Annotated in this window: 51 protein-coding genes (1 of these 51 cut by a window edge); 21 read left to right on the top strand and 30 right to left on the bottom strand. The window is 72.5% G+C overall.

The features are described 5' to 3' along the window. The 7 genes from pheT to infC form a co-directional block, all read right to left on the bottom strand. Positions 1–325, bottom strand: partial view of a phenylalanine--tRNA ligase subunit beta gene (gene pheT, locus ACGFZA_RS26010; protein WP_385285289.1) — the 5' portion only. It extends 2,186 nt beyond the left edge of the window; 325 of the gene's 2,511 nt are visible here — the first part of the coding sequence; it begins with the start codon at positions 323–325; its stop codon lies off the left edge, out of view. After that, the gene (gene pheS, locus ACGFZA_RS26005; protein WP_385285287.1) at positions 325–1,452 is read right to left on the bottom strand and encodes a phenylalanine--tRNA ligase subunit alpha; all 1,128 of its coding nucleotides are present in this window, start codon (positions 1,450–1,452) and stop codon (positions 325–327) included. The genes pheT and pheS overlap by 1 nt, the downstream gene beginning before the upstream one ends. Positions 1,453–1,568: 116 nt before the next feature. After that, positions 1,569–2,720, bottom strand: coding sequence for an ATP-binding protein (locus tag ACGFZA_RS26000; RefSeq protein ID WP_385285285.1), 1,152 nt, complete (start codon positions 2,718–2,720; stop codon positions 1,569–1,571). 125 nt (positions 2,721–2,845) lie between these two features. Next, complete coding sequence (locus ACGFZA_RS25995; protein WP_393682215.1) at positions 2,846–3,685, bottom strand: TrmH family RNA methyltransferase; 840 nt, start codon at positions 3,683–3,685, stop codon at positions 2,846–2,848. Between the two features lie 124 nt (positions 3,686–3,809). Continuing rightward, positions 3,810–4,193 carry a 50S ribosomal protein L20 gene (gene rplT, locus ACGFZA_RS25990; protein WP_024494113.1) on the bottom strand — a complete coding sequence of 128 codons (384 nt, stop codon included), beginning with the start codon at positions 4,191–4,193 and terminating at the stop codon, positions 3,810–3,812. Positions 4,194–4,300: 107 nt separating this feature from the next. Further along, positions 4,301–4,495 carry a 50S ribosomal protein L35 gene (gene rpmI / locus ACGFZA_RS25985; RefSeq protein WP_003970213.1) on the bottom strand — a complete coding sequence of 65 codons (195 nt, stop codon included), beginning with the start codon at positions 4,493–4,495 and terminating at the stop codon, positions 4,301–4,303. Positions 4,496–4,617: 122 nt separating this feature from the next. Next, positions 4,618–5,331 (bottom strand): translation initiation factor IF-3, encoded by a 714-nt coding sequence (gene infC, locus ACGFZA_RS25980; RefSeq protein WP_385285280.1) that lies wholly within the window; start codon positions 5,329–5,331, stop codon positions 4,618–4,620. Between the two features lie 341 nt (positions 5,332–5,672). On the opposite strand from infC, the gene ACGFZA_RS25975 reads away from it, so the two are divergent. Further along, a complete protein-coding gene (locus ACGFZA_RS25975; RefSeq protein WP_136327541.1) occupies positions 5,673–6,035 on the top strand; it encodes a DUF1844 domain-containing protein in 363 nt (120 codons plus the stop codon). A gap of 82 nt (positions 6,036–6,117) precedes the next feature. On the opposite strand, the gene ACGFZA_RS25970 is transcribed toward ACGFZA_RS25975, so the two are convergent. Beyond that, on the bottom strand, positions 6,118–6,825 hold the full coding sequence (locus ACGFZA_RS25970) for an MIP family channel protein (protein ID WP_385285277.1): 708 nt from the start codon (positions 6,823–6,825) through the stop codon (positions 6,118–6,120). 90 nt (positions 6,826–6,915) lie between these two features. Next, entirely contained in the window at positions 6,916–7,644 is a 729-nt protein-coding gene (locus ACGFZA_RS25965; protein ID WP_393682212.1) for an SseB family protein, read from the bottom strand. Between the two features lie 86 nt (positions 7,645–7,730). Between ACGFZA_RS25965 and ACGFZA_RS25960 the strand changes: the two genes are divergently transcribed. Continuing rightward, positions 7,731–8,657 carry a serine hydrolase gene (locus ACGFZA_RS25960; protein WP_393682210.1) on the top strand — a complete coding sequence of 309 codons (927 nt, stop codon included), beginning with the start codon at positions 7,731–7,733 and terminating at the stop codon, positions 8,655–8,657. Positions 8,658–8,772: 115 nt separating this feature from the next. On the opposite strand, the gene mycP is transcribed toward ACGFZA_RS25960, so the two are convergent. Both mycP and ACGFZA_RS25950 read right to left on the bottom strand, forming a co-directional pair. Then, entirely contained in the window at positions 8,773–9,969 is a 1,197-nt protein-coding gene (mycP, locus tag ACGFZA_RS25955) for a type VII secretion-associated serine protease mycosin (RefSeq protein WP_393682208.1), read from the bottom strand. Next, entirely contained in the window at positions 9,966–11,627 is a 1,662-nt protein-coding gene (locus ACGFZA_RS25950) for a hypothetical protein (RefSeq protein ID WP_393682206.1), read from the bottom strand. The genes mycP and ACGFZA_RS25950 overlap by 4 nt, the downstream gene beginning before the upstream one ends. Positions 11,628–11,820: 193 nt before the next feature. Here ACGFZA_RS25950 and ACGFZA_RS25945 point away from each other — a divergent pair, with 193 nt between their 5' ends. After that, positions 11,821–13,023 carry an amino acid deaminase/aldolase gene (locus tag ACGFZA_RS25945; RefSeq protein ID WP_393682204.1) on the top strand — a complete coding sequence of 401 codons (1,203 nt, stop codon included), beginning with the start codon at positions 11,821–11,823 and terminating at the stop codon, positions 13,021–13,023. A gap of 27 nt (positions 13,024–13,050) precedes the next feature. Here ACGFZA_RS25945 and ACGFZA_RS25940 read toward each other — a convergent pair whose 3' ends face one another. The 4 genes from ACGFZA_RS25940 to ACGFZA_RS25925 all read right to left on the bottom strand — a co-directional run bounded on the left by ACGFZA_RS25940 (position 13,051) and on the right by ACGFZA_RS25925 (position 17,602). Further along, positions 13,051–13,968, bottom strand: a complete 918-nt coding sequence (locus ACGFZA_RS25940) for a DUF2510 domain-containing protein (protein ID WP_393682202.1) — start codon at positions 13,966–13,968, stop codon at positions 13,051–13,053. 99 nt (positions 13,969–14,067) lie between these two features. Then, entirely contained in the window at positions 14,068–14,856 is a 789-nt protein-coding gene (locus ACGFZA_RS25935; RefSeq protein ID WP_393682200.1) for a 3-oxoacyl-ACP reductase, read from the bottom strand. A gap of 5 nt (positions 14,857–14,861) precedes the next feature. Then, on the bottom strand, positions 14,862–16,226 hold the full coding sequence (locus tag ACGFZA_RS25930; RefSeq protein WP_393682198.1) for an aldehyde dehydrogenase family protein: 1,365 nt from the start codon (positions 16,224–16,226) through the stop codon (positions 14,862–14,864). A gap of 8 nt (positions 16,227–16,234) precedes the next feature. Next, on the bottom strand, positions 16,235–17,602 hold the full coding sequence (locus tag ACGFZA_RS25925) for a glutamine synthetase family protein (RefSeq protein WP_393682196.1): 1,368 nt from the start codon (positions 17,600–17,602) through the stop codon (positions 16,235–16,237). Between the two features lie 114 nt (positions 17,603–17,716). Between ACGFZA_RS25925 and ACGFZA_RS25920 the strand changes: the two genes are divergently transcribed. Both ACGFZA_RS25920 and ACGFZA_RS25915 read left to right on the top strand, forming a co-directional pair. After that, positions 17,717–18,415, top strand: coding sequence for a gamma-glutamyl-gamma-aminobutyrate hydrolase family protein (locus tag ACGFZA_RS25920; protein ID WP_393682194.1), 699 nt, complete (start codon positions 17,717–17,719; stop codon positions 18,413–18,415). A gap of 288 nt (positions 18,416–18,703) precedes the next feature. After that, a complete protein-coding gene (locus ACGFZA_RS25915) occupies positions 18,704–19,768 on the top strand; it encodes a class I SAM-dependent methyltransferase (RefSeq protein ID WP_393682192.1) in 1,065 nt (354 codons plus the stop codon). A gap of 118 nt (positions 19,769–19,886) precedes the next feature. Here the strand turns inward: ACGFZA_RS25915 and ACGFZA_RS25910 are convergent, their stop codons facing one another. Together ACGFZA_RS25910 and ACGFZA_RS25905 are read right to left on the bottom strand one after the other, a co-directional pair. Then, positions 19,887–20,846: an aminoglycoside phosphotransferase family protein gene (locus ACGFZA_RS25910; protein ID WP_385285261.1), complete on the bottom strand. Its 960-nt coding sequence runs from the start codon at positions 20,844–20,846 to the stop codon at positions 19,887–19,889. Between the two features lie 170 nt (positions 20,847–21,016). Continuing rightward, positions 21,017–21,949 carry a LysR family transcriptional regulator gene (locus tag ACGFZA_RS25905; protein ID WP_385285259.1) on the bottom strand — a complete coding sequence of 311 codons (933 nt, stop codon included), beginning with the start codon at positions 21,947–21,949 and terminating at the stop codon, positions 21,017–21,019. Between the two features lie 70 nt (positions 21,950–22,019). Between ACGFZA_RS25905 and ACGFZA_RS25900 the strand changes: the two genes are divergently transcribed. Continuing rightward, positions 22,020–23,156, top strand: coding sequence for a TDT family transporter (locus ACGFZA_RS25900; protein ID WP_393682190.1), 1,137 nt, complete (start codon positions 22,020–22,022; stop codon positions 23,154–23,156). A gap of 21 nt (positions 23,157–23,177) precedes the next feature. On the opposite strand, the gene ACGFZA_RS25895 is transcribed toward ACGFZA_RS25900, so the two are convergent. The 3 genes from ACGFZA_RS25895 to ACGFZA_RS25885 all read right to left on the bottom strand — a co-directional run bounded on the left by ACGFZA_RS25895 (position 23,178) and on the right by ACGFZA_RS25885 (position 27,604). Further along, complete coding sequence (locus ACGFZA_RS25895; RefSeq protein ID WP_385285255.1) at positions 23,178–23,723, bottom strand: helix-turn-helix domain-containing protein; 546 nt, start codon at positions 23,721–23,723, stop codon at positions 23,178–23,180. Positions 23,724–23,910: 187 nt separating this feature from the next. Further along, the gene (locus ACGFZA_RS25890) at positions 23,911–26,547 is read right to left on the bottom strand and encodes an ABC transporter permease/substrate binding protein (RefSeq protein WP_385285253.1); all 2,637 of its coding nucleotides are present in this window, start codon (positions 26,545–26,547) and stop codon (positions 23,911–23,913) included. Further along, complete coding sequence (locus ACGFZA_RS25885; RefSeq protein WP_385285251.1) at positions 26,540–27,604, bottom strand: glycine betaine/L-proline ABC transporter ATP-binding protein; 1,065 nt, start codon at positions 27,602–27,604, stop codon at positions 26,540–26,542. The genes ACGFZA_RS25890 and ACGFZA_RS25885 overlap by 8 nt, the downstream gene beginning before the upstream one ends. Before the next feature lie 320 nt (positions 27,605–27,924). On the opposite strand from ACGFZA_RS25885, the gene ACGFZA_RS25880 reads away from it, so the two are divergent. Together ACGFZA_RS25880 and ACGFZA_RS25875 are read left to right on the top strand one after the other, a co-directional pair. Next, the gene (locus tag ACGFZA_RS25880) at positions 27,925–28,833 is read left to right on the top strand and encodes a 5'-3' exonuclease H3TH domain-containing protein (RefSeq protein ID WP_393682400.1); all 909 of its coding nucleotides are present in this window, start codon (positions 27,925–27,927) and stop codon (positions 28,831–28,833) included. Between the two features lie 162 nt (positions 28,834–28,995). Next, positions 28,996–29,838, top strand: a complete 843-nt coding sequence (locus ACGFZA_RS25875; protein WP_385285249.1) for a siderophore-interacting protein — start codon at positions 28,996–28,998, stop codon at positions 29,836–29,838. Between the two features lie 100 nt (positions 29,839–29,938). Here ACGFZA_RS25875 and ACGFZA_RS25870 read toward each other — a convergent pair whose 3' ends face one another. Beyond that, positions 29,939–30,577: a MerR family transcriptional regulator gene (locus ACGFZA_RS25870; protein ID WP_385285247.1), complete on the bottom strand. Its 639-nt coding sequence runs from the start codon at positions 30,575–30,577 to the stop codon at positions 29,939–29,941. Between the two features lie 107 nt (positions 30,578–30,684). On the opposite strand from ACGFZA_RS25870, the gene ACGFZA_RS25865 reads away from it, so the two are divergent. Together ACGFZA_RS25865 and ACGFZA_RS25860 are read left to right on the top strand one after the other, a co-directional pair. Next, complete coding sequence (locus ACGFZA_RS25865; RefSeq protein WP_385285245.1) at positions 30,685–31,647, top strand: hypothetical protein; 963 nt, start codon at positions 30,685–30,687, stop codon at positions 31,645–31,647. Further along, entirely contained in the window at positions 31,644–32,117 is a 474-nt protein-coding gene (locus ACGFZA_RS25860; RefSeq protein ID WP_393682185.1) for an ABA4-like family protein, read from the top strand. The genes ACGFZA_RS25865 and ACGFZA_RS25860 overlap by 4 nt, the downstream gene beginning before the upstream one ends. A gap of 11 nt (positions 32,118–32,128) precedes the next feature. Here the strand turns inward: ACGFZA_RS25860 and ACGFZA_RS25855 are convergent, their stop codons facing one another. The 3 genes from ACGFZA_RS25855 to ACGFZA_RS25845 all read right to left on the bottom strand — a co-directional run bounded on the left by ACGFZA_RS25855 (position 32,129) and on the right by ACGFZA_RS25845 (position 34,791). Beyond that, positions 32,129–32,908, bottom strand: coding sequence for an ABC transporter permease (locus ACGFZA_RS25855; protein ID WP_393682183.1), 780 nt, complete (start codon positions 32,906–32,908; stop codon positions 32,129–32,131). Further along, positions 32,905–33,918, bottom strand: coding sequence for an ABC transporter ATP-binding protein (locus ACGFZA_RS25850; protein WP_393682181.1), 1,014 nt, complete (start codon positions 33,916–33,918; stop codon positions 32,905–32,907). Before ACGFZA_RS25850 ends, ACGFZA_RS25855 begins: the two co-directional genes overlap by 4 nt. A gap of 210 nt (positions 33,919–34,128) precedes the next feature. Then, positions 34,129–34,791 (bottom strand): PadR family transcriptional regulator, encoded by a 663-nt coding sequence (locus ACGFZA_RS25845; protein WP_385285297.1) that lies wholly within the window; start codon positions 34,789–34,791, stop codon positions 34,129–34,131. A gap of 193 nt (positions 34,792–34,984) precedes the next feature. Between ACGFZA_RS25845 and ACGFZA_RS25840 the strand changes: the two genes are divergently transcribed. Both ACGFZA_RS25840 and ACGFZA_RS25835 read left to right on the top strand, forming a co-directional pair. After that, a complete protein-coding gene (locus tag ACGFZA_RS25840) occupies positions 34,985–35,569 on the top strand; it encodes a sigma-70 family RNA polymerase sigma factor (protein ID WP_393682179.1) in 585 nt (194 codons plus the stop codon). Further along, positions 35,566–36,342, top strand: coding sequence for an anti-sigma factor domain-containing protein (locus ACGFZA_RS25835; RefSeq protein ID WP_393682177.1), 777 nt, complete (start codon positions 35,566–35,568; stop codon positions 36,340–36,342). Before ACGFZA_RS25840 ends, ACGFZA_RS25835 begins: the two co-directional genes overlap by 4 nt. Positions 36,343–36,555: 213 nt before the next feature. On the opposite strand, the gene ACGFZA_RS25830 is transcribed toward ACGFZA_RS25835, so the two are convergent. From ACGFZA_RS25830 to ACGFZA_RS25810, 5 genes are read right to left on the bottom strand one after another with little or no spacing between them, the layout of a single operon-like run. After that, complete coding sequence (locus ACGFZA_RS25830; RefSeq protein ID WP_393682175.1) at positions 36,556–37,356, bottom strand: DUF1295 domain-containing protein; 801 nt, start codon at positions 37,354–37,356, stop codon at positions 36,556–36,558. After that, a complete protein-coding gene (locus tag ACGFZA_RS25825) occupies positions 37,353–38,723 on the bottom strand; it encodes a class I SAM-dependent methyltransferase (RefSeq protein WP_393682173.1) in 1,371 nt (456 codons plus the stop codon). The genes ACGFZA_RS25830 and ACGFZA_RS25825 overlap by 4 nt, the downstream gene beginning before the upstream one ends. Continuing rightward, the gene (locus tag ACGFZA_RS25820; RefSeq protein WP_385285231.1) at positions 38,720–40,000 is read right to left on the bottom strand and encodes a class I SAM-dependent methyltransferase; all 1,281 of its coding nucleotides are present in this window, start codon (positions 39,998–40,000) and stop codon (positions 38,720–38,722) included. Before ACGFZA_RS25820 ends, ACGFZA_RS25825 begins: the two co-directional genes overlap by 4 nt. Before the next feature lie 2 nt (positions 40,001–40,002). Next, the gene (locus tag ACGFZA_RS25815) at positions 40,003–40,728 is read right to left on the bottom strand and encodes a DUF1365 domain-containing protein (protein WP_393682397.1); all 726 of its coding nucleotides are present in this window, start codon (positions 40,726–40,728) and stop codon (positions 40,003–40,005) included. Further along, the gene (locus tag ACGFZA_RS25810) at positions 40,722–41,996 is read right to left on the bottom strand and encodes an NAD(P)/FAD-dependent oxidoreductase (RefSeq protein ID WP_393682171.1); all 1,275 of its coding nucleotides are present in this window, start codon (positions 41,994–41,996) and stop codon (positions 40,722–40,724) included. Before ACGFZA_RS25810 ends, ACGFZA_RS25815 begins: the two co-directional genes overlap by 7 nt. 161 nt (positions 41,997–42,157) lie before the next feature. Between ACGFZA_RS25810 and ACGFZA_RS25805 the strand changes: the two genes are divergently transcribed. The 5 genes from ACGFZA_RS25805 (at position 42,158) to ACGFZA_RS25785 (ending at position 47,769) form a co-directional block, all read left to right on the top strand. Then, positions 42,158–43,795: a molybdopterin-dependent oxidoreductase gene (locus tag ACGFZA_RS25805; protein WP_393682169.1), complete on the top strand. Its 1,638-nt coding sequence runs from the start codon at positions 42,158–42,160 to the stop codon at positions 43,793–43,795. 102 nt (positions 43,796–43,897) lie between these two features. Further along, positions 43,898–44,548 carry a fasciclin domain-containing protein gene (locus ACGFZA_RS25800; protein WP_385285225.1) on the top strand — a complete coding sequence of 217 codons (651 nt, stop codon included), beginning with the start codon at positions 43,898–43,900 and terminating at the stop codon, positions 44,546–44,548. A 152-nt stretch (positions 44,549–44,700) separates the two neighbouring features. Further along, positions 44,701–46,236 (top strand): amino acid permease, encoded by a 1,536-nt coding sequence (locus ACGFZA_RS25795; protein ID WP_393682166.1) that lies wholly within the window; start codon positions 44,701–44,703, stop codon positions 46,234–46,236. A gap of 4 nt (positions 46,237–46,240) precedes the next feature. Continuing rightward, a complete protein-coding gene (locus ACGFZA_RS25790; RefSeq protein ID WP_393682164.1) occupies positions 46,241–47,230 on the top strand; it encodes an ADP-ribosylglycohydrolase family protein in 990 nt (329 codons plus the stop codon). Positions 47,231–47,328: 98 nt separating this feature from the next. After that, entirely contained in the window at positions 47,329–47,769 is a 441-nt protein-coding gene (locus ACGFZA_RS25785; protein ID WP_385285219.1) for an SPW repeat protein, read from the top strand. Positions 47,770–47,861: 92 nt separating this feature from the next. Here ACGFZA_RS25785 and ACGFZA_RS25780 read toward each other — a convergent pair whose 3' ends face one another. After that, positions 47,862–48,551, bottom strand: a complete 690-nt coding sequence (locus ACGFZA_RS25780) for a TetR/AcrR family transcriptional regulator (RefSeq protein WP_393682162.1) — start codon at positions 48,549–48,551, stop codon at positions 47,862–47,864. A 156-nt stretch (positions 48,552–48,707) separates the two neighbouring features. On the opposite strand from ACGFZA_RS25780, the gene ACGFZA_RS25775 reads away from it, so the two are divergent. From ACGFZA_RS25775 to atzF, 4 genes are read left to right on the top strand one after another with little or no spacing between them, the layout of a single operon-like run. Next, positions 48,708–49,526, top strand: a complete 819-nt coding sequence (locus tag ACGFZA_RS25775; RefSeq protein ID WP_385285215.1) for an urea amidolyase associated protein UAAP1 — start codon at positions 48,708–48,710, stop codon at positions 49,524–49,526. Then, on the top strand, positions 49,523–50,146 hold the full coding sequence (locus ACGFZA_RS25770; RefSeq protein ID WP_385285213.1) for an urea amidolyase associated protein UAAP2: 624 nt from the start codon (positions 49,523–49,525) through the stop codon (positions 50,144–50,146). The genes ACGFZA_RS25775 and ACGFZA_RS25770 overlap by 4 nt, the downstream gene beginning before the upstream one ends. Next, on the top strand, positions 50,143–53,709 hold the full coding sequence (locus tag ACGFZA_RS25765; RefSeq protein WP_393682159.1) for a 5-oxoprolinase/urea amidolyase family protein: 3,567 nt from the start codon (positions 50,143–50,145) through the stop codon (positions 53,707–53,709). Before ACGFZA_RS25770 ends, ACGFZA_RS25765 begins: the two co-directional genes overlap by 4 nt. Positions 53,710–53,721: 12 nt before the next feature. Next, positions 53,722–55,422 (top strand): allophanate hydrolase, encoded by a 1,701-nt coding sequence (gene atzF, locus ACGFZA_RS25760; RefSeq protein ID WP_385285209.1) that lies wholly within the window; start codon positions 53,722–53,724, stop codon positions 55,420–55,422. The last annotated feature ends 112 nt before the right edge of the window (positions 55,423–55,534 follow it).

Genomic DNA, 55,534 nt, shown 5'->3' with positions numbered 1-55,534 from the left:
CGGGCAGCACGGCGCCGGGCAGGACCACGACGACCTTGTCGCCGACGGCGAAGTTACGGGCGCCGCAGACGATCTCCTGCGGCTCACCGGTGCCGTTGGCGGAGCCGACGTCGACCGTGCAGAAGCGGATGGGCTTCTTGAAGCCCTCCAGCTCCTCGATGGTCAGTACCTTGCCGACGACCAGCGGGCCCTTGAGGCCGGCGCCGATCTGCTCGACGGTCTCGACCTCCAGTCCGACGGCGACGAGCTTGGCCTGTACGTCGCGGCCGGTCTCGGTGGGCGGCAGGTCGACGTACTCCCGCAGCCAGGAAAGCGGGACGCGCATCAGATCTCCATCCCGAAGGGCCGGGTGAACCGGACGTCGCCTTCGACCATGTCTCGCATGTCTTCTACGTTGTGGCGGAACATCAGCATCCGCTCGATGCCGAACCCGAAGGCGAATCCGCTGTACTTCTGGGGGTCGACGCCGCAGGCGATGAGCACCTTGGGGTTGACCATGCCGCAGCCGCCGAGCTCGATCCAGCCCTCGCTGCCGCAGGTGCGGCAGGGGCGGTCGGGGTTGCCGACGGACTCGCCGCGGCAGACGTAGCAGACCATGTCCATCTCGGCGGACGGCTCGGTGAACGGGAAGAAGTTCGGCCGGAGCCGGGTCTTCATGTCCGGGCCGAAGAGCGCCTGGACCATGTGGTCGAGGGTGCCCTTCAGGTCGGCCATGGTGAGGCCCTCGTCGACGGCGAGCAGCTCGATCTGGTGGAAGACCGGGGTGTGCGTGGCGTCGAGCTCGTCGGTCCGGTAGACCCGGCCGGGGCAGACGACGTAGACCGGGGGCTCGCGGTCGAGCAGGGTGCGCGCCTGGACCGGCGAGGTGTGCGTGCGCAGGACGACACCGGACTCGTCGTTCTTCGCGCCGTCGGCGCCCTCGACGAAGAAGGTGTCCTGCATCTGCCGGGCCGGGTGGTCGGGCACGAAGTTCAGGGCGTCGAAGTTGAACCACTCGGCCTCGGCCTCGGGGCCTTCGGCGATCTCGTAGCCCATGGCCACGAAGACGTCGGCGACGCGCTCCATGATGGTCGTCAGGGGGTGGCGTGCGCCCGCCGGGGTGCGGTCGTACGGCAGCGTGACGTCCACCGCCTCCTCGACCAGGACCCGGGCGTCCCGCTCGGCCTCCAGCTCCGTCTGGCGGGCGGCGAGCGCCCTGCCCACGGCGGCGCGGGCCTGGCCCACGCGCTTGCCGGCCTCGGCCTTCGCCTGCGGCGGCAGCGCGCCGATCTCGCGGTTGGCGAGTGACAGGGGCGAGGTTCCACCGGTGTGCGCGGTCTTCGCCTGGGCGAGCGCGTCGAGGTCGCCCGCGGCGGCGAAGGCGGCGAACGCCTCGTCCCGGATGCGCTCGATCTCTTCCGGTTTCAGTGCCTCGACCTCGACTGGGTCGTACGACTTGTTCGGTGCCGACATCTCTTCCCGTACTTCCGATTGGCTGGTGGCGCGGCCCCGCTCGACGACTGGAGGACGCAAAGGTGCCAAAGGTCGAGTCTAAGGGCCACAGGGTGGGGGAGGCGCCCGTGGGCCGCTCAGACCAGATAGGCCGGCGTGCTCACGGGCAGAATAAATCGGAACTCGGCGCCACCGCCGGGGCCGCGGCCGACCGTGATCGTGCCGCCGTGCGCCTCGACGATGCCCTTGACGATGTAGAGGCCCAGGCCGGTGCCGCCGCGCTTGCTCCCCCGCCAGAAGCGGGTGAAGACACGGCCCATCGACTCCTCGGGGATGCCGGGGCCTTCGTCGCTCACGGTGACCGCCGTTCCCTTCTCGTCGCTCTTCGCCGGTGCGGGTGCCACCTCGATGGTGACGGTTCCCTCGCCGTGGCGCACCGCGTTTTCCAGCAGGTTGCCCAGCACCTGGTCGACCTTGTCCGGGTCGGCCCACACGGTGGGAAGCGGCTGGCAGGTGCGGACGAGGAACCGGCCGGGGTCCTGGCCCGAGGCGGTGAGCGCCTGGATGTGGCGTTCGACGGCGGCGGAGAGGTCCACGGGCTGGCGGCGCAGCTCCAGACGCCCGGAGTCGATCCGGGAGATGTCCAGGAGCTCGGTGATCAGGCGGGTGACCCGGTTGGCGTCGGCGTAGACGGTCTCCAGCATCAGCCGCTTCTGGTCGTCCGTGAACCGCTCCCATTTGGCCAGCAGGGTGGCGGTGAAGCCCTTCACCGACGTCAGCGGCGAGCGCAGCTCGTGGGCGACGGTCGCGATGAGCTCGGCGTGGCTGCGCTCGGTGCGGCGGCGGGCCTCGGTGCCGCGCAGGCTGACCACCAGCCTGCGTACGGGGCCGGTCGGGCTCTCGCGTACGTAGCGGGCGGAGACGAGGACCTCGCGGCCGCCGGGCAGCAGGAGGTTGCGTTCGGGCTGGCCCACACGGGTGGCGAGGCCGCCGTAGGGGTCGGTCAGCTCCCACCAGCGGCGGCCCTTGAGGTCCTCCAGCGGCAGCGCGTGTTCCAGCGGGCGGCCGAGGGCGGCGGCCCTGGGCACGGCGGTGATCCGTGCGGCGGCGGCGTTGAAGCAGATGACCCGGCCGGTCTCGTCAGCGACGACGAGCCCGTCGGGAAGGTCGTCCGGATCCAGTGCCGGGCCCTCGGATCCGATGTCACCTGCGGTGACACCGTCCGGGTCCTCGGCGGCGCGCACGACGGCCGCATGTGTCGCCCGCGGTCCGCTCATGCCGACAGCCATATTCCCGTACCCCACCTCTCGAACCGGTGCAGTGGGCCCCCGAGTTCGTCACCCTACTAGTCGTCGGTGACGGAGCGACACCCTGCGGGGGCCCTGGGCGGCCGGGGGGCGCGGCAGCCGGAGGGTCAGCCGGTGCGGCGGGGACGCTGGGCGCGCGCGGAGGCGTACAGGCAGACCGCGGCGGCCGTGGCGAGGTTGAGGCTCTCCGCCCTGCCGTGGATCGGCACGCGCACGACGGCGTCGGCCAGCGCCCGGGTCTCCTCGGGGAGGCCCCATGCCTCGTTGCCGAAGACCCAGGCGGTGGGCCCGCCCATGGTGCCGGCGTCCAGCTCGTCGTCGAGGTCGTCCTCGCCCGCGCCGTCGGCGGCCAGGATCCGCACACCCGCGTCCCGCAGCCCCTGCACGGCCTGCTCGACGGGTACGCCCACGGCGACGGGCAGGTGGAAGAGCGAACCGACGGAAGCGCGCACGGACTTGGGGTTGTACAGGTCCACGGAGGCGTCGGTGAGGACGACCGCGTCGGCGCCCGCGGCGTCGGCGCAGCGCAGCACCGTACCGGCGTTCCCGGGGTCGCGGACGTTCGCCAGGACCGCGACCAGCTTCGGCCGGGCGGCGAGGATCGACGCGAAGGGCGAGTCGAGGAAGCGGCAGACGCCGATCAGTCCCTGCGGGGTGACGGTCTGCGACACGTCGGCCAGGACCTCGCTGTCGGCCAGGTGCACCCGGGCGCCCGCGTCGTGCGCCGCGTCGATGATGGGCGCGTAGCGTTCGGCGGCCTCGACGGTGGCGAACAGCTCGGTCAGGGTCGGCCGGCCGTCGCTGCCGCGGTGGTCCGCGGCCTCGCGCACGGCCTGCGGCCCCTCGGCGATGAACATGCGCTCCTTGCCGCGGAAGTTGCGCCTGGCCAGCCGCCGGGCGGCGGCGACCCGTGGCGAACGCGGGGAGATCAGTTCGGGGGTGCCCATGTCGGCGGCGAGCCTCTCTGCATGACGAACGGCATGACGGATACGTCCGGGTGGTGAACGCACCGGACCCGCAGACGACGAGCGCCTGCGGGTCCGGCTCAAGAGCCAAGAAGTGCGGCCTGGATCAGGCGGCCTTCGGGGCGTTGACGTCGCTCGGGAGGGCCTTCTGGGCAACCTCGACGAGGGCGGCGAACGCGTTGGCGTCGTTGACCGCGAGCTCGGCCAGGATCTTGCGGTCCACCTCGATGTTGGCGGCGTTCAGACCCTGGATGAGGCGGTTGTACGTCATGCCGTTCTGGCGGGCCGCAGCGTTGATGCGCTGGATCCACAGCCGACGGAAGTCGCCCTTGCGCTTCTTGCGGTCGTTGTAGTTGTAGACCAGGGAGTGGGTGACCTGCTCCTTGGCCTTGCGGTACAGGCGCGAGCGCTGACCGCGGTAGCCGCTGGCGGCCTCGAGGATTGCCCGGCGCTTCTTGTGGGCGTTGACTGCCCGCTTGACGCGTGCCACTTGTTAACTCCTTGTAGCGGGGCCGTGGTCGTACTCACACGGCCCGGAAACGAATTGGTCCCGGTCTGATCGAGGGCGCGTCCCCGGTGTCACCGGGGACGACGACCTCACTTGCCGAGAAGCTTCTTGATCTTCTTGGCGTCGGCCGGAGCCACGACGACCGTGCCGGTCAGCGAGCGGGTCTTCTTGGACGACTTGTGCTCGAGCAGGTGGCGCTTGCCGGCCCTCTCACGGAGCACCTTGCCGGAGCCGGTGATCTTGAAGCGCTTGCTGGCACCGCTGTGCGTCTTGTTCTTCGGCATCGCGCCGTTCTCTCCTCGTCAGTGGCGCCCCTCTCGGTGCAGGCACCGGACTGCAGGGGCGTCAGATCTTGGTGGGACTCCGGGGGGGGACCCGGGGGCGCCTGGATGGCAGCCCCCGAAGGTCACGCCTCGGAGGGTGTCTCGGCCGGAGCCTCTGAGGTCGCCTCGGCCGGAGCCTCGACAGCCTCGTCCGCAGCCTCGGCGTCGTCGTGGGTGTAACCCTGACGCTCCGCCTTGCGGGCGGCCTGGGCCTCGCGGGCCTCGGCCATGGCTTCGGTCTTCTTCTTGTGCGGGCCAAGAACCATGATCATGTTCCGGCCGTCCTGCTTCGGGTTGGACTCGATGAAGCCGAGTTCCTCCACGTCCGAAGCGAGACGCTGGAGCAGTCGGAAGCCCAGCTCGGGGCGGGACTGCTCGCGACCACGGAACATGATCGTGATCTTGACCTTGTCGCCCTGCTTGAGGAACCGGACGACATGACCCTTCTTGGTGTCATAGTCGTGCGGGTCGATCTTCGGCCGGAGCTTCATCTCCTTGATGACCGTGTGCGCCTGGTTCTTGCGCGCCTCACGGGCCTTCATGGCCGACTCGTACTTGAACTTCCCGTAGTCCATGAGCTTGCACACGGGCGGACGGGCGGTAGCCGCCACCTCGACCAGGTCGAGGTCGTACTCCTGTGCGAGTTCCAGGGCCTTGGCAAGCGGAACAATCCCGACCTGCTCGCCGCTGGGACCGACAAGTCGCACCTCGGGTACGCGAATCCGGTCGTTGATGCGGGGCTCGGCGCTGATGGATCCTCCTCGGTAGCACCACGCGGCCGCCTGGCAGACAGCCACGTAACGTCTGTTTCGACAGACCAACCGTGCAGGACCATGAAAAATGCCCCGCCGGGACACAGGCGGGGCTCCATGAACAACCGGAACACCGCCGCGGTCAACCGCGGGGCGCATCGGGCAGCTCCATCGTCCGTACGGAACGATGGGCGCCGCCTGACCGGTGACCCGCCGTCCTGAGGACGGCCAGGTGGGAGATCGGAGCCTCCACTTGTGGGCCGGGCACATAGGTACCCAGCCGGTCGTTACACAAGGTTAGCAGCTCGGCCGGGCGTGCGCTAACCAGCGGCCGCACCGCACTCCCGCAGACGGGGCGGGCCCGGCGTGGGCCTATCGTATGGCGCATGAGTGACGCGACCCCCACCAGTGATTCCCCCGGCTTCGACGAGATGGCCCGCGACATCGCGGAGGTGCCCGCTGTCGAGGTGATCGTGACGGTCGCCGTCAACCTGATGAGCGCCGCCGCCGTGAAACTCGGACTGACCGAGGACGGCGACGAGCACAAGGACCTCGACGAGGCCCGCAAGCTGGTCCACGCACTGGCCGGCCTGCTGGACGCGAGCACCACGGAGATCAGCTCCTTCCACGCGGCTCCGCTGCGTGACGGCCTGAAGTCCCTCCAGCTCGCGTTCCGCGAGGCCTCGCTGGTGCCGGACGAGCCCGGCCAGGGCCCCGGCGAGAAGTACACCGGCCCGGTCTTCGGCTGAGCCCGCTCCACCCCTTCCACCCCTTCCCGCCCGTGAGCCCCCTGCCCGATCCGGCAGGGGGCTCACGGCGTGCGGGGCGGGATCAGACCTGGGCGGGCCGCCCTTCCCGCCCGGGGAGGGGATGGGTCAGCCGGTGCGCGAGCGCCGCGACCACTCCGCCGATCAGCGGGGCCACCAGGAACAGCCAGAGCTGGGACAGCGCCGGGCCGCCCGCGAACAGTGCCGGGCCCAGGCTGCGCGCCGGGTTGACCGAAGTGCCCGTGAGCGGGATGCCGACCAGATGGACCACCGCGAGCGACAGGCCGATGGGCAGACCGTCGAAGCCGATGACAGCCACCTTGTGGGTCACCGCGAGCACGACGAAGACCAGGAGGAACGTGAGCATCACCTCGGCGAGGAACGCGCCCCCGACGTTGATGTGCACGTCCGAGCGGTCGCCGTAGCCGTTGCTGCCGAATTTCCCGCTCGTCTTCAGCCCCGGCACCTGGTGGGCGAGCAGGAACAGCAGGGCCGCACCGGCGATACCGCCGAGGAACTGCGCGATCCAGTACGTCGTCGCGGTCCGCACATCGATGCGCCGGGCCGTCAGCATCCCCAGCGTCACCGCCGGATTGATGTGGCAGCCGGATATCGGACCGAGCGCATAGGCGAGCGCGAGCAGCACGAAGCCGAAGGCCAGTGCGATGCCGACGGTCCCGATGTACTCGGCGCCGAGCACCGCCGAGCCGACAGCGAAGAAGACCAGCAGCAGCGTGCCCAGGAACTCCGACACCGCTGTCCGCGTCTGCATACAACCACCTCGCGAAGATCGACAATCGTCCGAGTTCTCCGCAATTCTCCGATGCCCGGGCGCTTCGCGCGCGTTGGGCCGATCGGGTGATCAGCGCGTGAACAGGGCCTCACCCGGCGTGTGCGCGTCGGCCGGAAGCAGCGCGAGGTCCAGGCCGCGGACCAGCCGTTCGCGCAGCACCTCGTTCGCCGCCAGCGACCGCGCGACCCGGCCGGCGGTCCCGGCGGGGTCGGCACCGTCCGCGAGCACCAGGGCGAGGGTGCCGTCGGCACGGCCCGGCCCGAGATGGGCGCGGAGCACCGCCGGCTCGGCGGCGACGGCGTCACGTACCGCCGCGGTGACGGCCGGGTCGTCCAGGGGGTCGGCACTGGTACGGCCCTCGGCGAGGGCGCGCAGGGCGGAACCGGTCAGCTCGAAGGCCACCGGCCCGGCGAGGTCGAGCACCACCGTGTCGGCCTTCTCGTGCGCGGCGGCCTGGAGGGCCTGGTGCAGGGGGACGGCGACGGGGCGGGCCTGCGGGTCCCAGAGGGCCAGCGAGGCGGTGGAGGTGAAGGCGGGCAGGGCGCGGCGGTCGCCGGCCTGGAGGGTGGGGACCGCCATGTCACTGGTCTTCTCCCGGCGCAGCCCGTTCTCGTCCTCCTCCACCTCACCGAGGACGGCCACCACGGGAACCAGGAGACGGGCCCCCTTGAGGGCTTCGAGTACCGGGCCGACGGCCTTGCGGTCCTCGGCCCAGGCGGCGAGTGCCGCGGTCAGGGCGGGGTCGGCCGTGCCGTCGTCGTCGGAGTATCCGGGGTCCGGAATGTTCTTCTGCGCCACAGGGCGAGCGTAGTGCCTGGGCATTCTCATCCCGCCGACAGGTCGGGCTCAGCCTCCTCTCAGCTGCGGTTCCTAGCGTCCGGGCCATGCCCCGACACAGAATCCGCAGATCCGCCCTGTCCGCGACCGTGGCGGCCGCGGTCGTGCTGGCCGGTTCGGCCGCCGGGGGCGCGTACCTCACCGGCAGGTCGCCGGACCACGCGCCCGCAGCCGCGGCTTCCGTATCGTCCGCCTCACCGGCCGCGACCGCTCCGGTCGCGGCGACGAGCGAGGAGCCGGTGATGGATCTGGATACGGAACTGGCCGCGGCCGTCGACCCGCTGCTGTCCGGTTCGGACACCGCGGCCGTCTCGGTGGCCGTGCTGGACAGCGACAGCGGTACGCGTGCGGTGTACGGGGGCGCGGACGCGACGTACGACACCGCGAGCATCGTCAAGGTCGACATTCTCGCGGCGCTGCTGCTCCTGGCCCAGGACGAGGAGCGTGAACTCACCTCCGTCGAGCGCGCTCACGCGGTCGCGATGATCGAGCGGAGCGACAACGACTCCGCCACCGCGCTGCTGGCCGCGGTGGGCGGGGCGGCCGGTCTCGACGCCGCCAACGCACGGCTCGGTCTCACCGCGACGACGGCCGCGAAGGCGTGGGGGCTGACCCGGACCACCGCGGCCGATCAGCTGACGCTGCTGGGGGCGGTGTTCGGGACGGATCCGGAGACCGAGCTCAGCGAGGCGTCGCGGGCCTATGTGCAGGGGCTGATGACACAGGTCGAGGCCGACCAGCGGTGGGGGGTGTCGGCGGCGGGCGGCGAATGGGCGCTCAAGAACGGCTGGATGCCGCGTACCGCCACCGGGCTGTGGAACATCAACAGCATCGGACAGGTGACGAAGGGCGGGCACACCTACCTGGTGGCCGTGCTGTCCGGGGGCCAGCGGACCAAGGAGACGGGCATCGCGCTCGTCGAGTCGGTGGCGAAGGCGGCCGTGGGGGTCGTGCGGGCCGGGACCGGGGAGTGAGGACGGCGGCGGGGTAGGGGCGGGCCCGGATCGCGGGGTGACGGCGGCCGGGGGCCGCAGGCGCGCGAGCGGGACCCCGCTGGATGGGGGGCGCTGGGTGAGGGGTGAGGCCGGTTCAGCGACGGGGGGCCGGCGAGCGGCCGCCCCGGCCGCGCCACAGGACGCCCGCGAGGGCCAGCAGGACCGCGCCGAGGCCCCCCGCGGCCGGGGCCAGCCAGCCCGCGGGGCCGTCGTCCGCGCGCGGCGGGGTGGGCCCGGAGCCGAAGTACTCCTTGCGGTAGCCGGCCGCGGCGGAGTCGGTGCGCAGTCCGGCGGGGCGCAGTGCGCCGCCCGCCTTGATGGCCGCGGCCGGATCGACGATGCCGTAGCCCCTGGCGTCGTCGCGGCCGGCCGGCGGGGAGCTGCGGGCGGTGTCCGTGAGGAGCTTCTTGATCTGGGCCGGTGTCAGGCCCGGGTGGGCGGCACGCACCAGCGCGACCGCGCCGGAGACGAACGCCGACGCTGCGGAGGTGCCCCACTCCACGTAGTACTTGCGGTCGGGCGCGGGGACGACGATGTGGTCCCCGGGTGCGCTCACGGTCGCGTACCAGCGGCGGGTGGAGAACGAGGCGTGGGTGCCGTACCGGTCGACCGCCGCGACGGCGATCACGCCGGGGTAGGCGGCGGGGTACGAGATGTGGTCGCCCTTCTCGCCCCCGTTGCCGGCCGAGGCGACGACGACGGCGCCCTTCTTCAGCGCGTACTGGACGGCGGCGTCCTCGTCGGCCTCGGGGTGCGCCGACGCGCTGTCGTCGCCGAGGGACAGGTTGATGACGTCCGCGCCGTGGTCGGCGGCCCAGCGGATGCCGTCGGCCAGTGCGGTGCCCCGGGATTTGCGGGCCTTGGCGCGCGCGGGGTCGCTCGCTTCGAGGATGACCCGGACGGGGAGGATCTTCGCCTCCGGCGCGATGCCGAGGACGCCGTCCTCGCGTCCGGTGCCGTGGCCCCGGCCGGCGATGATGCCGGCCATCGCGGTGCCGTGCCTGGCCCAGGACCGGTCGCCGCGGCCGGCGCCGAACCCGATCATGTCCTTGCCGGGGAGCACCTGGCCCGCCAGGTCGGGCAGGCTGCCGTCGACCCCGGTGTCGACGACCGCGACGGTGATCCCCTTGCCGCGGGTGGTCTGCCAGGCCCGGTCGGTGTGGAGAGCGTCCAGGCCCCACTGCTGGGCCCGGATGGTGTCCGCTCCGGCCGGGGACGCGGGCAGCAGCGCGAACGCGGTTGCGGCGCAGACCGCGCCGAGGAATCTGCCGGGACGGACGCGGCGGGTCATTCGGGCTTCTCCGTGAGGTCGGCGACGGTTCTGCGCAGTCCGCGCTCGACGCGGTCGGCCACGCCCTTGGCCTCGTGCCCGAGTCCGGCCTGGGCGGCCGCGGTCGTGGCGTTCGCCGCCATGGCCTTCTCGGCCGGCTGCGGGTCGGTGATCTCGCGCCCGTCGGCGAACCCGGACACGGCGAACACCACGACGGGCACCTCGGTCAGTACGTGCACGGTCCAGCTGGCACGCTGGCGGTCGCCGAACCCGGCGGCGTCACTGCTCTTCACGGCGTACGTACGGGGCATCAGGTCCGCGCGCGCGTCCAGGTGCTCGGTGCTGAAGCGGGTGCTGAGCGCCCGCATGGCCCCGGTGTCGGCCTCGGTGAAGACCAGTCCGACCGTGGTGACGCTGCTGCTCGTCGCGTCGGTGTACGTGGCGCGGAGCAGGCGGGCGCAGCCGACCGGGCGCAGCGTCTTGAGCAGCAGCGGGTCGAGCGCGCCCGTGCAGCCGCCGTCGGGGGCCACGGCGACTCGGGTCCAGACCCGGTCGGCGCCGCCGGGCCCGGCGCCGTCGCCCTTCAGGGTGCGCGGGAAGAGGGTGTCGACGGGGACGCTGTGCCAGGCGCTCCGGCCCACGGTGTAGGGGCTGTGGGCCGCGGGATCGGCCGAGGAGTCACTGATGAGCCAGCTGCCGGTGGCGGCCCCGCCGATCAGCCCGAGCCCGAGCACGGCACAGGCGGCGGCCGCCGCGGCCCTGAAGGGGTGCCGGGCCCGCACGGGCCGGAGCCGGGTGGTGGTCTCGGCCGGCGTCTCGGCCGGGGCGTGGGGGTGCGGGGGCCGGTAGGCGTACGGGGCGGCTGCCCCGGACCGCGTCGGCGGCCCGCCGAGTTCCACGGCGCCCACGGGACGCCGCCGGGTCGCCGCGGGGGGCGGGGCGGGCAGCCTCGCCGGGAAGGATGGGGTGGTGGGCGCCGCCGGGGACCCCTGGGACACGGGCGCCTCGGCGGGCGGGGCCGGGGGCACGGGGCGCAGGCGGGCGGTGGTCTCCACGGGGGGCGGCGCGGCCGGGGATGCGTAGGGGGCGGACGGGGCCTGGGACGGCGGGCCGGGCCGGGGTGATCCCGGGGGTGCGGACGGGGGCCGCGGCGGAACGGAGTCCGCGCCCGGGAGCGGGGGCGCAGCCGGAGCGGGGGTCGCGCCGTGCGCCTGCGTCTGCTCCGGCCCCCGCGGCTGTTGCTGCTCCTGCGCCTGCTTCCGCTCCAGGTACTGGTCCTGCGTCAGGGCCTGCGCCTTGGGCAGATCCGAGAACCGCAGGCCCCTCACCCCGGTGGCCGTGGCATGCGCGAGGGCGCCCGGCGCCTGGCGCGTCCCCGCCGGACCGGTTCCGGCGCCCTCCGGTCCCCAGGCGGCCGCGCCGGCCGGGTCGGCCGCTCCGGTCGTCGTGGGGTCGGCTGTGCGGGCCGGGTGGGCCGCGCTCGTCACCTTCGGGTCGGCCGCTCCGGTCGCCGCCGGCTCGTCCTCCTGGCCGTCCGGTGCCGGCGCCGTGGTCGACGGCGGGGTCTCGGGGCGGGGCGGCACAGTGGCGTTCTCGGGCCGGTCGGCGGACGCCGCAGGGAGCGGTGGCGGGGTGCTCGGGCGTGGCGGGACGGGAGCGCGCTGCGCCTCGGTACTCATCCGCCCCCCTGGTCCGTTCCGTACCGCACGCGGATCGGTCGCACAGGCAGGCCCGTTGCTCGCCGCGTGCCCGTCACTCTACGGGTTGGGGAGGCCCTGGTGGGAGCGGGCCACCGCGCCGGACAGGTCCCGCGGACGATCTGCGCAGATCGTCCCCCTACCCAGCGGTACAGCTGTCTGGCAAGCTGCGGCCATGACTGCCCGCGCCGCTGACCGGACCCGCTACAACCGGGCCACCGCCCATCTCGACGCCCCGATCGCCGTCGTCGATCTGGAGGCGTTCGACGCCAACGCCGACGACCTCGTCCGGCGTGCGGCCGGGAAGCCCATCCGGGTGGCGAGCAAATCGGTGCGCTGCCGCGCCCTGCTGGAGCGGGTGCTGGCCCGTCCCGGATTCGCCGGGATCATGTCCTTCACGCTCGCGGAGTCGCTGTGGCTGGCGCGGGCCGGTTTCGAGGACGTCCTGCTGGCCTATCCGTCGGCCGACCGCTCGGCCTTCGCGGAACTGGCCGGGGACCCGAAGCTGGCCGCCGCCGTGACCGTGATGGTGGACGACCACGCACAACTGGAACTCATCGACGCGGCGCGGGCCGGGGGCACGGAGGAGATCCGGGTCTGTCTGGAGCTGGACACCTCGCTGCGCATGCTCGGCGGCCGGGTCAGGATCGGGGCCCTGCGCTCTCCGCTGCGCTCCCCCGCCCAGCTGGCCGAGCTGGCCAGGTCCGTCGCCCGCAGGCCCGGCTTCCGGCTGGTCGGGCTGATGGCGTACGAGGGCCATATCGCCGGAGTGGGCGACTCGCTCGCCGGGCGGCCGCTGCGCTCCCGGGCGATCCGGCTGATGCAGGCCACCGGCCGCCGTGAGCTGGCGGCCCGCCGGGCCGAGGTGGTGCGGGCGGTACGGGCCGTGGCACCGGATCTGGAGTTCGTGAACGGCGGCGGCACCGGCAGCGTGCAGCACACCGCGGCGGAGCCGGCCGTCACCGAGATCGCGGCCGGTTCCGGCCTCTACGTGCCCCGGCTGTTCGACAACTACACCTCGTTCACGGCGCGTCCGGCGGCCCTGTTCGCCCAGCCCGTGGTGCGCAGGCCCGGGGTGGGCGTGGTGACGGTGCTCGGCGGCGGCTACCCGGCGTCCGGAGCGGCCGGTGCGGACCGGCTGCCGGTCCCGTATCTGCCGGAAGGTCTGCGTTACGACCCGCAGGAGGGACCCGGCGAGGTGCAGACCCCGCTGCTCGGAGCCCCCGCGGACGATCTGCTGATCGGCGACAAGGTGTGGTTCCGGCACGCGAAGGCCGGCGAACTGTGCGAGCGGTTCGACGAGCTTCAGCTGATCGAGGGCGACCGGGTGACGGCGACCGTGCCGACGTACCGGGGCGAGGGCCGCACCTTCCTCTGAGCCGGCAGCCGCGCCCTCGTCCCCCTGTCAGGGGGCGAGGGAACTGCCGACGCCCCCGCCCGTCCCGCTGTCGCCGATCGGCCGGATGCCCTTCGTGAGGGTGTCCATGAGGGACAGCGGCGGCCCGTCGGGGCCCGCGTCGAAGGCGTAACGGACGACGACGGGCGACTCGCTGCCCACGGCCGAGGGGAAGACGAGCGACTGCACATAGCCGCCCGGTCCCTTGGCGGTGACGACCCGCCAGCGCACCTGATAACCGGTGCGTCCGGCCACGGTGACGGAGCCGGCGGCGATCTGCCGGTGGGAGACGATGCCGCCGTGGATCCGTGTGCCGACGATGTCCTCCTCGTACGCCCGGTCCGCGGCGGCTGCGATGTCCGCCTCGGCGAGTGCCTCGGGCGTCGTGGCGTCGGTGCCGCCGGGCGTACGGGTGGTCACCGTGCCGTGGTAGCAGTACGACGAGGATGCCCCGGGGCAGGCGTAGGAGTCGGTGGTGCGCATCGTGAGGAGTTCCCCGACGGTGCGCTCGGGCCGCTCCCAGCCCTCGGGGATCGGCAGCGTGATGCCGTTGAGCTGGTCGACGAGCACCGTGGGGTCCTCGCCCGCCGGTGAGTCGTCCGGGGACGGGCTGTCGTCGGGTGCCGCGTCCGTGGCGCTGCCGGTGGTCTTCGGCGCCGAGCTGCCCGACGGGGACGCGGTGGGTGCGGTGCCGTCGTCCCTGCCGAACAGCACCGCGCCCGTCACGGCCACGCCGACGACCACCACGCCGGCCGCCACGAGCGCGACGGTCCTGGCCCGGTCCCCGCCTCCCCGGCCGTGCGCGGCCGGGGAGGGCAGGGCGGCGAAGGGGCGGGTGTGGGCCGTCCAGGACGCGCCGTCCCACCACCGCTCGTTGCCGGGCGCGGCCGTGTCCGGGTACCAGCCGGGCGGTGTCGCGTTGCTCATCGCCCCACTCTAGGTTCCGCGGCCGTCGGCCGGCCCCGAGGGCCGTTCGTCCCGGTCGGACCGGGCTCACGGGGCCCGGCACGATCCGGTCGGACGACTTCAGAGGGGGGTGACGTAGGCGCCGGAGATCCCGCCGTCGACGAGGAAGTCGGTGGCGTTGACGAACGAGGAGTCGTCGCTGGCCAGGAACGCGACGGCTGCCGCGATCTCGGTCGCCTCGGCGAACCGGCCGACCGGAATGTGCACGAGCCGGCGGGCGGCGCGCTCCGGGTCCTTGGCGAACAGCTCCTGGAGAAGGGGGGTGTTGACCGGTCCCGGGCACAGGGCGTTGACCCGGATGCCCTCGCGCGCGAACTGGATGCCCAGTTCGCGCGACATGGCCAGCACGCCGCCCTTGGACGCGGTGTACGAGATCTGCGAGGTCGCCGCTCCCATCCTGGCGACGAACGAGGCGGTGTTGATGATCGAGCCCCGGCCCTGGCGCCGCATATAGGGCAGCGCGGCCTTGCAGCAGAGGTAGACCGAGGTGAGGTTGACGTCCTGGACACGTTTCCATGCCTCCAGCCCCGTGGTGAGGATGGAGTCGTCGTCGGGCGGCGAGATCCCGGCGTTGTTGAAGGCGATGTCGACGGAGCCGTAGGTGTCGTACGCCGCCTCGAACAACGCCTCGACCTGCTCGGGGTCGGTGACGTCGACCCGTACGAACGTGCCTCCGACGGCTTCGGCGGCCGCCTTGCCCGCGGTCTCGTCGATGTCTCCGCAGACCACGTGCGCCCCCTCGGAGGCGAGCCGGTGGGCGGTGGCCAGTCCGATGCCACTGCCGGCACCGGTGATGACGGCGGTGCGGCCGACGAGGCGGCGGCAGATGTTCCCGTGGTCCGTGGTCATTCGGTTCAGGCCTCCGTACTGAGGAAAACGTTCTTGGTTTCGGTGAAGGCGGTGAGGGCGTCCGGGCCCAGTTCCCGGCCGAGGCCCGACTGTTTGAACCCGCCGAACGGGGTCCAGTACCGGACCGCGGAATGGGAGTTGACGGAGAGGTTCCCCGCCCGCACGGCCTGCGCGACGCGTAGCGCGCGCCCCACGTCGCGGGTCCAGAGGGAGCCCGCGAGACCGTACTCGGTGGCGTTGGCGAGCCGTACGGCGTCCGCCTCGTCCTCGAAGGGCAGGACGACGGCGACCGGGCCGAAGACCTCCTCGGTGGCGACGGGCGCGTGTGCGGGCACGCCGGTGAGGACGGTCGGCGGGAACCAGAAGCCGGGGCCCTCGGGCGCGCTGCCGCGGAGCGCCGCGGCGTCCTCGGGGACGTAACCGCGCACCCGCTCCAGCTGGGTCCGCGAGATGAGCGGGCCCATCTGTGTCTTCTCGTCGGCGGGGTCGCCGACGACCACCGCGGCGAGGGCCGGGGCGAGGAGTTCCAGGAAGCGGTCGTACACGGAGCGCTGGACGAGGATCCTGGTGCGGGCGCAGCAGTCCTGGCCGGCGTTGTCCAGGAAGGACAGGGGTGCGGCGGCCGCGGCGGCTTCGAGGTCGGCGTCGGCGAAGACGATGTTGGGGCTCTTGCCGCCGAGTTCGAGGGTGATCCGCTTCACGTGCTCGGCGCACTTGGCCATGATCTGTTTGCCGACGCGGGTGGAGCCCGTGAAGACGATCTTGGCGACTCCGGGGTGCTCGACCAGCGCGTTGCCCGCCTCGTCGCCCGCGCCCGGCAGCACCTGGAAGAGGTGTTCGGGGAGGCCTGCCTCCCGGGCGAGTTCCGCGAGCCGGAGCGCGGTCAGCGGGGTGGTCTCGGCGGGTTTGAGGATCACGGCGTTGCCCGCCGCGAGGGCGGGGGCCGTCCCCCAGGCGGCGATCGGCATGGGGAAGTTCCACGGGGCGATCACCCCGATGACGCCGAGGGGTTCGAGCAGCGTGAGGTCGATGCCGCCGGGGACGGGGATCTGCCGGCCGCTGAGCCGCTCCACTCCCCCGGCGGCGAAGTCGAGCAGATCGCGGACGTTGCCCGCCTCCCAGCGCGCGTTGCCGATCGTGTGCCCGGCCTCCAGGACCTCCAGGCGGGCCAGTTCCTCGCCGTGGGAGTCGACGGCGACGGCGAACCGGCGCAGCAGCCGCGCCCGGTCCGCGGGGGCGAGCGCGGCCCAGACCCGCTGGGCCGCGGCGGCGCGGGTGACGGCGGCGTCCACCTCGGCCGGAGAGGTCGCGGGCACGGTGGCGAGGACTTCCTCCGTCGCCGGGTTCAGAACACGGTGCTCATGGATCAAGGCGGCCCTCACAGGCGTTCGAAGGAGCGTCGGAGCTCCCAGTCGGTCACCGCTGCGTCGAAGGCGTCGAGCTCGACGCGTGCCATGTTGCGGTAGTGGGCCACGACTTCGTCGCCGAAGGCCTCGCGGGCGATCTCGCTGTGCTCCCAGAGTCCGGCCGCCTCGCGCAGGGTGGTCGGGACGTGGTCGTACGCGCCGGCGTAGGCGTTGCCCTCGCACGGTTCGGGGAGTTCCAGTGCGTGCTCGATGCCGTACAGGCCCGCGGCGACGAGTCCGGCGACGGCGAGGTACGGGTTGACGTCGCCGCCGGGGAGGCGGTTCTCCAGGCGCAACGACTGGCCGTGGCCCACGACTCGGAGTGCGCAGGTGCGGTTGTCGTGGCCCCAGGCGACGGCGGTCGGGGCGAAGGAGCCGGGCTGGAAACGCTTGTAGGAGTTGATGTTCGGCGCGTACAGGAGGGAGAAGTCGCGCAGGGCGGCGAGCTGGCCGGCCAGGAAGTGGCGCATCACCGGGGCCATGGTGCCGTCGGGGTCCGCCATGGCGCTGCGTCCGGGTGTGGCGGTGGACCGCAGCGAGAGGTGGATGTGGCAGGAGTTGCCCTCGCGCTCGTTGAACTTGGCCATGAAGGTGAGCGCGACCCCCTCCTGCGCGGCGATCTCCTTGGCGCCCGTCTTGTAGACGGCGTGCTGGTCGCAGGTGACCAGGGCCTCGTCGTACCGGAACACGATCTCGTGCTGTCCGGGATTGCACTCGCCCTTGGCGGACTCGACGGTGAGTCCCGCGCCCGCCATCTCGTTGCGGATGCGGCGCAGCAGGGGCTCGACGCGGCCGGTGCCGAGGACGGAGTAGTCGACGTTGTACTGGTTGACCGGGGTCAGGTCGCGGTAGCCGCGGTCCCAGGCCTGCTCGTAGGTGTCCTTGAAGACGATGAATTCGAGCTCGGTGCCGGCATGGGCCGTGTAGCCGTGCTCGGCGAGGCGCTCCAGCTGGCGGCGCAGGATCTGGCGGGGGGCGGCGACGACGGGTGAGCCGTCGGCCCAGGCGAGGTCGGCGGTGACCATCGCGGTGGACTCGTTCCAGGGCACGCGGCGCAGTGTGGTGAGGTCGGGGTGCATGGCGAAGTCGCCGTAGCCGCGCTCCCAGGAGGACATGGCGTACCCGTCGACGGTGTTCATGTCGGTGTCGACGGCCAGGAGGTAGTTGCAGCCCTCGGTGCCGTGCGCGACGACCTCGTCGAGGAAGAAGGCCGCGGCGAAGCGTTTTCCCTGGAGGCGTCCCTGCATGTCGGGGAAGGCCAGGACCACGGTGTCGATCTCACCGCTGCCGACGAGGAGACGGAGTTCCTCGACGGCGAGCGGGGCTGTTCGGTCGGACACGGATGGATCCTCTCCTCGCGGGCCGACAGATGATCCAAATCTATGGGCAGCACAAGGGATTTGGATACGGTGCCGGTGCGTGCCGCGTGCCGTACGAGTGAAGTGAGGGGTCCGATGAACCGTCCGCTGATCGGTGTCAGCACCTACCTGGTCGCCTCGGCTCGCTGGGGCGTCTGGGACCTGCCGGCCACGCTGCTGCCCGCCGGTTACGCCCGGCTGGTACGGGACGCGGGCGGGGTGGCCGTGCTGCTGCCGCCGGACTCGCCGGAGCTCGCGGCGTCGGTGGTGGCCCGGCTCGACGGGGTGGTGGTGGCGGGCGGGCCGGATGTGGACCCCGCGCGGTACGGGGCGGAGCGCGACCCGCGGACGGGGCCGCCCGCGCCGGAGCGGGACGGCTGGGAGGCGGCGCTGATCGGGGCGGCGCTGGAGTCGGGCACGCCCCTGCTCGGGATCTGCCGCGGGATGCAGTTGCTGAACGTGGCGCTCGGCGGCACGCTGACGCAGCACCTGGACGGGCACACGGGGCCCGACGGGGCGACAGGGGTGTTCGGTTCGCACGCGGTGACGCCGGTCGCGGGGACGCTGTACGCCTCCGTGGTGCCCGGCTCGTGCGACGTGCCGGCCTACCACCACCAGGCCGTGGACCGGCTCGCCGCGGGCCTGGTGGCCTCGGCACACGCGGCGGACGGCACGGTGGAGGCGGTGGAGCGGCCGGGGCCGGGGTGGGTCCTCGGGGTGCAGTGGCATCCGGAGATGGGCGACGACGTGCGGGTGATGCGGGCGTTGGTGGCGGCGGCCTCTCCAGCCGCCTGAGGGGCGGCCGTCGGGTGCCCGGTGTCCCTGCGGGAACGGCCGCGGTGCCGAAGGGGCGGCGGGTTCTTGATGGTCCCCGCGGGAGCGGCCTCGGTCCCGGGCGGCCGTCCCGGGCCCGGTGGCCCCCGCGGGAACGGCCGCGGTCCCGGGCGGCCGACGGCACCCCGGCGGCGTAGCGTGGCGGACAGGAGAGTATCCGTCGCCGTCCCGTCGGGCCGCGCGTCGTGAGTGCGCACACCCCTGCTTGCCCCGCCTCCCCCTCGTGGCCCGATGGCGAGAGGAGGAGCGATGTCCGTCATCACACCGGATGCGGTCAAGCAGGAGGCGTTCGCGGGCCGCATGGTTCAGGTGGTGAACGACACCTGCCTGGGTCTCATGGCCGGCCTGGGCCATCAGAGCGGTCTGTTCGACACGATGGCCGGCATGGCTCCGGCCACGAGCGGCGAGATCGCGGAGGCCGCCGGACTGAACGAGCGCTACGTACGGGAGTGGCTGGGCGCGATGGTCGTCGGGGGCATCGTCGACTACGAGCCCGAGCGGGGCGTGTACGCCCTGCCGCCCGAACACGCCGCCTCGCTGACGCGGGCGGCCGGGCCGGACAACCTGGCCCGGATCGCGCAGGACTTCGGCATGATGGGCGAGGTCGAGCAGCAGGTGCTGGAGGCGTTCCGTACCGGGGGCGGGCTGCCGTACTCGGCGTATCCGCGGTTCCAGAGCCTTCAGGCGGAGGAGTCCGGGGAGGTCTTCGACCTGGCGCTGGTGAACGGGATCGTTCCGCTGGTGCCCGGCCTCCCGGAGCGGTTGCGCGCGGGCATCGAGGTCCTGGACATCGGTACCGGTCACGGCCACGCGGTCAACGTCCTGGCCAGGGCCTTCCCCGCGAGCCGCTTCCAGGGTCTCGACATGTCCGAGGAGGGCATCGCCGCCGCCCGCGCCGAGGCGGCCTCGCTGGGGCTGGCCAACACCGCCTTCGACATCGGCGACTGCTCCGAGGTCTCCGGCTCGTACGACCTGATCACGGCGTTCGACGTCATCCACGACCTGGCCCGGCCGGCGCGCGCGCTGGCCGCCGTCGCCGCCGCCCTGGCGCCGGACGGTGTGTTCCTGATGGGGGACATCGCGGCGTCCAGCCGGCTGGAGGAGAACATCGACCATCCGCTGGGCCCGGCGCTGTACACGTTCTCGGTCTTCTACTGCATGAGTGTCTCGCTGGGCGAGGGCGGTGAGGGGCTGGGCACCGTATGGGGTGAGCAGACCGCCCGCAGGATGCTCGGCGAGGCAGGATTCGGCCGGATCGACACCCAGCGGGTCGAGGGCGACATCCTGAACGTCTACTACGTGGCGCGGCGCTGAGGGGCGTCGCCGGCGTCGGATGGGTGCGTCACGGTGCGGGGACGTCCGTAATGTGGTGTCTTCGGCTGTTCCGGCAACGCGGCGAGGTGCGCGGGTGTCGTCGTGCGCCTGCCGGGGACTACGGGACGGCCCTCAGGCCGGTCCTGCGCCGCAGCCAGTCCAGCGCGGCCGCGCCCTGGGCCGCCTGGAAGGCCCTGACGGTCGGCAGGCCCGGCGGGTCGGGGCGCAGTGAGTGGGAGACGAAGTAGCCGGCCAGCGCGGCAAGCACCGCGGTGACTCCGGCGGGGTCGGCGTCCCGGCCGAGCGGGTGGGCGGTGAACAGTGCCTCAGGATCGGGTCCGCCCTGGGCCGCGACGCACGGCAGCATGGCCAGCAGCTCGAACCAGGGGGCGGCACGCATCGCGTGGGGCCAGTCGACGAAGACGACGCGGTCCTCGGTGAGCAGGATGTTGTCGGCGCGCAGATCGGCGTGGACGAGGCTGTCCCCGGTGGCGGCGGCCGCCCAGCCGGACTCCAGTTCCGCGAGCGTGCCGAGGTGGCGGGCCGCCCAGGGATCGAGGCGGGCGGTGTCCCCTGCCGCGTGCAGGGCGCGCCAGCCGGTGAACATGGAGGCCTCGCGCCGGGCGACGGGCGGTGCGTCGATGGGGGCCGGGGTGAGGGTCCGCGAGAGTGCGGCGACGGCCCCCAGGACGCGGTCCAGCTCGGCCGGTTCCCAGGGGACGCGGGGCTGACGGCCGTCGATGTCCTCCAGCACGAGTGCGACGCAGGTGCCGTCGTCGTACGAGCCGAGCAGTCTAGGTACGGGGGCGTGCGACGGGAGCGCCGCGGTGTTGCGGGCCTCGGCGCGGTGGAGGTCCGGGCTGCCGGGGTTGGCCGCGGCGCTCACGGCCTTGACGAAGGCGCGCCGGCCGTCGGCGGTCCGGACGCGAGCGGCGACCCCGGGCGAGAAACCGCCGCTCTGACTGCGGGCCTCGGTGACGGGCGCGCCGAGGATCTCCTCGACGGCGCTCCGTACCGTCGGGGGCAGGTCGGCCCACTGGTGGCGGACGCCCTCGGCGGGCGGTGCGGTCTCGGTCATCCGGACATCCTTCCGCGCGGACGGCGGGCCGGCCACCGTATTCGTCCGCGCGCCGGGCTCCGTCGCCGGGCCGGCCCGCGTCTCCCCCGCTCCGCGCGCAGCCACCGGGCGGGCGCGCAGGTGCCCCGCGCGCAGCCACCGTGCGGGCCCGAACGTGCCCCGCGCCGCGTTCAGTCGCCGGGCGGGCCGGACCGGGTCAGGGAGAGCAGGTCACGGGCCGGGCCCGTGGGGCGGTGGCCGGCGGGCCAGACGGCGCGGAGCTGGCGGCGCAGGCGGACCCCGGCGATCGGGACCTTGACCAGGCGCCGGGCCGAGAGTTCCTCGCCGAGGGCCAGCTCGCTCAGGACGCAGGGCCCGGCACCGCTCTCCGCCGCCCCCTTCACCGCCGTCGTGGAGGAGAGTTCCAGGAGCGGCTCGGCCAGTCCTCCGTGCACGGCGAGGGCGGCGTCCAGGACCTGGCGGGTGCCGGAGCCGTGCTCGCGCAGGATCAGCGGGGTCCCGGCCAGCTCCTGCGGGGTCAGCGGGGTGCGCCGCCGGGCCCAGGCGTGCGCCGGGGCGACCACGACGACCAGGCGGTCGTGCGCGATGACCGTGCCGTCGAGCCCCTCCGGCACGGACAGGCCCTCGACGAAGCCGAGGTCCGCCTCGCCGCTCAGCAGCCGCTGGGCGACCACAGCGGAGTTGCCGGCGAGCAGCGACACGGCGGTGTCCGGCCGTTCGCCGCGCAGCGCTATCAGCCAGCCGGGGAGCAGGTATTCGGCGATGGTCATGGAGGCGGCGACCCGCAGCCGGGAGTCGCGGCGGTCCCGCAGCGCCTGGGCACCCGCGTCGAACGCCTCGGCCGCCTCGACGACCCGGCGTGCCCAGTCGGTGACGAGCGCGCCCGCGTCGGTGAGGCGGGAGCCCCGGGGCGAGCGGTCGAGGAGGGCGAGACCGAGCTGCCGTTCCATCGAGCGGATCCGGCTGCTGGCGGCGGGCTGGCTGATGCCGACGTCCCGGGCGGCACGGCCGAGGCTGCCGTGCCGGGCGACGGCGAGAAGCAGCTCCAGCGCGCCCAGATCGGGCACCCGGTGGGACAGAAGGGCAGGCACGTCGCTGGTCATAAGTCCACCTTATGACCTCATAGAGCAGGGGTCCCTGGTGGGGCACGGCCCGGTTGCCGAGAATCGTGGCATGGCCATCTTTCCGCAGACCCGCACCGCTTCTCCGCTCTCCGGCACCGTCCGGAGGCCGGCCCTGCGGCACTTCGGCCCCAACTGGTACGCGACCGTCATGGGCACGGCGATCGTGGCGAGTGCGGGCGCCGCCCTGCCCATGCACGTCCCCGGGCTGCGGGCGGCCTGCACGCTGGTGTGGGTGCTCTCCGCGGTCCTGCTCGCCGCCGTGCTCGCGGCCCGCGCCGGTCACTGGGCCGCGCACCGCGACCAGGCCCGCGCCCATCTCCTGGACCCGGCGGTCGCACCGTTCTACGGCTGCCTCTCGATGGCACTGCTGGCCGTCGGGGGCTCCGGGATGGTCGTCGGCAAGGACGTGATCGGGCATCAGGCCGCCCTCGCGCTGGATGTGCTGCTGTACACCGCGGGCACGCTGACCGGACTGGCCGCGGCCGTGGCGATTCCGTATCTGATGATCGTGCGCCACCGGCCGGAGCCGGGCACGGCGTCCCCCGTGTGGCTGCTGCCGGTGGTGGCCCCCATGGTGTCCGCCGCTCTCGGCCCGCTGCTGGTGCCGGAACTTCCGGAGGGCCAGTGGCGGGAGGCGTTGCTGCTCGCCTGCTACGCGATGTTCGGACTGAGCCTGCTGGCGACGCTGGTGATGCTGCCGCTGATCTTCGCCCGGCTGGTCCACCGCGGTCCGCTGCCGCTCGTGCTGACGCCCACCCTGTTCCTGGTGCTCGGCCCGCTGGGCCAGTCGACGACCGCGGTCAACGCGCTGGCCGATGTGGCGCCGGGCGCGATCCAGGCGCCGTACGCCTCCGCGCTCGGCGTGTTCGCCGTGCTGTACGGGGTGCCGGTGATGGGCTTCGCGCTGCTGTGGCTCGGACTGTCCGCCGCCCTGCTGGTGCGGGCGGTACGGGGCGGGATGCCGTTCGCGATGACGTGGTGGGGCTTCACCTTCCCCGTCGGTACGTGTGTCACGGGCGCCGCGGGTCTGGCCCGGCACACCGGTCTGACGGCGTTCACCTGGCTGGCCGTCGCGCTGTACGTGCTGCTCGTGGCGGCCTGGGCCGTGGCCGGGACGCGCACGGTGCGCGGGCTGCTGAGCGGGGCGCTGCTCACGGCGCCCCGGAAGCCGGCCCCCGCCGCCTGAGCACCGCCTCGCCGGGACACCTCAGCGCCGCGGATCGAACGTGGCGTCGATGTGCTCGGCGACCGCGACGACCAGCAGCCGGGTCCCGGGGACCGTCGCCCGCCAGCGGTGGCGCACCCCGCCCGAGAGGAACAGCGTGTCGCCGCGCTCCAGCCGGTAGGCCTGCCCCTCGGCCTCGACCTCGGCGGCCCCCTCCGCCACGTACATCACCTCGTCGTTGCGGTGCTGGAACTCGCGCCCGAGGTCCAGCTCACCGGTGAATTCGAGGGCACTGAGCTGATGGCGCCCGCGTACCACCCGGCGTACGCCGTCCTCCTGCGCACCCCGCACGACGTCGACCGCGCGGGCCGAGTCCGCGGCGGCGCGCAGGCGTGCGGTGGTGGTCTCCAGGGCGTCGGCGACCCGGTCCAGGGAACGGGCGCTGGGTCTGGCCCGTTCGTTCTCGATCTGGCTGAGAAACGGCACGGACAGACCGCTGCGCGCGGCGACCGCGGCCAGGGTGAGTCCCAGGGATCTGCGCTGTCGGCGGACCGCGGCGCCCACCCGAAGTGTTTCCTTGTCGTCCATGTCCGGCTCCCTCCCGACTCGCCATCCTTCCGGTTGCCAGCACCTTACGCACACCGTTACGCGAGGACGGCGGGGAAAGAGCGCTCCGGACAGCCCGAAAGGGGTGGGCACCGCCGTCGGCGGTGCCCACCCCTCTCCGTGCCGCAGCCCCGTGGGGCCACTGCCGTTGTTACTGCTGTTACTGCTGTTACTGCTGAGGAGCCATCTTGTCCGCGATGCCCGGATTCATGTCCATCCAGGCCTTCACGGCTTCCTCCTCGTGGCCCGCGCCGCGCTTCTGGATCTGGTTCTCCAGGCCCGCGAGCTGGTCCTCGCTGAGCTTGAAGTCCTTGAACCACTTGGCCAGCTGCGGGTAGTTCCGCGGGAACTCCTTGGAGGCGATGGTGTGCAGCCGGTCGCCGTCACCGAAGGCCTTCTTCGGGTCCTGGAGCTTGGTCATCTTGTACTCGCTGTACGCCCAGTGCGGGGTCCACAGCACGACGGCGATGGGCTCCTTCTTGGCGTACGCGCGCTTCAGCTCGGCCAGCATGGCCGGCGTGGAGCCGTCGACGACCTTGTACTCCTTGTCCAGGCCGTAGCCCGGCAGCACGTTCTTCTTCAGGTTCTCCATCGTGGCGGTGCCCGGTTCGATGCCGATGATCCGGCCGTTGAACTGCGAGCCCTTGCCCTTCAGGTCGGCCAGGGACTTCACGTCCTTGACGTAGTCGGGCACCGCGATCTCGATCGAGGTCGGGCCGTACCACGAGCCGATGTCGGTCAGCTTCGGACCGTACTTGTCCCAGTAGTTCTTCTGGGTGTACGGCAGCCAGCCGTCGAACTGCACGTCGATCTGGCCGCGCGACATCGCGGCGTACATCGGGCCGACCTCGAACTGCTTGAGGTTGATCTTGTAACCGCGGTCCTCCAGGACGGCCTTCCACAGGTACGTGGCGGCGATGTCCTCCTCCCACGGGAACCATGCCATCTCGACGGCACGGTCGCGCTCGTCCTTGCCGTCGGCGCCCTTGGAGGTGGCCGCCTTCTTGACCGGGGTCCACGTGTCGGCGACGCCGGGGTTGGCCTTCAGCCAGGTCCGGACGGCCTCCTGCTCCTTGCCGGAGCCGCTCTTCTGGATCTGCGCCTCAAGACTGGTGAGCTGGTCCTCGGTCATCTTGAAGTTCTTGAGCCAGGCGCCGACCTCGGGGTTGTCGGCCGCGAAGCCCTTGCGGGCCAGGGTGTGGATGCCGTCGCCCTTGCCCCACAGGTTCTTGGGGTCCTTGAGCTTGGTGAGGTCGTACTGGTTGTACGCCCAGTGCGGCGACCAGAGGGGAACGACGATCGGTTCCTTCTTGGCGTACGCGCGCTTCAGCTCGGCCAGCATGGCCGGCGTGGAGCCGTCGACGACCTTGTACTCCTTGTCCAGGCCGTAGCCCGGCAGGATCTTGTCCTTGAGCAGGCCCGTCTCACCGGCGCTCGGCTCGATGCCGACGATCCGGCCCTTGAAGTCCGACGCCTTGCCCTTGAGGTCGTCGAGGGAGTCGACGCCCTTCACGTACGAGGGGACGGCGAGCTCCAGCGAGGTGGGGCCGTACCAGGAGCCCATGTCCTCCAGGCGGTCCTTGTACTTCTTCCAGTACGCGGCGTGGGTGACCGGCAGCCAGGAGTCGGTCTCGAAGTCGATCTGGCCGCCCGCCATACCGGTGTACAGCGCGCCGGCCTCGTACTGCTTGACGTCGACCTCGAAGCCGCGCTGCTCCAGCAGCTCCTTCCACAGGAAGGTGGAGGCGATGCCTTCGTCCCACGGGATGTAGCCCATGCTGATCTTCTTGCCGGCCCCGATGTTCTTCGGGTCGGAACTCGCGGTGCCGTCCGTGTCCGAGGAACCGAACATGCCCATGCCGCCGGCGACGAGCGCGAGGACGACGATGCCGACCATGGCGACGACGGGCTGCGGGCGGTAGTTCCAGACCTTCAGTCCGCCGGCCACCGACTGCGCCTTGGCGAGCGCGCGGCGGGCGAGCGGGGAGACCTCGCGGCCGAGTGCGCTGGTCATGCGGTCCAGGTACATCGCCAGGACGACGATGGAGACGCCGGCCTCGAAGCCGAGACCCACGTCGACGTTGCCGATGGCGCGGTAGACGGAGCCGCCGAGGCCGCCGCCGCCGACCATGCCGGCGATGACCACCATGGACAGGCCCAGCATGATGACCTGGTTGATGCCCGCCATGATCGTGGGCAGCGCGAGCGGCAGCTGCACCCGCAGCAGGGTGTTGCGCGACGTGGTGCCGAAGGCCTCGGCCGCCTCGACGAGCTCGCCGTCGACCTGACGGATGCCGAGCTCGGTCATCCGGACACCCGGGGGCAGCGCGAAGATGATGGTGGCGATGATTCCGGGGACGACGCCGACGCCGAAGAAGATGACGCCGGGGATCAGGTAGACCATGGCGGGCATGGTCTGCATGAAGTCGAGGACCGGCCGGGTCACCGCGCTGACGGTCTTCGAGCGGGACGCCCAGATACCGAGGGGGATGGCCAGGACCAGCGTCACGATGGTCGCGACGAGCACCAGGGTGAGGGTGTCCATCGCTTCGTCCCACAACTCGACCGAGTCGATGAGGGCGAAGCCGACGAACGCGAGCACCCCGGCGAGCAGGCCGCGCAGCCACCAGGCGATGACGGCGACGATGCCCGCGAAGAGCAGGGGGGCGGGGGCGGAGAGCACGGCGGCGATGCCGTCGAACATGCCGCTCACGACGGAGCTGATGGCGTCGAAGAGCCAGGCCAGGTGGGTCTGGAGCCAGTCGACGGCGGAGTCGACCCAGTCGCCGAGGTGGAGCCTAAACATTGGCCACCTTCTTCAGCGAGTCCTTGGCGTCCTGGGGAGCCTCGGTGGGGGTCATCGGCTCACCGAGCACGGCCAGCAGCCGGGCCCTCGGCACGACGCCGACGAGCTTGCCCTTGTCGTCGGTCACCGCGACCGCGACACCGCTCTGCGAGCAGGGCGTGAACAGCTCGATGATCGGGGTGGACTCGGCGACGGTGGCCGGTGCCTCCCGCAGGACGTCGGCGGGGGTACGCAGTTCCTTGCCGTCGTCGGTCATGCTGCCCATCACGGTGTGCGGTTCGGCCATGATGGCGCCCGCGGTCAGCACCCGGGAGCGGTCCACGTCCTGGGTGAAGGACGCGACGTAGTCGTTGGCCGGGGTGACGAGGATGTCCTCGGCGGTGCCGAGCTGGACTATCTCGCCGTCGCGCATCACGGCGATGCGGTCGCCGAGGCGCATGGCCTCGTTGAGGTCGTGGGTGATGAAGACGATGGTCTTCTTCAGCCGCTTCTGCAGTTCCAGGAGCTGGTCCTGCATGTCGCGGCGGATCAGCGGGTCGAGCGCGCTGAAGGACTCGTCCATCAGGAGCAGGTCGGCGTCGGTGGCGAGCGCGCGGGCCAGGCCGACGCGCTGCTGCATACCGCCGGAGAGCTCGTCGGGCCAGGACTTCTCCCAGCCGGCGAGGCCGGTCAGCTCCAGTGCCTCGGTGGCGCGGCGGTTGCGCTCGGCGCGCGGCACGCCCTGCACTTCGAGGCCGTAGCCGGCGTTCTCCAGGACGCTCCGGTGGGGGAAGAGCGCGAAGTGCTGGAACACCATGCTGATCTTGGTGGAGCGGACGTGCCGCAGCTCGGCGGGGCTCAGGGCGGTCAGATCCTGGCCATCGAAGAGCACCTTGCCGGCGGTGGGCTCCAGCAGCCCGTTGAGCATGCGCAGCAACGTGGACTTGCCGGACCCGGACAGACCCATCACGACGAAGATCTGGCCCGGTTCCACGGTGAACGATGCGTCGATCACCGCTGCGGTCGTTCCGTCGGCGCGCAGCTCGTCGCGGTCCGTGCCGCTCTCGAGCTTCTGCACGGCTTGATCGGGTCGTCTGCCGAAAACTTTGTACAAGTGTTCGGCTTGCAGCCTTGACACATACACCTCACGCGTTGAACCGAAAAACGGTCTGCCACCCCCTCCGGCAGACCGTGGAGCGGTGCGGATTCGGTCCGCATGGCACGTGCACTAGTTGAAAATGCGACGTGGTCCGCTCCGATGCCGCGCCTGCCCCCGCTTACGCAGGGCAAACACAGGAGTGACCCAGCTCACAAAAGCGCGGCCGAAGTTGGGGAACCGCGTCTGCGGCGGCCACTGTCGGCGGGGTGCGGCATCATCGGGGTGTGACGCGACGCCTGATGCTCCTCGACACCGCCTCCCTCTACTTCCGCGCCTACTTCGGGGTGCCCGACTCGGTGCGGGCACCGGACGGCACACCCGTCAACGCCGTGCGCGGGCTGCTGGACTTCATCGGCCGGCTCGTGCAGGACCACCGGCCGGACGATCTGGTCGCCTGCTGGGACAACGACTGGCGTCCGCAGTGGCGGGTCGACCTGATCCCCTCGTACAAGGCGCACCGTGTCGCGGTGGAGACCGGAGCGGGCCTGCCCGACGAGGAGGAGACGCCCGACACGCTGGCCCCCCAGGTGCCGGTCATCGCCGCCGTCCTGGACGCCCTGGGCATCGCCCGGGTCGGCGTCGCGGGTTACGAGGCCGACGACGTGATCGGCACGCTGACCGGCCTGGCGACCGGCCCGGTCGACATCATCACCGGCGACCGGGACCTCTACCAGCTGGTGGACGACGCCCGTGGGGTGCGGGTGCTCTACCCCCTGAAGGGCGTCGGCTCCCTCCAGGTGACGGACGAGGCCTGGCTCCGCGAGAAGTACGGGGTGGACGGCTCCGGCTACGTCGATCTGGCACTGCTGCGCGGCGACCCGAGCGACGGGCTGCCGGGCGTCCCCGGCATCGGCGAGAAGACGGCCGCCAAGCTGCTGGACGCGTACGGCGACCTGGCCGGGATCATGGCCGCGGTCGATGATCCGGCCGCCAAGCTGACACCCTCGCAGCGCAAGCGGCTCGACGAGGCGCGGGACTACGTGGCCGTCGCCCCGACCGTGGTGCGGGTCGCGGGCGACGTACCCCTGCCGGAGTTCGATCCCGTCCTGCCCGCCAAGCCGCGCGACCCCGCGACGCTCGAAGCGCTGGCGGACCAGTGGGGCCTGGGCGGCGCCCTGCAGCGCCTGCTCTCCATCCTCGCCACCTGAGATCCTTGCCGCCCCGAGCCCCCCGCCGCCCCGGGATCCTTGGCGCCCGGGGCGGAAAATCTCTCCACACCCCTCCCCCGAGGTGTTAGCTTAGGTAACCCTAAGGACGGTGGTCGCGTGCATGGGCCACCGGTCAGGTATCCGGAACAGGGAGACAACCTCGTGGCAGAACGACCGGCGCGGCAGGCACCCAAGGCGCAGGGTGCGCAGGTCCTGCGCACCGAGCAGATCACCCCGCACATGATCCGGGTGGTGCTCGGCGGTGACGGTCTCGCCGACTTCACGCTGTCCGGCTTCACCGACCACTACGTCAAGCTGTGCTTCGCCCCCGAAGGCGCCGAGTACACGCACCCCTTCGACATGGCCGCCATCCGCGAGGAGTTCCCGCGCGAGCTCTGGCCCACGACGCGCACCTACACCGTGCGCTCCTGGGACCCGGACACCCGGGAGCTGGCGATCGACTTCGTGGTGCATGGCGACGAGGGCCTCGCGGGCCCCTGGGCGGCGCGCGCGGTGGCGGGCGACCAGGTGACCTTCCTGGGCCCCGGCGGCGGTTACGGCCCCGACGCCTCGGCCGACTGGCACCTCCTGGTGGCCGACGAGAGCGCCCTGCCGGCCGTCGCCGCGGCGCTGGAGCAGATGCCCGCGGGCGCGGTGGTGCGCGCGTTCGTCGAGGTCACGGACGCCTCGGAGGAGCAGAAGATCGCGTCGCCCGACGGCGTCGAGGTCATCTGGCTGCACCGGGGCGAGCGCCCGGTGGGCGAGGCGCTCATCGCCGCGGTGAAGGAGCTGGAGTTCCCCGCGGGCGACGTCCAGGCCTTCGTCCACGGAGAGGCGGGCTTCGTCAAGGAGATCCGCCGCCATCTGAGGCTCGACCGCGGCATCCCGCTGCCGCAGTTGTCGATCTCCGGCTACTGGCGGCTCGGCCAGAACGACGACGCCTGGCGCTCGGTCAAGCGCGAGTGGAACGAGCAGGTGGAGCGCGAGCAGGAGTCCGCAGCGTAACCCTCCCGCGACACCGCGCTGTGCCCCGGTCCACGGACCGGGGCACAGTCATGTACGACCGCGGAGCCCCGGTCCGCAGCCGGCCCGCGGCACCGACGGCTCAGCCGTCCGTCTCCCCGCCGAACGCCCGCGCCGACGCGTCCACGTGCGCGAGCCGTCGCAGGGCGGCGAACATCGCCTCACCGAGCACCGTGCCCACGACCACGCTCTCCACCAGGTCCTCCCGCGCCACGCGGCGCCCGACGTAGTCGAGATCGGCCCGCGCGACCAGCTCGGCGGCGGCCGCGTAGTCGTCGAGCAGCTCGACGAAGCTGCCGTGGCCGGCCAGCCGCAGCGCCACCAGCACCTCGGCCAGCGACTCACCGCCGGGGCTGTGCGCCCCGGACAGCCAGCCCCTGCGCGCCAGCAGTCCGGCCACATCCTCGCGGGCGTCCTCCAGCTCGGGCCCGGCACCGTCGCCCCGCGACGGCGCGATGCCCTTCGCCGCCGCGCCCAGCACGTCGTGCAGGGGCCGGTGCGGATCCTCCATCACCCGGAGCACCTCGCCGATGGCCGACAGCGGGAGCCCGCCGACATCCAGCAGGGCGCGGATCAGCCGCAGCCTGCGCTCGTGCCCGTCGTCGTAACTCGCCTGGTTGGGGCTGGTCAGCCGTCCGGCAGGCAGCAGCCCCTCCCGTACGTAGAACTTGATCGTCGGTACCGGAACCCCGGACCTGCGGCTCAACTCGCCGATACGCACCGCGTGTTCTCCCTCATCCCGCTTGCCAACCCACACCCCATCATAGATAGTTCCACTATCGGATAGCGGACAGTGCCGCTATCCATAATGGTCTCTGGGGGGATCTCATGCCGCAATGGCGTACCTGGCACCGCCCGTTAGTCCTCTTCGCCGCGTCCATGGCCGTGATGACGGTCGTCTCGGCCATCGGCCTCCTGATCGACGACCGGGTCCTGGCGGGCTCGGCGATCTGGTTCAAACCCTTCAAGTTCGCGGTCTCGTTCGTGGTGTACGCCCTCGCGCTCGCCTGGATGCTGACGCTGCTCACCCGGGGCCGGCGCATCGGCTGGTGGGCCGGGACCGTGGTCGCGGTCTCCAGCGTCGTCGAGATGGCGATCATCACCGGGCAGGTCGTCCGCGGGAAGCGCAGCCACTTCAACCACGCGACACCGTTCGACTCGTCGCTGTTCGCCGCGATGGGCGCCACCGTGGTCATCCTGTGGGCCGGCACCCTGGTCATCGCGATCCTGCTGCTGCGCGCCCGTATCGCGGACCGCGCCTCCGCCTGGGCGATCCGCTCCGGCGTGCTGCTGGCCCTGGTCGGCGCCGGTTTCGGCTTCCTCATGACGCAGCCCTCGAAGGAGCAGCGCGCCGCCGGGAACCTCGACACCGCCGACGTGGTCGGCGCGCATGCCGTGGGCGTACCGGACGGCGGTCCCTCGATGCCGCTCACCGGCTGGTCGACGACCGGCGGTGACCTGCGCATCCCGCATTTCGTGGGGATGCACGCACTCCAACTGCTCCCCCTGTTCCTGCTGGCGCTGGTCGCACTGGCTCCGCGGTTCGCCCGGCTGCGCGACCCCCTGGTCCGGCTGCGGCTGGTGAGGGTCGCCTCCGGCAGTTACGCGGCGGTCACCGCCCTGGTCGCCTGGCAGGCGCTGCGCGGTCAGTCGCTCATCCATCCGGACGGCGCGACGCTCACCGCGGCCGCGCTCGTCCTGGCCGCCACCACCGCCGGGGCGTACGCCGCGCTGCGCCCGCGCTCCGGGGCGCACACCTCCCCCACTGTCGAGAAGGAGCTCGTGTCGTGACCGGTGCGCTCTTCGAGATCTCGTTCGTGCTGGCCGCGCCGTTCTGGCTGCTCATGATCTTCCTGCCGGGGCGGGCATCCACGGCCCGGATCGCCGCCTCGCCCCTGACGGTCCTGCCGGTGCTGGCCGTCTACCTGGCGATGGCCGTGCCGGTCCTGCCCGAGCTCTGGACGGCGGTGAGCAGTCCGGACATCGATACGTTCCGGGACCTGACCGCGCTGTCGAACGGGGCGGGAGCGGTGTGGGCGCAGGTCATCGCCTGGGACCTGCTGCTGGGTCAGTGGATGTTCCTGGAGAGCCGCCGGCTGGGCATCTCGCCGTACCTGATGGGCCCGCTGCTGGTCCTGACGATTCTGCTCTCACCGTTCGCGCTGCTGGTCTTCCTCGTGCTGCGCGCGGTCCGGCAACGCGGAACCCGGTCCGGGAGCGGACTCCCGGACCGGGCCGACGGTGTGGCCGCGGGCCGGTGAGGCCCCGGCCGTCAGACGGACTTCTGGTACGAGCGGAAGGTGCGGGTCGACAGCCACACCGCGATCACCGCGAGCACCAGCAGCGCTCCCCCGCGGCCGGCCACCAGGCCCCAGTCGGGATCCGGGCCCAGAGCCGAACGGCCGGCCACCATCGCCCAGTCGACCGGGTTGAAGTCGGCGATGTGACGCATCCACGACGGCATCTGGCTCGGGGCCATGAAGGACGAGGACAGGAAGGTCAGCGGCAGGAGCAGAAAGGTGTTGATGCCGATGATCGACTCCCGCTGGCGGACCAGCATGCCCAGGGCGTTGGAGAACGCGCCGAAGACCGTACCGAGCAGGATCGAGGCGACGACCAGGATCAGCAGTCCGCCCGCCCCGCCCGGGTAGGTGGCGCCCGCGGCCCAGCCGAGCAGAACGATGCCGAGGGACTGCGCGGCGGTACTGATGCCGTTCTGCACCACGTTGGCGTTCATCAGGGCGTTGCGGCTGACGGGGGTCGTCAGGAAACGGTTGAGCGTGCCCCGTTCGATCTCCTCCAGGGTGCCCATGCCCGCCCACATGCTCGACCCCAGGGCGCTCATCACGACGATGCCCGGGATCAGGTAGTCCAGGTAGGACGTGGTGCCGAAGCCGCCGAGTTCGACGACCTTCTTGAAGAGGTTGCCGAAGAGGAACAGCCAGATCACCGGCTGGATCAGTGAGATCACCAGGAAGACCGGCTGACGGAGGATCGCCATCAGCTGGCGCTGGGTCATGTACCAGGTCTGGGCGAGTGCCTGACTGCTCATCGGGTGCCTCCTGCGGCGGCCGGTGCGGGGACGCGGTGCGGGCCTGCGGCCTCCGCCTCGGAGAAGCGGCGGCCGGCGTAGCGCAGATAGACGTCGTCGAGGGAGGGACGGGCGACCGTGGCGGCGGCCACGGTCGCACCGGCCCGTTCCAGTGCGGCGAGCAGCACCGGGACCGCGGCCGCGCCGTCGTCGGCCCGGACGCTGACCCGGCGGCCCTCGACCAGCACCTCGTGCACACCGGGCAGTCCGGCGAGTGCGGTGGTGGCGACGGCGCGGTCACCGTCGGCGCGCAGTTCCATGTGCACGGCGTCGCCGCACAGTTCGCCCTTGAGTTCGTCGGGGGTGCCCTCGACGACGACGCGGCCGCGGTCGACGATCGCGATGCGTTCGGCGAGCCGGTCGGCCTCTTCGAGGTAGTGCGTGGTGAGCACGATGGTCAGGCCCTCCTCGTCGGCGAGCCGGGAGATCTCCTCCCACATCGCCGTGCGGGCCTCCGGGTCGAGGCCGGTGGTCGGCTCGTCGAGGAACAGCACCTCGGGACGGTGGACCAGGCCGAGCGCCACGTCGAGGCGGCGCTGCATCCCGCCCGAGTACCCCTTGACCTGGCGCTTCCCGGCGTCGGCGAGGTCGAATCTCGCCAGCAGCTCATCGGCCCGCCGCCGGACGGCGACGCCACGCATCCCGTACAGCCGGCCCTGGAGCACCAGGTTCTCCCGGCCCGTGGCGACCGGGTCGGCGCCGGACTTCTGGGCGACGACGCCGATCGCCCTGCGCACGCGGTCGGGGTGGCGCAGGACGTCGTGCCCGGCGACGGACGCGCTGCCGGAGTCGGGGCGGGCGAGCGTGGTGAGGATCTTGACGGTGGTGGACTTCCCGGCACCGTTGGGCCCGAGGAGCCCGAAGACGGTGCCGGGAGCGACGGTGAGGTCCATCCCGCTGAGTGCGGTGACGTCACCTGGATAGGTCTTGATCAACTGCCGCGCCCGAACAGCGGGCGCACGGGTGCTCATGGCGGAGCTCTCCTGTGGTCGGCGGGGCACTCGGGTGTGCGAGTGCCCGGTGGGCCGAGCCGGTCCGCGCGAAAGACGCCGGGCTATCCTGGGTGTGCCGCACCTCGATCACCTGGCGTGCCTTCACGGCTTGTCCGGTCCGGGGTTCGAGACCCCGGCGGGCGCTGCTCCAACAGCTCCCGCCGGGGTCCTTGTCCGTTCGTCCTTGTGCTACTCCGCACGTTCGGGGTCGAGGACGATGTCCTGCGCGTCCAGGTCCTGCCAGTCCTGGGGCACCTCGCCGGTCTCGTGGAACGACTTCCATTCCTCGATGCCGCTGATGGTGGAATCGGTGAGCTCCTTGCGGAAACCCCTGATCCACTCCAGCTGCGCCTCGATCATGTGGAGCTGGTACTCGGTCTCGATGACGAAGACCCGGGGCAGCGCGTCACCCAGTTGAGCGAGCACCCCCCGGAGCGCCGCCGCCCGGACAACCTGCGCCTGCTCCCGGTCGAGCAGGAGCTCCGCCACCTCCTCCGGCGGCAGCACCGGAAGCAGCGACAGGGCCGTGTCGAAGACGGGGAACTCGTCGGCCGGCACCGCGATCAGATCGGACAGCCAGTCCAGCATCTCGGCGCGCCCGGCCCCGGTGATGCCGTACAGCGTGCGCTCCGGGCGGTTGCCCTGCCGCTGCACGCCCGTGACCTCCACATAGCCGTGCTTCTCCAGGTTCTGGACCACGGTGTAGAGCGAGCCGAAATTGATCTTCACGCTGTGCTGCTTGCCGCGCCGGCGGAGGGTCTGGGCGATCTCGTACGGATGCATGGGGCGCTCCGCGAGCAGCACCATCACCGTGAGCGCCAGTGGATTGCCGAGCTTGCGCCGCTTGGCCACCGCCCTCGTCACCCCTTTACCTCGTCACCGAATACTCGTGGCCGAACATATCGCGAGCCTCCGCGACGCGTCAACCACGATGTATCGCGGATCGCCCGGGACGTGGAAGGATTTCGACCCCCTGACCAATCCGCGCTGCCACCGGCTCCGAATCATCGTTGGAGACCGATGAGCACCCTGGGAGGAAGCCCGCGTGAAAGAAGCCGTGCACATCAGCGGATTGGCCTCGGCGGGGCCAGATCTCCAGGAGCTGCTGGGAATGGTCGCCCGGGGCGATCAGGACGCCTTCTCGCAGGTGTACGAGGCGGTCTGCGGGCCGGTGCTCGGACTGGTGCGCAGCGTTCTGCGTGACCCCGCCCAGTCGGAGGAGGTCGCCCAGGAGGTACTGGTCGAGGTGTGGCGCACGGCGCCGCGCTTCCAGGCGGCCCGCGGGAGTGCCATGAACTGGGTCCTGACGCTGGCCCACCACCGCGCGGTGGACCGGGTGCGCTCGGTGGAGGCGACGACGGCCCGTGAGCACAAGGCGGCGCTGCTCGACCGCACCCCCGCCTTCGACGACGTCACCGAACAGGTGGAGAGCCGGCTGGAGCAGGAGCAGGTGCGCCGCTGCATGCGGACCCTGTCCGAGCTGCAACGGGAGTCCGTCACCCTCGCCTACTACCGGGGGCTGACCTATCGCGAGGTGGCGGAGCTGCTCGCGGCACCGCTGGGAACGATCAAGACTCGACTGCGCGACGGGCTGATCCGGCTGCGCGACTGCCTCGGGGTGAGCGCATGAGCGACGCCGGACTGCACACACTGACCGGGGCCTACGCCCTGCACGCGCTGCCGGAATCCGAACGCCGGTCGTTCGAACGCCACCTGGGTGACTGCGAGGCCTGTTCGGTCGAGGTGCGCGAGCTCTCGGAGACCGCGACCCGGCTCGGGCTCGCCGTCTCCGCCGCGCCGCCCCGGGAACTGCGCGAGCGGGTCATGCGGGAGATCGCGACCGTCCGTCAGGAGCCGCCGTCCGGTGGCCGCCGCACCCGCACCGGGCGCACCGGGCGCACCACCGCCGCTCGCGCCGCCCGGTGGCCGAAGTTCGCGCTCGCCGCGAGCCTGGCCGCCGCCGCGGGCTTCGGCGGCATCGCGGTGTGGCAGAACCAGGTGGCCCAGGAGGCCCGCCAGGACGCCCACACCTCGCAGCAGCAGAACGACCAGCTCGCGCAGGTCCTGGCGGCGCCCGACGCCCAGTCGCGGTCCGGGACCCTGGAAGACGGCGGAAAGGGCACGGTCGTGGTGTCCAAGAGCCAGAACCGCGCCGTGTTCCTTGCCGCCGGACTCCCCGGGGCCCCCGCCGGCAAGGTCTACCAGCTGTGGTTCGACCACGACGGCACGATGCGCTCCGCGGGCCTGATGCAGGCCACGGGCCCCTCCTCGACGACGTACGCCACTCTGCTCGACGGCCCGGTGGACAACGCGACGGGCATGGGCATCACGGTCGAACCGGCGGGCGGATCGGCGCAGCCGACGTCGGCTCCGCTGGCGCTGATAAACCTCCCGTCGGCGTGAACGGCCACCGGACCGCATGAGCGGCGCCGGACCGGGCACCCGTCGTGGGTGACCGGTCCGGCCGGGTGTCCGGGCCCCTGACGCGGTGGTCACAGGCGCTCGCCCCGGATCGGGTCGTCCCGGCGGGCCGTGGCCGCTTCGCGGTGTCCACCCCGTACTCCGCCGTTGGGAGGCGGCGGAGTACGGGACACACTGCGCCGTCCGGCCGTCCGCTCAGTGGCGCGGCGGGCGCGGGAAGAAGCCGCTGGTCCGGGCCTTGTACGCGGCGAAGCCGGGGCGCTGGGCCATGTGCCGCTCCAGGAGCGCCTTCCCGCTGCCGCCGATGAGCAGGAAGCTCATCAGGACGGGTGCCACCAGGGTGGCGGCAGCCGCCGCGGGTGCCTGGCAGACGATCAGGAACAGCCCCCACCACACGCAGAAGTCGCCGAAGTAGTTGGGATGCCGGGTCCAGGCCCAGAGCCCGCGGTCCATGATCTTCCCGTGGTTGTCCGGATCGGCCTTGAACCGGGCCAGCTGACGGTCCCCCACCGCTTCGAAGACCAGCCCCACCGCCCACACGCCCGCGCCGGCCCAGGCCCATGCCCCGGCCGGGCCCGTCAGATACCCGGCCGCCTGCACCGGAAGCGAGATCAGCCAGACCAGGGCGCCCTGGAGCAGGTACACCTTCCGCAGGGCGTAGAGATCCGGGTTGCCCGGAGCCTTGGCGAGCATCGCCTCGTACCGGGGGTCCTCACCGTGTCCCCGGCCCCGGCGGGCGATGTGCAGGGCCAGCCGCAGCCCCCACACGGCCGTGAGCACGGTGACCAGGAGGCGGCGGGTGTCGTCCCCGTCCCCCGCCGACATGCCGTACGAGACGAGGGCGACGGCGGCGAATCCCAGGCCCCAGGCGACGTCGACGACCCGGTGCACGCCCATGCGCAGGGCGACGGCGAACGTGACGAGCATGACGGCGAGTGCGGCGCCCGCGCAGGGCGCGAGGCCCTGTGCGAACGCCTGCCATCCGAAGCCGTTCATTCCGTGCGTCCTGCCGTCGCTCCGTCGCGCGCGGCCGGCACCTCGGCCACAGCCGGGTCCCAGCCCTTGCGGGTGTCCGGCATCCCGGCCGCACCGGAGGTCTCCGGCCGTACGGAGAGGATCTGGTCCACGCCCATCCGCCGTTCCTCGAAGGCGAGGGCGCCACCGGCCAGATAGAGCCGCCACACCCGCACGGTCTCCTCGCCGACGAGGTCCGTGAACTCCTGGTGGTGCTCCTCCAGGGTGCGCCGCCACGCGTCGACGGTCCGTACGTAGTGCTCGCGCAGCCCCTCGACGTCACGCACTTCCAGCCCGGCGCCCTCCAGCAGCGCGACCGTCTCGCCGAGCGGGCGCATGTACATGTCCGGCGCGATGTACGACTCGATGAACGCGCCACCGCCCGGTGCGTCGCGCCCGCGCGACATCTGCTGGACGAGCACCCGGCCGCGCGGCCGCACCATGGCGTGCAGCGTCCCGGCGAAGCCCGGGTACTGCGCGTCCCCGACGTGCTCGCCCATCTCCACGGTGGACACCGCGTCGTATCCGCCCTCGTGGCCCGGGGCGTCTGCGATGTCGCGGTAGTCGCAGCAGCGGACCTCGACGAGGTCCTCCAGGTGACGCTCGGCCACCTGATGGCGGACGTACGCCGCCTGTTCCCGGGCGAGGGTGACCGCGGTGACGCGGACGCCGTACCGCTGCGCGGCGTACAGCGTCAGCGATCCCCAGCCGCAGCCGATGTCCAGCAGCCGCGCACCCGGGCGCAGTCCCAGCTTGCGGCAGATGAGTTCGAGCTTGTCGCGCTGCGCGTCCGCGGGGCCGTAGCCGGGGGCGTCACTGGTCCAGTAGCCGCAGGAGTAGGCCATCGTCTCGTCGAGGAGCAGCGCGTAGAAGGCGTTGGAGAGGTCGTAGTGGTGGCTGACGGCGGCGCGGTCGCGGGCCTTGCTGTGCAGTACGCCGTGGAGTCCGGCGCGGGCCGCGGGCGCCGGGGGCCGGGGGCCGACGGCACCCATGCGCAGGGCGGTGCCGGCCGCGCGCAGCCGGCCGCGGAAGCCGGGGCGCGGCGGACGCAGTCCGCGCTCGCGCACCGCGTGGCGCATCGCCCGCAGTCCGGTGGCGAGGTCTCCCTCGATGTCGACGTCCCCGGTGATGTACGCCTCGGCGAGGCCGAGTTCGCCGGGTGCCCACAGGAGCCGGCGCAGCGCCCGGCGCGAGCGGACGTGGACCAGGGGTCCGTCGGGGGCACCGGTCTCGCTGCCGTCCCACATCCGGGCCCTGACCGGGAGTTCGCCGCCGAGCAGCTGCTCGACGAGGGGTTCGAGGCGTTGCGCCGCGCCGGGAGCGGCGGGGCGCTTGGCGGTGAGTGTCATCGCGCTGTTTCCTGACGGGTCAGCAGCATCTGCTGCACATGGAGGTAGCCGGAGCGGAATCCGGCTTCGGAGTAGGCCAGATAGAAGGTCCACATCCGGCGGAAGGTGGCGTCGAAGCCGAGCGCCTCGACCTCGGCGGCCCGTTCGGTGAACCGTTCCCGCCACAGGCGCAGGGTCTCGGCGTAGTGCGTGCCGAAGTCGTCGCAGCGCTCGATGCGCAGGCCGGTGTGCTCGGCGGTGACCTGTTCGACGGCCTCGACGGACGGGAGGAGTCCGCCGGGGAAGATGTACTTCTGGATCCAGGTGTAGGTGTTCCCGCCGGCGCGCAGCCGGTCGTCGGGCATGGTGATGGCCTGGAGGGCGATCCGGCCGCCCGGGGCGAGCCGCTGTTCGAGGGTGCGGAAGTAGACGGGCCAGAACTCCGCGCCGACCGCCTCGATCATCTCGACGCTGACGATCGCGTCGTACTCCCCGTCGACGTCGCGGTAGTCGCAGAGCCGGACGTCGACGCGGTCCTCGTGTCCGGCGTCCCTGATCCGGCGGCGGGCCAGCTCCTGCTGCTCCGCGGACAGGGTGACGGAGACGACGCGGGCGCCCCGGGCGGCGGCGCGGATCGCCAGTTCGCCCCAGCCGGTGCCGATTTCGAGGAGTTCGGTGCCGGGGCCGACGTCCGCGAGGTCGAGCAGCCGGTCGATCTTGCGGTGCTGGGCGGCGGGCAGCAGGGCGGGCTCGGCGGGGAAGCCGCGGAAGACCGCACTGGAGTAGCTGAGGGTCTCGTCGAGGAAGAGCGCGAAGAGCTCGTTGGACAGGTCGTAGTGGTGGCTGATGTTGTCGCGGGCCCCCTGGCGGGTGCCGAGCTGTCCGGCGGGGCGGCGGTGGGCCCAGATGCCCCGCAGCCGCTGGAGGGGCTGCGGGATCAGGGTGGAGACCTGGCCGGCCAGCGCCGTCAGGACGCCCACCGGGTCGGGTGAGTCCCACTCGCGCGCCATGTACGACTCACCGAATCCGATCAGCCCGTCGGCCCCGATTCTGCGGAAGAACGAGGCGGGGTCGCGGATGTCCATCAGCGGGCCGCCGAGACCGAGCTCCTCGCGCCCGGCCTGACGGACCCGGAGCGGGAGGCGCGCCAGGGCGCGGCGGACGAGCCGTTCGGCGACGGCGGTCCGCAGCCGGGAGCCGCGCGGCGGCCGCACGATGTCGGGCCAGCGCCCCGGGTCGATGGCGGCGGTGGCGTGCACCGGAGGGGAGGAGGGGGACGGGGAGTGGGGCGTGGACACGCTCACTGCATTCCTTCCTGGGGGTGGTGACGGGGGCGGGGCTGTACGGGATGGCCGCGCAGCAGGAGGCGGATGCCGTGCAGCCGGATGGCGGCGGAGACGACGGCCGTGGACCAGGGATGGACCAGCGCCAGCCGGAGCAGCACGCGTGGAGTGACCGGGCGGCGCACTCCGCGGACCGTGGCGGTGAAGGGGCGGATGCCGGCCCGTTCCAGGTGCACCGTCAGATCGAGCCGGGGCCCCGGCTCGGGGAGCCGCATCCGGTAGGAGCCGTTCACGTCGAAGAACGGCGACACGTAGAACTCCTTGCCGGTGGACGCCCTGCCGTCGGCGTCCGGACGCAGCAGGTAGCAGTGGCGTTCGCCGTACGTGTTGTGCACCTCGGCGACCGTGCAGAGCGGGCTGCCGTCGGCCCGGCGGCACCAGTAGACGGTCAGCGGGTTGAAGACATGGCCGAACACCCGGGCCTGGGTCAGCATCCGCACGGTTCCGTCGGCGAGGTCGAGACCGTTCGCGGCCAGGAAGCGGCTCAGACCCGCCCTGATCGTCGGTGCCGTGCCGCCGAAGTGGTCGCGCGGGTCGAATCCGGCCAGCGGGCGCAGGGCGCGGGGCAGGGGCACGGGCCCGTCCGGGTCGATCAGCCAGAGGTAGGTGCGGTGCCGGAAGGCGTACCTGCCCGGCGCGGTCCGGACGTGCGTGATGGTGCACGGATAGAGCGCGTTCACCAGTCCACCCCCAGTGCGGCGGCCGCCTGCGCCCCCGAGCGGCAGCCGTCCTCGTGGAAGCCCCAGCCGTGGTAGGCCCCGGCGTAGGCGGTGACGGGGCCGGACAGCGCGGGCAGCCGGGCCTGTGCGGCCACCGACTCGGGGGTGAAGACGGGGTGTTCGTAGACCATGCGGGCGCGGACGAGGCCGGGGCTGACGCGGTCGGCGCCGTTCAGCGTGACGACGAAGGTCTCGGGGGCGTCGAGGCGCTGGAGCCGGTTCATGTCGTAGCTGACGGTGACGCGTCCGGCGTCGGCGGCGCAGGACGGCATCAGGTAGTTCCAGGAGGCGCGCGCCCCGCGGGACCTCGGCAGCAGCCGGGTGTCGGTGTGCAGCAGGGTGGGGTTGCGGGAGTAGCGGAAGGCGCCGAGGGTGCGGACCTCCTCGTCCGTCGGGTCGGCGAGGACGCGCAGGGCCTGGTCGGGGTGGGTGGCTATGACGACGGAGTCGAACGGCTCCGTGGTGTCGTCGGCGGTGACGATGTCGACGCCGTCCGCGTGGCGGCGCACGGCACGGACCGGGGTCGCGGTGCGCACGGCGTCGAGCTGTTTGGTGATCCGTTCGACGTAGGCGCCCGACCCGCCGGTGACGGTCCGCCACACGGGTGAACCGCCGATCGCGAGCATCCCGTGGTGGTCGAGGAAGCGGAAGAGGTAGCGGGCGGGGTAGCGCATCGCGGTCACCGGGTCGCAGGACCAGACCGCGGCCACCACGGGGGTCAGGAAGTGGGCGGTGAAGTAGGGGGAGAAGCGGCAGCGGGCGGCGAAGTCGCCGAGCGTCATCGTGTCCGCGTCCGGCCCGCCGTCGGCCAGCAGGGCACGGGCGGCCCGGTGGAAACGGGGGACGGCGGCCAGCATCCGCAGATAGGCGGGGTCGCGGACCGACGCCGGCCGGGCGAGGAGACCGGCCGGGCCGCGGGCGCCCGCGTACTCCAGGCCGCATCCCTCACACCGTACGGACATGCTCATCTCCGACTCCTGCGTCGGGACGGCGAGTTCCGCGAAGAGGCGCAGCAGATGGGGATAGGTGCGCCGGTTGTGCACGATGAAGCCCGAGTCCACGCGGTGGACACGGCCGTCCGAGCCGGGGAGGTCGTGGGTGTGGGCGTGGCCGCCCACCCGGTCGTCCGCCTCGAAGAGCGTCACGTCGTGGGCCGTGCGCAGGATGTGGGCGGCGGTCAGTCCCGCCACTCCGCTCCCCACCACCGCTGTGCGTTGCCGCCTGCCTGTCATGCCGTTCCCTCCGCGTATCAGTACGCCGCTCTCCTCGCGCTGCCACGCGGCAGCGGCGATGCCTCTCAGCTGTGGTTCGTTACCGGTCGCGCCGCGGATTGGCCGGGACCGACTCTCATTCGTTCGGGTGACGGACCAATCCGCCGGACGTCGGGCGACGAATGCCGGTTGTGAGTGAAGATCAGAACGAAACGCGGAACGGGGCCCCCGGGTCCCGGCGCTCCCGCTGGGCACGCAGCGCCTTCGCCGCGCTCAGCGGTTTGATCGCCGGGTTCTGTGCCCTGGCCGTCGCCGAGCTCGTGGCGGCGGTCGTCCGTCCCGAGGCGGGTCCGGTCGCGGCGGTGGGCGGTGCGGTGATCGACCGCACTCCCCCGGCGCTCAAGGACTTCGCCGTACGGAACTTCGGTACGAACGACAAGCTGGTGCTGGAGCTCGGCATTCTGGCCCTGCTGGCGGTCTTCGCCATGGCCGTCGGGGTGCTGGCGCTGCGGCACCGGCTGCTGGGCTCGGCTGCCGTTCTGGTCTTCGGTGTGGTCGGGGCAGTCGCGGCGGCCGGGCGGCCGGAGGGCCGCCCGTCCGACGCCCTGCCCTCGGTGGTGGGTGCCGTGGTGGCCGCAGGAGTGCTGTATCTCCTGGCCGGACGGCTGGCACCGGCTTCCGGTCCCTCTCCCGCGGCTGGCGAGAGGGGCGGGGGGCCGGACCACGGCACCTTCGACCGGCGGGGCTTCGTCATCGCGGCGAGCGCGGCGGCGGCGGCCTCGGCCGGCGCCGGACTGCTCGGGCGGCGGCTCACCTCCGCCGTGCAGGCCGGGGCAGCCGCCTCACGACGTGATCTGGTGCTGCCGGTGCCCGCATCGGCGGCTCCCGCGGTACCGAAGGGCGCCGATCTGGGCATCCGGGGACTGAGCTCGTTCGTCACCCCGAACAAGAGCTTCTACCGGGTGGACACGGCGCTGGTCGTACCGCGCCTCGACGCGAACGAGTGGCGGCTGAGGATCCATGGCAAGGGGGTGCGGAAGCCTCTGACGCTGAGCTTCCAGGACCTGCTGCGCCGCGAGATCATCGAGCGCGACATCACGCTGGCCTGCGTGTCCAACGAGGTGGGCGGGCCGTATGTCGGCAACGCCCGGTGGATCGGTGTGCGGCTGGCCGATCTGCTGCGCGAGGCGGGGGTGAAGCCGCCGTCCGGCGGTGGACCCGCCGACCAGATCGTGTCGCGTTCGGTGGACGGCATGACGATCGGCACGCCGGTCGAGACCGCCATGGACGGGCGCGACGCGATGCTGGCCCTCGGCATGAACGGCGAGCCGCTGCCCTTCGAGCACGGCTTCCCGGTCCGGATGGTCGTTCCCGGCCTGTACGGATACGTGTCGGCCTGCAAATGGATCAAGGACATCGAGCTCACCACGTTCGACGACTACGACGCCTACTGGGTCAAGCGTTCCTGGTCCGAGCAGGCGCCGATCAAGACCGAGTCCCGGATCGACACCCCCCGCCCCTTCGCCTCCCCGAAGGCCGGCACCATTCCGGTCGCCGGGGTCGCCTGGGCCCAGCACCGCGGCATCCGGCGGGTCGAGGTCCGGGTGGACGGCGGCCCGTGGAACACCGCGCAGCTGGCGGCGGAGGACAGCCGGGACACCTGGCGCCAGTGGGTGTGGGAGTGGCCGGCCACCTCCGGCAACCACACCCTCGAAGTCCGCGCGACGGACGGCACCGGTGCCACCCAGACCGACCGGCGGGTCGGCACCGTGCCCAACGGTGCGACCGGCTGGCACTCGGTGGTGGTCGACGTGTCCTGAGAGACGCTCCGCCGCGCTCCGTACGGAGCGCCCACCCACTCACACCCTGCACCAACTACCCAAAGTGACACATCCGTCACTCTTATCGATCAGGAGAACATCATGAAGGTCATCCACGCCCGTCGCGCCGCCGTCGCACTCTCCGCGGCGGTCCTCCTGCCCGTGGCACTGACGGCCTGCTCCAGCGATTCCAAGGACAGCACGTCCGGTTCCTCCGCGAGTTCGGCGAAGGCATCGGCGCCGGCATCGGCCTCCGCGGACGACATGACGCCGATGAACGAGCCCTTCGGTCCGGCCTGTTCGACGGTCCCGAAGAGCGGCTCGGGCTCCTTCGACGGCATGGCGAAGGACCCGGTCGCCACGGCCGCCTCGCACAACCCGGCACTCTCCACCCTCGTCACCGCGGTCAAGAAGGCCGGCCTGGTCGACACCCTGAACAGCGCGCAGAACATCACGGTGTTCGCCCCCACCAACGACGCCTTCGCCAAGGTCCCGAAGGCCGACCTGGACAAGCTGCTCGCCGACAAGGCCGCTCTCACCAAGGTCCTCACCTACCACGTGGTCGGCCAGAAGCTGACGCCGAAGCAGCTGGAGAAGGGTTCCTTCGACACCCTGGAGAAGAGCGAGCTGACGACGTCCGGTTCCGGCACGACGTACACCGTGAACGACTCCTCGAAGGTCGTCTGCGGCAACGTCCAGACCGCCAACGCGACGGTCTACATCGTCGACACGGTGCTGATGCCCGCGAAGTAGGCACCCCGCGCGGGGCCCCGCCACCTCCGCTCCGGCCACGAGCCGCCGGACGTGAGCACTTCGGCCCCGCGCGGACACGGTCACGTCACGCCCCGGAAACAGCGCGTCCCTAATTTCTGTCGCCCGACAGGAAATCGGCGACAGGGGCTGACATGACCGCCACCGCACCCACGGACGTACGTCCGGATCCCGCCGGAACCGGCCAGGGCGACCACGCCTCCCTGGCCGGTTTCGGCTACCGCCAGGAACTGCACCGGTCCATGGGGCGCTACGCCTCGTTCGCGGCCGGCTTCTCCTTCATCTCCGTCCTCACGACCGTCTTCCAGTTCTTCGCCTTCGGCTTCTCCTTCGGCGGCGCGGCCTTCTTCTGGACGTGGCCCGTGGTGCTCGTGGGCCAGCTGCTGGTCGCCGCGTGCTTCGCCGAGCTCGCCGCCCGCTACCCGCTGTCCGGCGCCATCTACCAGTGGTCGACCCGGCTGAGCACACCCGCGTTCGGCTGGTTCGCCGGCTGGATCATGGTGATCGGGCAGATCGTCGTGGTCGCCGCGGCCGCGCTCGCGCTCCAGGTGGTGCTGCCGGCGATCTGGTCCGGTTTCCAGCTGGTGGGCGGGGACCCGGCGCCCACCACGGCCACGGGCGCCGCCAACGCCGCACTGCTGGCCGTGGTACTCCTCGCCCTCACCACGACGGTGAACCTGCTCGACAACAAGGTCATGTCGGCCGTCAACAGGATCGGGGTGACGGCCGAGATCATCGGGGCGGTCCTCATTCTGGCCCTCCTGTTCACCCACACCGAGCGCGCCCCCGGCGTCACGCTGCACACCGGCGGACAGGGCGGCGCGCTCGGCGCCATGCTGGTCGGTTCGTTCACCGCGGCCTATGTCCTGATCGGTTTCGACAGCGCGGGCGAGATGAGCGAGGAGACCCGTTCCCCGCGCCGCACGGCCCCACGCACGATCCTGCTCGCCCTGGCCTCGGCCGGAGTGCTCGGCGGGCTGCTGGTACTCGCCGGCATCCTGGCGGCGCCCGACCTCGCCGACGGGCGGCTGGCCACGGAAGGCCTCTCGTACGTGCTGACCAGCAGCCTCGGGGACGGCGTCGGCCGGGTACTGCTCGCCGATGTGGCGGTCGCCGTCGCGGTGGCCACCCTCGCGATCCAGACCGCCGGTTCCCGGATGCTGTTCTCGATGGCGCGCGACGGGGTGCTGCCCTGTTCGTCCCGGCTCGCCAAGGTCTCCCCGCGCACCGGAATGCCCGCCGCCCCCGCCCTGTTCGTGGGCGCGGCGGCCGCGGCGCTCGGACTGCTCAACCTGGCGTCCCCGGAGGCGTTCCTCGCCATCGGCACCACCTGCATCGCCATGCTGTACCTGGCGTACACCATGGTCACGGGCCCGATGCTGCTGCGCCGCCTGCGCCGTCTCCCCCTTTCCCCCGCCACCGGCCCGCTCCACGACGAGGACGGCGACCCCCTCTTCTCACTGGGCCGCTGGGGGCTCCCGGTCAACGCGCTGGCCTTCGTGTACGGAGCGGTGATGACCGTCAACCTGGCCTGGCCGCGGGCGGCGGTGTACGACCCGGCGGGCGGGCACTGGTACTTCCAGTGGTTCACGGTGCTGTTCCTCGGCGCCACGGTGCTGCTCGGCGCGGCCTATCGCGTGTACGCGGGGCGGCCGCCCTCCGTACGCTGACCCGATGAACTCTCTGACCAGGCAGGACCGGGCGGCCGGCGCGGTGGTCGGATCGGCGGTGGGTGACGCGCTCGGCGCACCCTTCGAGTTCGGCCCCGCGGGTGTGTACACGGCCCGCTTCCCGGACGGCGTCGGGACGATGTGCGGTGGCGGTGGCTGGGATCCGGGCGAGGCCACGGACGACACGCAGATGGCCGTGCTGGTCGCGGAGTCCCTGCTGGAGCGCGGCGGCCTCGACCTCCCCGACCTGTTCGGCCGGTTCCGGCGGTGGGCGGCCGGCGAGCCGAAGGACATCGGCCTCCAGACCGAGTCCGTTCTGACCAGCGGTGACGCGTGGGACACCGCCGCGGCACTGCACTTCCAGATCAACGGCCGGGCGGCGGGCAACGGTTCACTGATGCGCGCCGCCACCTCGGCCGTGTACTTCGCCGGGCCGGAGCGGCCGGACGCCGACGCCAGGGCCGCGACCATGGACGCCGCCCGCCGGATCGCCGCGCTGACCCACGGCGACCGCGCGGCGTGGGAGGGCACCGCCGTCCTGCACGAACTGATCCGGGTCGCGCTGAACGGGTCCGACCCGCTCGCCGCCGTCCCGGCAGCGCTCGCCGCCGTCCACGCGGACCACCGGGTGCGCTGGGCGGCCGTCCTGGCACCGGACTGGCATCCGGACCGGGCGACGGAGTTCAACGGCGCGGTGTGGCCCTGTCTGGGCACCGCGCTGTGGGCGCTGCGCACGACTCCGTCGTACGAGGACGCACTGGCTTCGGCGATCGACGTGGGCGGGGACACCGACACGGTGGCCGCGGTGACGGGGGCGCTGGCGGGAGCGGTGTACGGGATCGGCGCGATCCCGCCGCGCTGGACCGGGCCGCTGCACGTGCCCCTGCCGGGGTACGGAGCCCGGGTGCTGCGTACGCCGGAACTGACCCTGATGGCCGGGCGGCTGGACGCCCGGTGCACCGAAGCGGTTCCAGCGGATATCCAGTCGCCTTGAACCTACATATAAGGGGCATATAAGAGCACAATGGCATTGCAGGCCGTTCGTCGCACACCGCGGTGACCGCGCCTGCAGGACCGAAGGAGACGAACCTCATGTCGAACGTCTCGCACACCGGCCACGACATGGCCGGGCACCCCGACGTCTCCGAAATGCGCGACCGCTACGACCGGATGATGGGTGGCCGCGATGTGGCACTCGTCGACGGACCGGTCTTCCTGGTCGGTCTGTACTGCGCCGTCTCGCCCTGGGTGCTCCACTTCACCACTTCCCAGGCGCCCCTCGTGACACACAACCTGATCATGGGGATCGCGATCGCCGTGCTGGGACTGGGATTCACCGTGATGCCCCAGCGGATGTACGGCCTGAGCTGGGCCATCTGCGCCATGGGCGCCTGGATGATCATCTCGCCCTGGGTGGTGGGCAGCAGCCCGGACGTGGGCGTCGTGCTCAACAACGTCATCATCGGCGGCCTGACTGTCCTGCTGGGGCTGGTCTGCGCGGGCGCCTCGATGAAGGGCGGCAAGCGCACCTGAGGGCTGTCCTGTTCCACGTCCCGCAGCAGAAGGGACCACCGCCACCGGCCGGACCCGCACGACGCGGACCGGCCGGCCGCACGACACCGCGGTCACTCCCCGGCGGAGGGCTCCCGCACCGTCCGGGCCCGCACCCCGCCGGACCGCACCCCCACGATCCGCAGCGCCGCATCCGCCGTGGCCGCCGCGAAGGTCTCCGCCTCCCGCTCCGGCCCCGACAGGTGCACCAGGATCACACCCTCGATGAGCCCGAAGACGAGGTCGGCGCGGAGTCGCGCCTCGTCCGCACCGAGCGCCGCGCCCACCTCGGTGGCGGCCAGCAACTCCCCGTACCCGGACCGCAGCGCGGCCCGCACCCGGTGGAAGTCCGCGAACCGCTCGGCCCGCACCTCCGGCAGTACGTACAGCGCGCCCAGGTTGTACGGACCCCCGCACAGCAGCGCCACGTCCGCCCGGCACAGCTCCCACAACCGGTCCTCGGCCGGCCGCGACCCGTCAGCGAGCAGCTTCTCGGCGAGCGCGAGCGACGGGGTGACGGTGGACTCCAGGAGCGCCGCCAGCAGATCCTCCTTGCCCGCCACGTAGTGGTACATCGTCGCCTGGCGCATGCCCGCCCGCTCGGCGACGGCCCGGGTGGTGGTCGCCGTGTATCCACGGGTGGTGAACAACTCGGCGGCGGAGGCGAGGAGTTCCTCCCGCGCGGAGAGTCCGCTGTCCGGCCGCTGCGTGGCGCGCGGGCGGCCGACCCGGCGCCCGCCGCCGGTACCTGAGGTGCTGGACATGGGCCGATCGTCCCACATCCGCGTCCGCCACGATCTTGGTGAGCTGTCGGTAACTCCCGCGCAACGAACGGGCAATGGCCACGACTCCGCGGCGTCCTAATTTCTGTCGCGCGACAGAAATATCCGTCGGCACCACGTCGAGCCGGAGGTTGAGCCATGGCGACAGCGACAACACACGGGGCCCGGGACCACGCACGCGCCCAGGGCGGCTCCCGTACCGGGTCCATGCCGGTGGTGCCCGCCACCGACTGGCCGGACGCCGCCCCCGGCACCCCGGTCTGGGCCGAGACGGTCGCGGGCGGCAACTACACGCACCGGGTCCTGGCGCGCGGTACCGAGCTGCGGCTCACCGACCTGGCCGGCGACGCCTGCGCCCATCTGCTGCTGTACGCCGACGGCCGGCCGTGGGAGCGGCTCAACACCGCGGACACCGTCAAGGTCCAGTGGAACGCCTACCTGGGTGCCGGCCGGCTGCTCCTCTCCGACCAGGGGCGGGTGCTCGCCTCGGTGACCGCCGACTCCTCGGGCCGTCACGACGCGCTGTGCGGCACCTCCACCCTGCGGCGGAACACGGAGCGGTACGGCGACGGCACCCCGCAGTCGGCCTCCCCCGCCGGACGCGAACTGCTGAAGCTGGCCGCTCTGAAGAACGGCCTGGAGCCGCGCGACCTGCCGCCGTCGCTCTCCTTCTTCCAGGGGGTGCGGATCGGCGACGACGGCGCCGCGGAGTTCACCGGCTCGGCTGGTGCGGGCGCTGCGGTGACCCTGCGCGCCGAGCAGGACCTGACCGTACTGATCGCGAACGTCCCGCACCCGCTGGACCCCCGCCCCGCCTACACCAGCACCCCGCTGGAGGTACTGGCCTGGCGCGCGCGGCCTACCGCCCCGGGCGATGTCCTCTGGGACGCCGCACCCGAGGGCCGTCGCGCCTTCCTCAACACACTCGACTTCCTCACCGCCCGGGGGCTCGCATGACCACGACCGCCACGGTCCTGTCCACCACCGTCATCCCCGCCCGCGCGGCCTGGTCCGCGACCGTCCGGGCGGGTGAGCACCTCACGCTCACGGATCTGCACGGCAACCAGGCGGTGGACTTCCTGGTGTACGACGCCCAGGACACGGCGGTCCGCTACAGCGCCCCCGACACGATCCAGGCCGGCGGCGGCATCTTCCTCACCACCGGCAGCGTGCTGATGTCGAACGAGCACACCCCGTTGATGACGGTCACCGCAGACACCTGCGGCCGCCACGACACGGTGGGCGGCGCCTGCTCCAAGGAGTCCAACACCCTGCGCTACGGCCACCACACGTGGTCGCAGCACGCCTGCGTGGACAACTTCCTGGCCGAGGGCGCCCGCCACGGGCTCGGCAAACGCGACCTGGTGTCCAACATCAACTGGTACATGAACGTGCCCGTGGAGCAGGACGGCACGCTCGGCATCGTCGACGGGATCTCCGCCCCCGGACTGAGCCTCACCCTGCGGGCCGAGACCGACGTGCTCGTCCTGATCTCCAACTGCCCCCAGATCAACAACCCCTGCAACGGTTTCGAGCCGACGGCGGTAGAAGCCACCCTCACCGGGACGAGCCGATGACCTTCGACGCCCTGCCGGCCTCCGGGACACCGAGGGCCTTCGACACGCTGCTCGTCGCCAACCGCGGCGAGATCGCCGTCCGCATCATCCGAACGGCCCGCCGCCTCGGTCTGCGTACCGTCGCCGTCTTCTCCGACCCGGACCGGTCGGCCCCGCACGTCCGGCTCGCCGACGAGGCGGTCCGGCTGGGGCCCGCGCCCGCCAAGGAGTCGTACCTGGACGCCGATCTGGTGCTGAAGGCGGCGAAGGACACCGGGGCCGGGGCCATCCACCCCGGGTACGGATTCCTCTCCGAGGACGCGGAGTTCGCCCGGCGCTGCGAGGACGCGGGGATCGTCTTCGTCGGCCCGACCGCCGCCCAGCTGGAGCTGTTCGGCGCCAAGCACACCGCACGCGCCGCGGCCGAAGCGGCGGGCGTGCCGCTCGCCCCCGGTACCGGGCTCCTCCCTGATCTGCCGGCGGCCCTGACCGCCGCGGAACGCATCGGCTACCCCGTCATGCTGAAGGCCACGGGGGGCGGCGGCGGCATCGGCATGTCGGCCTGCCGGTCGGGCCCCGAGCTCGCCGACGCCTGGGAACGGGTGCAGCGGGTCGCCGCGGCGTCGTTCTCCTCGGCGGGGGTCTTCCTGGAACGCCTGGTGGAGGACGCCCGCCATGTCGAGGTGCAGGTGTTCGGCGACGGACACGGCCGGGTGGTGACGTTCGGCGACCGCGACTGCTCGCTCCAGCGGCGCAACCAGAAGGTCCTGGAGGAGGCCCCCGCTCCCGGCCTCCCCGCCCGCGTCCGCTCCCGGCTGACCGACGCCGCGCGGGAGCTGTGCGCCTCGGTCGGCTACCGCTCGGCCGGAACGGTCGAGTTCGTGTACGACGCCGCACGCGCCGAGGCGTACTTCCTGGAGGTCAACACCCGCCTCCAGGTGGAGCACCCGGTCACGGAGGAGATCCACGGCGTCGACCTCGTCGAGTGGATGCTGCGCCTGGCCCAGGGCGACACCGCGGTCGTACGGCGACCGGACGCCCCGCACGGCCACGCCGTGGAGGCCCGGGTCTACGCCGAGGACCCGAGCCGCGACCACCGCCCCGGTGCCGGTCTGCTCACCCGGGTCGACTTCCCCCGGGGCGAGGGCCTGCGGGTGGACAGCTGGATCGAGACGGGCACCGAGGTGACGACGGCGTACGACCCGATGCTCGCCAAGGTCATCGCGTACGGCTCCGACCGCGCCGAGGCCCTGGCCCGGCTGGACGCGGCGCTCGCGGCCACCCGCATCGACGGCATCGAGACCAATCTCGGGCTGGTCCGGGCCGCGCTGGCCGACGACCGGGTCCGTGGCGCGACGCACTCCACGGCCACGCTCGCCACGATCGACGACCCGACGCCCCGCATCGAGGTGGTCTCCGGCGGGACGCTCACCACCGTGCAGGACTGGCCCGGCCGCACCGGCTACTGGCAGGTCGGCGTACCGCCGTCGGGCCCCATGGACGACCTCTCCTTCCGGCTGGGCAACACGGCTCTCGGCAACACCCCGGGCGCCCCCGGCCTGGAGTGCACCCTCCAGGGCCCCACGCTCCGCTTCACCCGGCCCACGACCGTCTGCGTGACGGGCGCCCCCGCTCCGGTGACCCTCGACGGCACACCGGTGCCGCAGTGGGAGCCGCTGACCGTCCCGGCCGGCGCGGCGCTCGCTATCGGCGCACCGGCGGAACACGGGCTGCGTACGTACGTCCTCTTCGCCGGCGGCGGTCTGGACGTGCCCGGGTTCCTGGGCAGCGCGGCCACGTTCACGCTCGGCGGTTTCGGCGGGCACGGCGGCCGGGCCCTGCGCACCGGCGACGTCCTGCACGGCGGCGGGCCCGCACCGGCGGCGCTCCCCGTTCCCGCGCCGGAGCGGCCCCCGCTCACGAGCAGCTGGCAGATCGCCGCTGCCGAAGGCCCGCACGCGGCGCCGGAGTTCTTCACCGAGGAGGACATCCACGACTTCTACGCGGCCGACTGGAAGGTCCACTTCAACTCGGCCCGCACCGGGGTCCGCCTGATCGGCCCGAAGCCGCGCTGGGCCCGGGCCGACGGCGGCGAGGCGGGGCTGCACCCGTCCAACATCCACGACACGCCGTACTCCGTGGGCGCGGTCGACTACACCGGCGACATGCCCGTGCTCCTGGGCCCGGACGGCCCCTCGCTCGGGGGCTTCGTCTGCCCGGCGACGGTGGTGACGGCCGAACGCTGGAAACTGGGCCAGTTGCGGCCCGGCGACACCGTCCGCTTCATGCCGGTGACGGTGACCGGCGAGCCCCGCCGGGAGATCACCGACGGCGGCGTCCTGTACCGCGACGACGTCCTCACCTACCGCCGCAGCGGCGACGACAACGTCCTGGTCGAGTACGGGCCGATGCAGCTGGACCTGGCGCTGCGCATGCGCGTCCACGCCCTGATGGAGGCGCTGACGCGGGCCGCCGTGCCCGGCATCACCGGTCTCACGCCGGGCATCCGCTCGCTCCAGGTCCAGACGGACCCCGCGGTGCTCCCGCAGACCGCGCTCCTGGACCTGCTCCACCGCACCGAGGCGGCACTCCCGCCCACCGACGCCCTGACCGTCCCCTCCCGCACCGTGCACCTGCCGCTGTCCTGGGACGACCCGGCGACCCGCGAGGCCATCGCCCGCTACATGGCGGGCGTCCGGGACGACGCGCCCTGGTGTCCGTGGAACATCGAGTTCATCCGCCGGGTCAACGGCCTGGCCTCCGTCGACGACGTGTACCGCACGGTGTTCGACGCCGAGTACCTGGTGATGGGCCTGGGAGACGTCTACCTCGGCGCACCGGTGGCCACCCCCCTGGACCCGCGCCACCGCCTCGTCACCACCAAGTACAACCCGGCCCGCACCTGGACCGCGGAGAACTCGGTGGGCATCGGCGGCGCCTACCTGTGCGTCTACGGCATGGAGGGACCGGGCGGCTACCAGTTCGTCGGCCGCACCACCCAGGTCTGGTCGGGCTGGCAGCAGCGCGGCGCCTTCGAGCCCGGCTCGCCCTGGCTGCTGCGGTTCTTCGACCGCATCAAGTGGTATCCGGTGGAGGCGGACGAGCTCCTGGAGCTGCGCGCGGACATCATCTCCGGCCGCTTCGTCCCGCGGATCGAGGAAGGCGAGTTCTCCCTGGCCCGGTACGAGGAGTTCCTGGACCGGAACGCGGAGTCGATCGCCGCGTTCCGTGCCCGCCAGGGCACGGCCTTCGCGGCCGAGCGCGACGCCTGGGAGGCCGCGGGCGAGTTCGCCCGGGCCGACGCCGCCGACGCACCGGCGCCGCCCGCCGCTGAGGTGACGGTGCCGCCGGGCGGGCGCCTGGTGGAGGCGGAGTTCGCGGCATCGGTCTGGCAGCTGAACGTGGCCGAGGGCGACACCGTGACGGCAGGTCAGCCGCTCCTGGCCCTGGAGGCGATGAAGATGGAGTCCCGGGTGCACGCCCCGGCGGACGGCGTGGTGGAACGGATCCTCACCCGGCCGGGCGCCCAGGTCGAAGCGGGCACGGCTCTGGTGACCCTCGCCCCGCCCACCCGTACGAACTGAGGAGCCCCGCTGATGTCCCACCCCACTCTCACCCGGGTCCGCGCCGCGTACGCCCGTATCGAGGCGGTGGACCGCCCGGAGATCTGGATCGGTCTGCGCCCGCAGGCCGCCCTGGAGGAGGAGGCCCGCGCCGTCGACACCCGGCTGGCGGCGGGTGAGTTCCTCCCCCTGGCCGGCCGGCTGCTGGCCGTCAAGGGCAACATCGACGTGGCCGGCCTGCCCACCACGGCGGGCTGCCCCTCCTACGCCTACGAACCCGCCGCGGACGCCCCCGTCGTGGCGCGACTCCGTGCGGCCGGGGCGCTGGTGATCGGTACGACGAATCTCGACCAGTTCGCCACCGGTCTGGTCGGCACCCGCTCCCCGTACGGCGCGGTCCGCGGCGCCCTCGCCCCCGAACGCGTCAGCGGCGGTTCCAGCTCGGGTTCGGCGGTCGCGGTCGCGCTCGGCATCGCGGACCTCGCGCTCGGTACGGACACGGCGGGCTCCGGCCGGGTCCCGGCGGCGTTCAACGGCATCGTGGGCCTGAAGCCGACGCGCGGTCTCGTCCCGGTCGACGGTGTGGTCCCCGCCTGCGCGAGCCTGGACTGCGTCACCGTCTTCGCCCGTACGCTCCCCGAGGCGGAGTCGGCTCTCGCCCTGATGACCGGCCCCACGGCCCGCCCCGTCCCCGCCCGTGCCCCGGGTCCGTGGCGGATCGCGGTGCCGTCCGCGGAACAGCTGGGTGAACTGGATCCCGGGTGGGCGGACGCCTACGCGTCCGCGGCGGCCCGCCTCCGCGCGGCGGGCGCCGTCCTGCTTCCCGTCGACCTGACCCCGTTCACGGACGCGGCGGCCATGCTCTACGAGGGGGCGTTCGTCGCGGAGCGCTACACCGCGGTGGGCGCCTTCGTCGACAGCGGCCCCGCGGACCTGGACCCCACGGTGGCGGGCATCATCACGGCCGCCCGGGACATCCCGGCGCACCGCCTGTTCGCGGACCGGGACCGGCTGGAGAGGCTCCGTGCCGCGGCCGAGACCGCACTCGGCGACGCGGACGCCCTGTTGCTCCCCACCACACCGGGCCACCCCACGCTCGCCGAGGTGGCGGCCGACCCGCTGGGCGCGAACGCCCGGCTCGGCCGGTTCACCAACTCCACCAATCTGTTCGACCTGTGCGCGGTGGCGGCCCCGGCGGGCGAGGTGGCCGGTCTGCCGTTCGGCGTGATGCTGATCGGCCGGGCCCACACGGACGAACGCCTGGCCCGGATCGCCGCCCTGCTGCCCCCGCCCGTCCGCATCGCGGTGGCGGGCGCCCACCTGACCGGCGAGCCGCTCAACCCGCAACTCCTTCTCCTGGGCGCCCGCCTGGTCCGTACGACGACGACGGCCCCCGTCTACCGCCTGCACGCCCTGGCGACAACGCCGCCCAAGCCGGGCCTGGTCCGCACGGACGAGGGGGGCGCGGCCATCGAGACGGAGATCTGGGAGCTCCCGGCCGAGGGCCTGGGCACCCTCACCGCGGCGCTCCCGCACCCCATGGTGCTGGGCCGGGTGGACCTGTCGGACGGCACGACGGCCGCGGGCTTCCTCTGCGAGCCGTACGCGGTGGAGGGGGCACAGGACATCACGGGGCACGGCGGCTGGCGTGCGTACAGATCAAGCCTCGCCCACGGCTCCCCCGGCCCGTCCGCGGAGCATCCCGCCGCCCCATCCGGCCCCTCCGGCGTCTGAAGGCGGGGGGGGCCGGGGCAGCGCCCCGGTTACGGTCAGGGACGGGTGGGGGAACAGGCCGTACGCCGCAGGCACTCCCGCACCCGCACCGGGCCGAACACGCGCGGGCGGA

The organism is Streptomyces sp. NPDC048211 (genome assembly GCF_043202315.1).
Lineage (GTDB): Bacteria > Actinomycetota > Actinomycetes > Streptomycetales > Streptomycetaceae > Streptomyces.
This window is presented reverse-complemented; position numbering and strand designations above follow the sequence as displayed.

Excerpts from the sequence above, each read along its gene's own strand:
- pheS (WP_385285287.1), bottom strand. The coding sequence starts at position 1,452 with ATGTCGGCACCGAACAAGTCGTACGACCCAGTCGAGGTCGAGGCACTG.
- ACGFZA_RS26000 (WP_385285285.1), bottom strand. The coding sequence starts at position 2,720 with ATGGCTGTCGGCATGAGCGGACCGCGGGCGACACATGCGGCCGTCGTG.
- ACGFZA_RS25995 (WP_393682215.1), bottom strand. The coding sequence starts at position 3,685 with ATGGGCACCCCCGAACTGATCTCCCCGCGTTCGCCACGGGTCGCCGCC.
- rpmI (WP_003970213.1), bottom strand. The coding sequence starts at position 4,495 with ATGCCGAAGAACAAGACGCACAGCGGTGCCAGCAAGCGCTTCAAGATC.
- ACGFZA_RS25975 (WP_136327541.1), top strand. The coding sequence starts at position 5,673 with ATGAGTGACGCGACCCCCACCAGTGATTCCCCCGGCTTCGACGAGATG.
- ACGFZA_RS25970 (WP_385285277.1), bottom strand. The coding sequence starts at position 6,825 with ATGCAGACGCGGACAGCGGTGTCGGAGTTCCTGGGCACGCTGCTGCTG.
- ACGFZA_RS25960 (WP_393682210.1), top strand. The coding sequence starts at position 7,731 with ATGCCCCGACACAGAATCCGCAGATCCGCCCTGTCCGCGACCGTGGCG.
- mycP (WP_393682208.1), bottom strand. The coding sequence starts at position 9,969 with ATGACCCGCCGCGTCCGTCCCGGCAGATTCCTCGGCGCGGTCTGCGCC.
- ACGFZA_RS25950 (WP_393682206.1), bottom strand. The coding sequence starts at position 11,627 with ATGAGTACCGAGGCGCAGCGCGCTCCCGTCCCGCCACGCCCGAGCACC.
- ACGFZA_RS25945 (WP_393682204.1), top strand. The coding sequence starts at position 11,821 with ATGACTGCCCGCGCCGCTGACCGGACCCGCTACAACCGGGCCACCGCC.
- ACGFZA_RS25940 (WP_393682202.1), bottom strand. The coding sequence starts at position 13,968 with ATGAGCAACGCGACACCGCCCGGCTGGTACCCGGACACGGCCGCGCCC.
- ACGFZA_RS25935 (WP_393682200.1), bottom strand. The coding sequence starts at position 14,856 with ATGACCACGGACCACGGGAACATCTGCCGCCGCCTCGTCGGCCGCACC.
- ACGFZA_RS25920 (WP_393682194.1), top strand. The coding sequence starts at position 17,717 with ATGAACCGTCCGCTGATCGGTGTCAGCACCTACCTGGTCGCCTCGGCT.
- ACGFZA_RS25915 (WP_393682192.1), top strand. The coding sequence starts at position 18,704 with ATGTCCGTCATCACACCGGATGCGGTCAAGCAGGAGGCGTTCGCGGGC.
- ACGFZA_RS25910 (WP_385285261.1), bottom strand. The coding sequence starts at position 20,846 with ATGACCGAGACCGCACCGCCCGCCGAGGGCGTCCGCCACCAGTGGGCC.
- ACGFZA_RS25905 (WP_385285259.1), bottom strand. The coding sequence starts at position 21,949 with ATGACCAGCGACGTGCCTGCCCTTCTGTCCCACCGGGTGCCCGATCTG.
- ACGFZA_RS25900 (WP_393682190.1), top strand. The coding sequence starts at position 22,020 with ATGGCCATCTTTCCGCAGACCCGCACCGCTTCTCCGCTCTCCGGCACC.
- ACGFZA_RS25895 (WP_385285255.1), bottom strand. The coding sequence starts at position 23,723 with ATGGACGACAAGGAAACACTTCGGGTGGGCGCCGCGGTCCGCCGACAG.
- ACGFZA_RS25890 (WP_385285253.1), bottom strand. The coding sequence starts at position 26,547 with ATGTTTAGGCTCCACCTCGGCGACTGGGTCGACTCCGCCGTCGACTGG.
- ACGFZA_RS25880 (WP_393682400.1), top strand. The coding sequence starts at position 27,925 with ATGCTCCTCGACACCGCCTCCCTCTACTTCCGCGCCTACTTCGGGGTG.
- ACGFZA_RS25865 (WP_385285245.1), top strand. The coding sequence starts at position 30,685 with ATGCCGCAATGGCGTACCTGGCACCGCCCGTTAGTCCTCTTCGCCGCG.
- ACGFZA_RS25855 (WP_393682183.1), bottom strand. The coding sequence starts at position 32,908 with ATGAGCAGTCAGGCACTCGCCCAGACCTGGTACATGACCCAGCGCCAG.
- ACGFZA_RS25850 (WP_393682181.1), bottom strand. The coding sequence starts at position 33,918 with ATGAGCACCCGTGCGCCCGCTGTTCGGGCGCGGCAGTTGATCAAGACC.
- ACGFZA_RS25835 (WP_393682177.1), top strand. The coding sequence starts at position 35,566 with ATGAGCGACGCCGGACTGCACACACTGACCGGGGCCTACGCCCTGCAC.
- ACGFZA_RS25830 (WP_393682175.1), bottom strand. The coding sequence starts at position 37,356 with ATGAACGGCTTCGGATGGCAGGCGTTCGCACAGGGCCTCGCGCCCTGC.
- ACGFZA_RS25825 (WP_393682173.1), bottom strand. The coding sequence starts at position 38,723 with ATGACACTCACCGCCAAGCGCCCCGCCGCTCCCGGCGCGGCGCAACGC.
- ACGFZA_RS25810 (WP_393682171.1), bottom strand. The coding sequence starts at position 41,996 with ATGACAGGCAGGCGGCAACGCACAGCGGTGGTGGGGAGCGGAGTGGCG.
- ACGFZA_RS25805 (WP_393682169.1), top strand. The coding sequence starts at position 42,158 with ATGCCGGTTGTGAGTGAAGATCAGAACGAAACGCGGAACGGGGCCCCC.
- ACGFZA_RS25800 (WP_385285225.1), top strand. The coding sequence starts at position 43,898 with ATGAAGGTCATCCACGCCCGTCGCGCCGCCGTCGCACTCTCCGCGGCG.
- ACGFZA_RS25795 (WP_393682166.1), top strand. The coding sequence starts at position 44,701 with ATGACCGCCACCGCACCCACGGACGTACGTCCGGATCCCGCCGGAACC.
- ACGFZA_RS25790 (WP_393682164.1), top strand. The coding sequence starts at position 46,241 with ATGAACTCTCTGACCAGGCAGGACCGGGCGGCCGGCGCGGTGGTCGGA.
- ACGFZA_RS25785 (WP_385285219.1), top strand. The coding sequence starts at position 47,329 with ATGTCGAACGTCTCGCACACCGGCCACGACATGGCCGGGCACCCCGAC.
- ACGFZA_RS25780 (WP_393682162.1), bottom strand. The coding sequence starts at position 48,551 with ATGTCCAGCACCTCAGGTACCGGCGGCGGGCGCCGGGTCGGCCGCCCG.
- ACGFZA_RS25775 (WP_385285215.1), top strand. The coding sequence starts at position 48,708 with ATGGCGACAGCGACAACACACGGGGCCCGGGACCACGCACGCGCCCAG.
- ACGFZA_RS25770 (WP_385285213.1), top strand. The coding sequence starts at position 49,523 with ATGACCACGACCGCCACGGTCCTGTCCACCACCGTCATCCCCGCCCGC.
- ACGFZA_RS25765 (WP_393682159.1), top strand. The coding sequence starts at position 50,143 with ATGACCTTCGACGCCCTGCCGGCCTCCGGGACACCGAGGGCCTTCGAC.
- atzF (WP_385285209.1), top strand. The coding sequence starts at position 53,722 with ATGTCCCACCCCACTCTCACCCGGGTCCGCGCCGCGTACGCCCGTATC.